Below are 57,229 nucleotides of genomic sequence, written 5' to 3'. Positions count from 1 at the left end.
ACAGGCCGAACAGGCTCTTGATAAATTTCCGCATACTATGATTTCTCGCTGTCCGCAGTGATCGAAGGCTGGCTGCGGAATCTGAACGACCATGTCGGGAGCCAGTTCTGTCGCATGCTGATGCGCTCGGCAAGTTTTTTGCCGCGCGCGCGGAAAGGAGTTTCAACAAAACGATAATTCAATTCACTGAAAATCAACACCAGTACAATCGCCGTCAGCGCCAGGCGTATGTTATAAGTTTTATCGAAAATGGTATCGACGGGCGCGATCCGAAACCAGATCTCGCGAGTGGCCAGATAAGCCGGTATGTGTGTCAGATAGAGTGCATAGGAACGGCTTCCGAACCATAGGAAAATCTTCTTCAACGGATTGTCAGGCATCAGATAATCCTTGTCATACGATGCGATGAATACCAATGCGATCGACAGCAATGCCACGGCGCCAACCCAAAAGCGGAAATTCTCATAGCGGGAAGAACCCATCGCACCCAGTCCGACCGCCAGCAACGCCAGCACCAGCCAGCGCAGCCACAGATGATTCTTCAGGAATAGCGGTTCAAATCTGCGGTAACTGCCATGCCCGCTCCATATCGCCAGCAGCACGCCAAGCAGCAGCGCATCGGAGCGTGTGGTCATCAGAAACAGGCTGACGTGGCGGTTGGCGCACAGCTGCAGCACTACCGGCATCAACAGCACCCAAGGCAGCCAGCGGCGGAAAACAATCGCCACGACCGGCAGCAGCAGGTAAAACTGTTCTTCCAGCGACAAGCTCCAGTAAGGAAAGCTGGAACCATAATCCGAACGGCCGAACACCTCTTGCAGACGGAAATTCCCGTAATTGAATACCCCGGCCAACGTGGCATCCAGATTGGTTTTCAGGGAGCCGAATACACCCGACTTATTAAACATGACGGTAGCCACCAGGATCAGCGCCAGCCATAACCACGCCGACGGCCACAGGCGCGACGCCCGGCGCACCCAGAAAACTTGCATGACAGAGAGCTGCTGTCCATTACTTCGGTTCAGGCGCGGAATCAGGTCGCGGGCGATCACGAATCCTGAAATCGCAAAAAACAGATCGACACCGGTCCAGCCGCCGAAATAGGTGTACAGGAATTCAAGCAGGCGATTTGGCTGCCCGAACAAATTGAAGCGCGTATGTTCGACCAGCACGAAAATCACCGCGATGCCGCGCAACAGTTCGATATCCTTGATGCGATGATTCATGTGCAATCAACTCCGCTAGTCTATCTGTGGCCCGGTTTACGGGCGATGATGGCCTGGCTTTTCGGCATGACGCTATCCAGTACCTGCTTGATCCTGGCGCCCTCGGGCAGCGAAATCAAGTGATGCCATGTTTTTGCCCATTCATCGAGTAAAGGGGGGTAAGGCGGCTTGATGTTGTCGCGCGTGGCGCCATTGTTGCCGGATTCGCTGGCCCAATACAGGCACATCCAGAGCGACCAAAAGAAACCGGAGGCCTGGCGTCGTTCGATCTGCAATCCGGCGCCGGTCACCAGCGCTGCAAACGCATCGCGCTCGAACACATGGATATGGTTGGGTTTTTGAAAATGCGATGCCGGCGCCAGCTGTTTTTGCAAACCTTCGCCGACCGGATCTGGAACGGTCAGCAAATACAGCGCTCCCGGCTGTCCGACGCGCACCAGTTCCGCCAACACCTGCGCCGGATCGTCGACGTGCTCCAGCATTTCCATGGCGATGATGCGGCTGGCGCAGCCATCGGGCAGCGGCAGCGGATTGGTATCGCAGACCAGCCCCTGCGAGCCGCGCGCCGGGCTGCCGGTTACTTTTGCCGACAGTCGCGCTACCTGTGCTTCATCAGTATCAGAAAAAATCACATGCGCGCCGCAACGCGCCGCGAACATGGTCGCCCCACCCTCGCCGCAACCAACGTCCAGGACCACATCCGCCGGCGTAATCGGAAATCCTTCCAGCAACTCGCCGCTGTCCTGGCGGAACCAGCCGCTTTGCACGTTATCAACCAAGCCGCAGATGCGTGAATCAACTACGCCGTCCGCCGATACCAGCTGCGGCAGTGCCACCTTCTCGCTGGTCTTTGCCTTGAACAGCCGCAGCCGGTCGGAAAGGAAGCTGATCATGCAGATGCCTTTTCCGCAACCTGCGGGGCATTGTTTCCGCCGTTTCCATCACCATCCCCTACACCGGCATGGCTGGCAAAGAAAGCCAGCAAGCGCTCTTTGACGACGGCGCGAGAGCAATGCAGCTGCAATTGCCGTACCGCGTGCTGCGCCATCTTCCGATACTTTTCCGGATCTTGTTTGGCGACGCGGTAACTTTCCTTGTAGGCGGCAAGCAAAGTGCCCCAGTCTATGCGGTAACGCAGGGTACGATAGGCTTGGCGCGGATCGTGCGGCCAGTGGCTCGGTTCGGTGTTGGAGTCCAGCACAAACGCATTGTCGCGATCGACATAGTCGGCCATTGCCGTGTTGACCGGCGCGATGGCCGGTTTGCCGCAAGACATGAATTCCATCAATGGCAGGCACTGCCCTTCACCATGCGAGGTATTCAGGACATAGGTGGTCGCGGACACCAGGTTTTCATAATCGGCGTCGCTCAGATAACCGTGAATCAATAGAATCCTGCATTTGAACGGTGTCAGCTTGTAGACATTTTCGAGCAGGTTATCGATGCCGATGCGCGCATCGTTATGCGTCAGCTTCAGCACCAGCGTGGCATCTTCGACATCACGGAAGGCCCAGCAGAAGCCGCTGATCATGTCATACCAGTTCTTGCGGCCGTCATACGGATTGAAGACCGAGGTATACACCACGCCACCGACATGCACTTGGATCGGCTCGCGCCGGGCAAGCGCCGGCGGCCGCAGCAGATCCGGTTTTGGATCGCGCCGGCGCGGCGGACTATAGGGAGAGAGGTCGACGCTGCGGCTATCAATCACGGTGCCGGCGACATTCAGCACCACGCCGTCCGGATGATTTGCAATCGATAATTTTTCACGCAATACTGCAAAACGATCCCAGACCGGCGCCGGGATAGACACCACCGGAAACTCTGGCGTCATCGCCCGCCTGACAGAGTCCGCGGTGAATACCGAATGCGTGATCGCGCTGCCAAGCTTATTGAAGACATAGCGCCAGTCATGGCGCGGCTCGCCAAACCAGACCTCATTGGGCAGCGTACTGAATTCCCACGCAAATACCGGAATGGTCGGACAAACAAGATCGACCACAGTCTTGTGCGGCGGCGAAAATGACAGGAATACGCAAGATTCTCCGTGCGCCCTGGCGCTCCTGTAGATGGCATCCACCTCCCGCGCTGGATCGCTGACGGCAACCACGATGCCCAGCTGCTCCAGCACCGGGCGGAATTCCTTCAATACAAAGTAGTAACTGTATTCCGGCAGTCCCAGATTGCTTTCAATCGAGCCGGCGTTGGTTTCGGAGTAAACAATAATAATCATCAGACACCGGGTTTCAGAAAGAAATTGCGCAGCTGTTCCTTCACGACAGCGCCTGAGCAATACGCCGCCTGACGCGCCATGGCGTGCTCGCTCATTGCAATATATTTTTCAGGCTGCTGCTTCGCCACCTGGTAACTATCCTCATACGCGGTACAGATCGACTCCCAGTCAAGGCGATAGCGCAAGGTACGGAACAAGTCGCGCGGATCGTGCGGCCAGACATTGTGTTCAAGACTGGACTTGACGATGAAGGCAGCGCCGTCGTCAATATAATCTTCCATCGCCGTATGCAGCGGCGCGATCACCGGCTTGCCGCAACACATGAATTCCATCAGCGGCAAACACAAGCCTTCACACAGCGAAGTATTGACGTAAAAGCTGGTGGCGCCGATCAATTCTTCATAGGTCGCGTCATCCAGGTAGGCATGCAAGGTCAGGACGCGGCATTTGAATGGCGCCAACTGCGACAGCAAGGTCAGCAAGGTGTTGTGATACACCGACAAATCGCGCTCGTTCATCTTCAGGACCAGCGTTGCGTCTTCCACGTCGCGGAAGGTCCAGCAGAACGCCGTCACCATGTCGAACCAGTTTTTGCGGCCATCCTTTGGGCTGAGGATGGAGGTGTAAATCACCCCCTCCAGGTTGACCAGCGCTTCATGTTCCTGGGCAGCAGCCGGGGCTGGCGCGTCCACTCCCGTTTTCGCCGGGAGTGGAGCCGATCCTGTCGGCAGCGGCTGCGTTTTCCTGAGCGGCCTGCCCGCTATGGCACGCCCTAAGGTATAGCTGCTGCGTCCGCTCACCGCTACCGTCTTGGCTAGCCACAGCGGCAGCAGATCGCGCAATGCCTCGCGGTACCAGGTCAACAGATGGCGTTTAGTCACTGCCAGGCGATAACGCAGGTTTTTTTCCTGTACCGGCGCTTGCGCCTCCGGTAACGGCTGCGCAATTGCCTGCGGCGATTCTTCCGCTGGTACACCCGGTATCCGAGGGGGGGTGATATGGGCTATCAAACCATCCGCGGACAAACCCAGCAGATGGCTATCGATCACCGTGCCGCGCAGCAAAAGCGTACTTTTCCTGGCCGGCAGGGCACCCCCGAATCGCGCGCGAGCACTTGCATATTGTTCCCACAGAGGCGCTGGTACAGCAAGAACCGGGAATGCCTGGCCCATCGCATCTTTGACAGTACGGGCGGTATAGCTGGACAGCGTTATCGCTCTGCCGTGACGGGCAAACACTACACGCCAGTCGTTGCGCGCATCGTCATCCCATATTTCATCGGGAATATTGCTGTATTCCCAGGCGAAAACTGAAATCGTCGGGCACTTGAGATTGATCTGCGTCTTGTTCGGCGGGGAAAAGGACAGAAACACGCAATCCTCGCCACGCTGCCGGCATTCTTCAAACAGCGCGTCGACTTCAGTTTCCGGAGAACGTACCAGCGTGACCGTACCGAGTTCCGCCAACACGGCACGAAAGGCTTTCAAGACGAAATAATAGCTGTACTCTGGTAAACCAAGGCTTTTATCGATCGTACTTTCGCCAATATCCGAATACAGAATGAAATTCATCAAAATCGTAGTTTTAGTCGAATGTTAATCGTCCAACCATTGCTTATTGCAACTTCAGACTAGTCTCAACCCCGTAAACGGGGCAATTCTTTATTATGTATTCAGGGGTGCGGGGACAGCCGTGCGGCGTATCACCAAGAAAGTTTCCTATCAAACACTCTTCCTGTAGCTGTCGATAATACCTGATACCAGCGGGTGGTAGTACCATAAGCTTTAGAGCGAGAACCCTATTGTGTCGAAATGTAGCGTAGAGCCATTTTCAGATGGCCAGCCAGCCGATCTGACAAGAAACGCTTGGAAGGGAGACAATGCAGAATTGATAACAATTGTAAAAACATCAATCCCAAATAAGATTGGGCGTAATTTGCCCATCAGCCTATCCAACAACTCAAGCACTCATGCAAGCGGCAGCGCATGCTCCATGCAGTACTGGCTGAAGGTGACTCAGCCCGCAAACGTCGTGGGGCGGCATGAAAAAAAAGCAGCATAGGCCGCGAGCTGGGGCCTTGGGGCTTGCACGCGTTTCAGGAAATAAAACACGTGGTGACGGCGGTATTCGAATAATTCCGACAATTCAGTGCAGGAATCTGCCGCTCTTGGCGACCATCGTCAGGTCGACGAACTCTGAACCATTGTGATTGCTCGGGCTGAAGGTCACAAAATAACCGCCGGCGTCATAATGGTTGATGGTTTCCAGTGCCCGGATCAAGCCGTCGCGCGACAGGTTGCTGCCGGCACGCTTGAGACCTTCAACCAGGACCTTGGCCGCAATAAAGCCTTCCATGCTGACGTAATCCCATTCCCTCTTGCCGTTTTGCAGGTAGTACTTGCGGTATTCCTTGACGATGGCATTGACTTCATCCCAGGGCGCGGGCATCACTTGTGCAATCTGCACGCCGCTGGCGTCCTTGCCCAATGCATTCACCAGCTGCTGGCTGCCGACGAACGAAATGTTCCAGAACGATGGCGGACTGCCGGCCGCTATCATCGCTTTGATGAAGGCAGCGCTGGAATTGTAGGCTGACACCATGATGACCGTCTGCGGCTTGCTTTGCCGGATCTTGGCAACGGCATCGCTGACATCCACGCTATTGCGCTCCACCGTGCCTAGCCCGACCACCTCGATGCCGCGTTTCTTCAGCGCCCGCGTCACCCCTTCCAGGCCAGCCTTGCCGTAGGCGTCATCTTGATAAAAGACGGCGATCCGTTTCAATGACAGCGTGGTAATTTGCTGCACGATTTTTTCCGTCTCGGCAAAGTAACTGGCGCGGACGTTGAAGATATTCCGATTGAACGGTTCGCGCAGCGACTGGGCGCCGGTAAAAGGCGCGAAAAACGGCAGCCTGGCCTTGGTCAAGGCTGGAATCGATGCATTCGAGGTCGGCGTGCCGACATAGCCGAACAGGGCTAGTATGTCGTCCTGTTCGATGAATTGGCGGGTATTCGCCGCCGCCCGGTCCGGCTCATAGCCGTCGTCCAGCGCCTTAAGGATGATTTTTCTGCCGAACACACCGCCGCTGGCGTTGACCTGATCGAAATACGCTTGCGCGCCTTCATTCATTCCCTTGCCCAGCTCCCTGGCGGGGCCGGTAAACGCCGCCGACTGGCCGAGGGTAATGGTGGTGGCCGTCACGCCAGTTTCAGCGTGACAAAAAGCGGCAGTCAACAACGCTGACAGGACAAATATTTTATGAAGGCGCATGCGAAATCCGATTATTCGTTGAGATAAAGTTGATCAATTTTGCAAAACCGTTACAAACCCACTGCAAACTCATTGCAAATTTGACACTGCAGATGTTAGCGCTACCGAAAATAGCCGATGAAATTTGTTGCGGTGCGGAAAATTGCGCTAAGTAAAACGCAAAGGAGGTAGCGCTGTCAAGCACGCCATGTCATTTTCAGCGGCCGGGAGAGCAGCAAGACACTATCTGCCGGGCAAGAACGAGGCTGACACGCAAAGCTTTGTTGCGATGCCTAACCGTCACCGTCCCTGGTTGACCCTTGTTTTGTTCGCCAGGCACGTAAGGAGCGTCGTGAATGTATATAATGAGAATCATTATTGATCATGGCGTTTGTATGAGACTTTGCGACTTGACCCCGTTCACCCCTGCAGTGATCGAATACGTGGAAGACGTGTTGGAGCTGGACCCGATTGCCAACCGGCTGCGCGAGTTGGGTTTTGTCCGGGGAGAGGCAGTGAGCCTGGTGGCGCGCGGCCCGATTGGCGCTGATCCGCTGATGATACAAATCGGCTTCACTCGTTTCGCCCTGCGTCGCGTCGAAGCGCACCGGGTCCACGTTAATCCTGCGTCCTGAATTACTCAGCCACAGCCTCATGTCTAGCGCATCCTCCTTCCGCATCGCCCTTGTCGGCAACCCAAACTGCGGTAAGACCGCCCTGTTCAACCAATTGACCGGAAGCCGCCAGAAAGTGGCGAACTACGCCGGCGTCACGGTAGAGCGCAAGGAAGGCCGCTTTACCGCCCCTTCCGGGCGAGTGTTCCAATTACTCGACTTGCCCGGTGCGTATAGCCTGGAAGCGACCAGCCCGGACGAGATGATTACCCGTAAAGTTTGCCTGGGCCAAATGCCCGGCGAGGCATTGCCGGATCTGGTGGTCTGTGTTGCCGACGCGACCAATCTGCGTTTGCACTTGCGCTTTGTATTGGAAGTCAAACGGCTGGGCCGGCCCATGGTGCTGGCATTGAACATGATGGATGCCGCCCGCAAGCGCGGCATCGCGATCGACCGCGAAGAACTCGAACGCCGCCTCGGCATTCCGGTGATCGAAACCGTGGCAGTACGCAGCGGCGGCGCAGGCGAACTGATCCGGCATCTGGACCAGGCCGCTGCAACAGCACCGGCACCGGCGCCAGCGGCCGGCGGCGTCGACGACGACTTGCACGCACAGGTGCGCAGCATGCTGGCGGCAGCAGTCACCATGCCGCGCAACACGTCGATGATCGACGATATGATCGATCGCTGGGTATTGCATCCGGTATTCGGACTGGCGCTGCTGGCGGCCATCATGTTCTTTATTTTCCAGGCAGTTTTTTCCTGGGCACAACCGCTGATGGCGGGTATCCAGGCCGGCGTCGGCGCGGTCGGCGCCTGGGTCGCCGGCGCGATGCCGGAAAGCCTGCTGCGCAGCCTGATCAGCGACGGCATCTTCGGCGGGCTGGGTACCGTGCTGGTATTCCTGCCGCAAATCCTGATTCTGTTTTTCTTTATCCTGATGCTGGAAGAATCCGGCTACCTGCCGCGCGCGGCCTTCCTGCTTGACCGCATGATGTTCAAAGCCGGTCTCACCGGCCGCTCATTCATTCCGCTGCTGTCCAGTTTCGCCTGCGCGATTCCCGGCATCATGGCCACCCGCAGCATCCAGGATCCGCGCGACCGCCTGACCACCATCCTGGTAGCGCCGCTGATGACTTGCTCGGCCCGGCTGCCGGTGTATACCTTGCTGATCGCCGCCTTCATCCCGAACAGCAGCGTCTGGGGCCTGTTCAATATGCAAGGCATGGTCCTGTTCGTGCTGTATGTGGCGGGCATCGTCAGCGCGCTGGCGGTATCCTGGGTCATCAAGCGTGTGCGCAAGGACAAGAGCGAGCACGCATTGCTGATGGAACTACCGTCCTATCGCTTGCCCGGCGCACGCAACATCGCCATCGGCCTGTGGGAACGGGCGATGATTTTTGTGCGCCGGGTCACCACCATCATCCTCGCGCTCACCGTGCTGTTGTGGTTCTTGTCGACCTTTCCCGGCCCGCCGGCAGGCGCGACCATGCCGGCTATCGATTACAGCCTGGCCGGCAGGATCGGCCATCTGCTCGAATATATCTTTGCCCCTATCGGTTTTAACTGGCAGATTTGCATTGCGCTGGTGCCCGGCATGGCCGCACGCGAAGTCGCCGTGTCGGCGCTGGGAACCGTGTACGCCATGGCGGGCAACAAAGACATGATCGCGTCGCAGCTGGGCCCGGTAATTGCCCACCAATGGTCGCTGGCAACCGCGCTGGCGCTGCTGGCCTGGTATGTGTTTGCACCGCAATGCATGTCGACGCTGGCGGTGATGCGCCGTGAAACCAACTCTTGGAAAATCGTCGCCTTTGCCACTACCTACCTGTTCGGCCTGGCCTACCTTGCCGCTTTCCTTACTTATCAAATTACGAAGCTCCTGACATGACGCCATTTCTCGTAATCCAGGCCATCGTGATCGGCGCGGCAGTGATCGCCAGCTTGATTTATGCCTGCCGCCGATTGCTGCCCGCTACCAGTCGGCGCTGGCAGGAGGCGGTGGCAAACTCATTGAGTGCGGCCTCTCAACCGGCAGCGCTGCGGGCGATCGGCAAGCGCCTGCAGCCGGTGGCTGCGGCTGCAGGATGTGGCAGCGGGTGCGGATCGTGTTCTACCGGATGTGGTTCGGTGTCTGCCGCTGAGGAACAACCGCTGCAGTTTCGTGAGCGCTCGCGGGAATAGAAATCGTGTGAGTCATTGTTTGGCGTTCGAATTCGACAGCAAGAGTCGGAGTGCGGCGCCCCGACAGCTTGCTTACACTGGGGCTCTGTTAGTCACTCAGGAACAAACGATGGACACATTGCACAACACGGCCCGCTGCCTGCGGCAACGCGAGGTGCCGGCATGAACGCCGCGCAGGCCGTCGACACCGTCGCAGACCGGCTCAAGCGCATCGACTGGGAAAACCTCCATCAAGATCTGGACAGCTACGGCAGTGCACTGTTGCCGCGCTTGTTGACTTCAGAGGAATGCACCGCACTGATCGCGCTTTATGCGCGCGACGATATTTTCCGCAGCCGGGTCGTGATGGAACGCCATGGCTTTGGCCGCGGCGAATACAAGTATTTCAGCTACCCCTTACCCGACCTGATCGGCAACTTGCGCAACGCCCTCTATCCTCTGCTGGCGCCGCTTGCCAACCGCTGGAACGAAACCATGCATATCGCCACCCGCTTCCCGCAACGACATGCCGACTTCATCGCCCGCTGCCACGCCGCAGGCCAGTTGCGGCCAACCCCGCTCATGCTGCAATACGGCAGGGGCGACTATAACTGCCTGCACCAAGACCTGTACGGCGAACATGTTTTCCCGCTCCAGGCAGCGGTCCTGCTATCCGCACCGGGACGCGATTTCAGCGGTGGCGAGTTCGTGATGACCGAGCAACGGCCACGCATGCAATCGCGCCCCGAGGTAATTCCCTTGAGCCAGGGCGACGCCGTGGTGTTTGCCGTCCATCATCGCCCGGTACACGGCCAGCGCGGCGTTTACAGAGTAAATTTACGACATGGCGTCAGCCGTATCCGCTCCGGATCGCGACACACGCTAGGCGTTATTTTCCACGACGCTGTATGACGAGCATTACATGACTTTAGATTTGTTCGACACCGAAGAATTGTCTGATAAGCGCCAGCAACAACTAGCGCCAGACGCATTCGTATTGCGCGGTTTCGCCACGCCTTACGTAGCGCAACTGTTGCCGTTGCTGGCGGCGATTCAACAGGCATCGCCATTCCGCCATCTGGTGACGCCCGGCGGCTTTCGCATGTCGGTGGCCATGACTTGTTGCGGCCCTCTCGGCTGGACCAGCGACCGCCGCGGCTATCGCTACAGCGCTGTCGATCCGGAGCACGGCCGCAGCTGGCCGCCCATGCCCGGGATTTTTTTACAGCTGGCGCAAGCCGCAGCGGCGCAAGCCGGTTTCGACGGCTTTCGGCCAGACGCTTGCCTGATCAACCGCTACCAGCCGGGCACCCGGCTGTCGCTGCATCAGGACAAGGATGAGCAGGACTATGCGGCTCCCATCGTTTCCGTATCGCTGGGCATTCCTGCGATATTCCTGTTCGGCGGCCAGGAGCGCGGCGACAAGAGCATTCGCGTGCCACTGTTCCATGGCGACGTCGTGGTCTGGGGCGGCGCCGACCGGCTGCGTTATCACGGCGTGCTGCCGCTGAAGGAGGCTGAACATCCCCTGCTCGGCAGGCAAAGGATCAACCTGACTTTTCGCAAGGCCGCTTAATGCAGAATTCGCCAAGCGCCACCGTGATCGCGGCGGATATATCGGGGAACGCCTGCCGTAAAGCAGAAAAATTCCTGTCAGCGCTGGACTCCGACTGGGCCCGTCATATCGCCCATATCGGGCCTTGCCGCCATGCGTCTAAACCGGCGCGTGAACCGTATGAAGCGTTGGTGCGAGCGATTGCCTACCAGCAGTTGCATGCCCGCGCCGGCGACGCCATCCTGGCCCGCATGCTGACCCTGTTTGGCGGCACCGCCTTTCCGACTGCACAGCAGCTGCTGGATACGCCCGTCGATATATTGCGTGGCTGCGGCTTCTCTGCCAGCAAAATCGCGACTATCCACGACATTGCGCAGGCGGCCCTGGATGGCGTCGTTCCGCTACGCGCAGAGGCCCTGACAATCAGCGACGACGCTCTCATCGAGCGGCTGACAAGCCTGCGCGGCGTCGGCCGCTGGACCGTCGAGATGTTGCTGATCTATACATTGGAACGCTCGGACATTTTGCCCGCCGATGATTTCGGCGTGCGCGAAGGCTATCGGCGGCTGAAAAACCTGCCGCAGACGCCGACCAGAAAACAGATCGGCGACATCGCCCTGGCCTGGAGTCCCTATCGGACCATGGCGGCCTGGTATCTGTGGCGCTTGCCGAAGAATCCAACGGCTAATGACGCCGTCTGATACAGTCGATATTGTCTGAATTTGACAGCAAGACTCGGAGTGCCAGGCCTCCGTCGCATTGCTAAAGTACAGCTACGATATGCCATTGGAAACCGATATGCGAACGCTGACACAACAGCAACACACTGCCAGGCAAAGCGCCGAACGCGATCCGCGCTGGGCGGCAGTACTGGCAAGAGATCCGGCCGCGGACACGCAGTTTGTCTATGCCGTCAAAACCACGGGCGTGTATTGCCGCCCGAGCAGCCCGACACGTCTGCCGCGGCCGGAAAATGTCGCTTTTTTCGATACCCCGGCAGCAGCCGAAGCGGCCGGTTACCGGCCCAGCAAACGCGGCGCCGATCAAACCTCGGTGGCGGCCCATCATGCCGAGCTGGCGGCCGCCGCCTGCCGCAGCATCGAGAGTGCGCTGGAGTTACCCAGCCTGGAGATGCTGGCCGCCGACGCCGGCCTCAGTCTGTTTCATTTTCACCGTGTATTCAAGGCTGTCACCGGACTCACGCCCAAGGCATATGCCAATGCGCAGCGGGCTAAAAAAGTGCGCGATCACCTCAGCCATAGCCATTCAGTGACCGAGGCGATCTACGACGCCGGCTTCAATTCGAACAGCCGCTTCTATGAAGCATCGGGCAAGGTGCTGGGCATGACGCCGACCGACTATCGCGCCGGCGGCGCCAACACCGATATCCGTTTCGCGATCGGCGAATGTTCGCTGGGCGCAATCCTGGTGGCGCAAAGCGATCGCGGCGTATGCGCCATCTTTCTGGGCGATGATCCGAACGCCCTGGCGCACGACTTGCAAGATAAATTCCCGCGCGCCCATCTGATCGGCGCCGACCGCGATTTTGAACAGCTGGTGGCGCAGGTGGTAGGTTTCATCGAAGCCCCTGCCCTCGGTCTGGATTTGCCGCTGGACGTGCGCGGCACGGCTTTCCAGCAACGCGTATGGCAAGCATTGCGCGACATTCCTGCCGGCAGCACCACCAGCTACGCTGAAATCGCCGCCCGTATCGGTTCGCCCAAAGCCGTGCGCGCCGTGGCCCAGGCTTGCGCCGCCAACAGCCTGGCGGTAGCGATCCCCTGCCATCGCGTGATACGCAGCGACGGCAGTGCTTCGGGTTATCGCTGGGGAGTGGAACGTAAGCAGGCATTGCTGAAACGAGAAAGCAGGGAGTGAATACCGTCGGCAAGAAATGCAAGAAATGGCGACTCATCGGCGCCGACGGCAACAGCTATGACAGCAATCAAGCAGGCAGCCTTGGCGGCCATCGTCGCAGCCGCATCTATGGCCGCCTGGATTGCCGCACAGCGCTGCAAGCGATCGCCAGAGGCGGTTATGTGAAGAACCGGGTGTTCTTTCTCAACCAGGCTGATGCCGAAGGAGCCGGCTATCGCCCCTGCGCGGTTTGTCTGCCACGAGACTACGCGCGCTGGAAGGAGCAGAAAAGCCAGGCTATTTCAAGCTAGCCGGCCTGGAATCACAGCGGGCGTAATTGCTCGGCCAGCGAACGGGTTTTCTGGCTGACGACGTCGCCGGTATGCAGCGTCGTTTTACGTTCGATCAGCATGATATGGCACTCTTCCTCCGCCACCGGGTTATGCCGCACGCCTTTGGGAACAACAAACATCTGGCCTTCACCCAGCTCTACGGTGCCTTGCTCCATTTCGATGCGCAGATGGCCTTTGAGGACCAGGAACAATTCATCCTCATGTTCGTGACTGTGCCAGGCCAGAGAACCTTTTACCTTGGCGACCTTGACATAGGAATCGTCGACTTCGGCCACCACGCGCGGCGACCAGTGTTCTGTCAGCGATGCGGCTATTTGTTGGGGTGAGCTGACGTTTGACATCATTTTCCTCCGTGCTGTTGTTGATCAGCGATGAACGCAGCGCGCTCACTACCGGCTGTTGAGTTTGACAGCCAGGTAATTTCTCACTTGACGTCATGATCGCATCGACGTCGCTGCCGTTATCCAGTTTTCTCAGGTATAAAGGTATGCGCGATCCCTATCAGACGGAATTCGAAGGCGCAATCATATGAATGTGTGAAATGCCATCTTCGTCATACAGCTCACCAACCGGCTTGAAGCCAAAGCTGCCATAAAAACGCTGCAGATGCGCTTGCGCACCAATTTTGATGTCACGCCCCGGAAACAGCTTGACGGCTTGCGCCATCGCTTGCCGCATCAGCTCACGACCGCCGCTTTTACCGCGCAGCTCGGGGGCCGTGACCACCCGCCCGATCGACGGCAAGTCAAACACTTTGCCCGGCGGCACGATGCGCGCGTAGGCGCCCAGTTCGCCGTTCGGCAGATAGCCAAGACCATGCCAGGAATGCAGGTCGACGCCGTCGGCATCTTGGAACACGCAGGTTTGCTCCAGCACGAACACGCGCTGCCGCAATTGCATCGCTGCATACAATTGCACAGTACCTAGCTCCTGGAACGGCAGCCAGCGCCATTCCATCATCGTCGCTTCTGCCATGCCGTCAAGCCGTGCCGCCGACAGTCACGCCGTCGATGCGCAAGGTCGGCTGGCCGACGCCGACCGGCACACTCTGTCCTTCCTTGCCGCAGACGCCGACACCTGGATCAAGCTGCATGTCGTTGCCGATCATGGAGACCCGGTGCAAAACGTCGGGACCGTTGCCGATCAGGGTTGCGCCCTTGACCGGATAGGTGACCTTGCCGTTTTCGATCATGTAGGCTTCGCTCGCCGAGAACACGAACTTGCCGTTGGTGATATCGACCTGGCCGCCGCCGAAATTGACTGCATACAAACCGTTTTTCACCGAAGCCAGAATCTCCGCCGGATCCCTGTCGCCGGCCAGCATGTAAGTGTTGGTCATGCGCGGCATCGGCAGATGCGCGAACGATTCGCGCCGTGCATTGCCGGTCACCGGCATCTTCATCAGGCGCGCGTTCATGGTGTCCTGGATATAGCCTTTCAGGATACCGTCTTCAATCAGCGTGGTGCATTGGCTTGGATTGCCTTCATCGTCGATATTCAGCGAGCCGCGGCGGTCGGCGATGGTGCCGTCATCTACCACGGTGACGCCTTTGGCTGCCACGCGCTCGCCGATACGGCCGGAAAAGGTGCTGGAGCCTTTGCGGTTGAAATCGCCTTCCAGGCCATGGCCGATCGCTTCGTGCAGCAGGATGCCTGGCCAGCCAGGTCCAAGCACCACGGTCATCGGGCCGGCCGGGGCTGGCCGCGCATCCAGGTTCACCAGCGCCGAAGCAACCGCGTCGGCCGCGTATTGTTCCAGAATGGCGTCATTGAAATAAGCGTAGCTATAGCGTCCGCCGCCGCCGCTGCTGCCGGTTTCGCGGCGGCCGTTCTGTTCCACGATGACCGTTACCGAGAGCCGCACCAGAGGCCGGATATCGGCGGCAATCACGCCGTCGCTACGCGCCACCAGCACCACATCGTATTCTGCGGCCAGGCCGGCCATCACTTGCACCACGCGCGTATCCTTGGCGCGCGCCATGCGCTCTACCCGTTCCAGCAGTTTGACCTTGTCGGTGGCGTCCAGCGACACCAGCGGATCGTGCGGCAAATACAGGGAGCGGCCGCCGTTTTGTTGCATGCCGCCTGCAATCTTGATCTTGCCGGCGCCTTGGCGGGCGATGGTGCGGGTCGCCACTGCGGCGTCGTGCAAGGCGCGCTCGGAGATTTCATCGGAATACGAAAAGGCCGTCTTGTCGCCGGAGATGGCGCGCACGCCTACCCCCTGGTCGATGGAAAAACTACCGGTCTTGACGATACCTTCTTCCAGGCTCCAGCCTTCGCTCTTGGTAAACTGGAAATACAGGTCGGCGTAATCGACCTTGTGCGTGAACATGGTCCCCAGCGCTTTCAGCAAGCTCGATTCGTCGAGGCCGAACGGAGTCAACAGGATATCGCGCGCAACGGCTAAAGTGCTCAGGTTTGGTTCAAATGGTTTCATTGGTATTCCGGTTTTACTGTGATGTTAGGTGGGATTGTAGAGCATCCCAGGCTGAGCTGGCCGCAGCGGCGAAAATAGTAATATCTTATTGCCAATCACTCTTACAACTTGCGGTGCAGCAATGCCGGCAAGCTGGCCCGCACTCCCATCATGAAATGGGGGTCGATAGCGCCGCTGACAAGGCCCTCGCCTTCGGCCAGCACCGATTTAATTTCACCCCAGGGGTCGATCAGCATGCTGTGGCCCCAGGTGCGGCGACCGTTCGGATGCTTGCCGCCTTGCGCCGCCGCCAGCACGTAACACTGGTTTTCGATGGCGCGCGCGCGCAGCAGGGTTTCCCAGTGGGCTTTGCCGGTGGTGTAGGTAAAAGCGGCCGGCACCACGATCAAGCTGCAATCGCCCAGCGCCCGATACAATTCGGGAAAACGCAGGTCGTAACAGACCGACAAGCCCACTTTACCGAACGGCGCCTCGAAACTGCCCACTTCCTTGCCGTCAACAATGGTACGTGCCTCGTCGTAGGATTCTTCGCCTTGACTGAAGCTGAACAGATGGATCTTGTCGTAACGGCTGACGCGCTGGCCCTCAGGGCCATACACCAATGTGGTGTTGAGCACCTTGCCAACCTCGTCGGCAATCATCGGCAAGGTGCCGCCGATCAGCCAGATGGCATGTTCTCTCGCCAATTGCGCCATGAGGGCCTGGATCGGGCCTTGATCGAGGGCTTCGGCGCAGTTCAGCTTGTCGGCTTCATGCATGCCCATGATCGGCCAGTATTCGGGCAGCAACACCAGTTGCGCGCCCTGCCCGGCGGCAGCGGCCACCAGGCGCTGAGCCGTATTGAAGTTTTCCTCCAGCACCGGCGTCGACACCATCTGGATCGCGGCAACTTTGAAGCTGGCTGAATGATCTTGCGATGCTTGACTCATAGTGCTGAACTCCGCGCTGGAGGGATAAAATGCAATAAGTTGAATTAACGCCTGGAAGACAGATCCGGCATATTCGCTGCCGGCGCTTCGGTCTTGTGATTCAGCTTGGTGACCACCGGATCGGTCCAGCCGCCGGTAATATTATATTCAAAGGTGAAGGCGCGCATCAGCGGATCACGCAAGAACAACTGCGCCAGGAAAGTGCCGATGCCGATCACCGGATTGATCGCCAGCAGCGCCACCGAGGCTGTGCCTGCACCAATTTCAGGCAGCACCGCCACATGCAAGTCCTGGGTTTCATGCGCAATATCGGCCACGCCGTCCATCAACACCGTGGCGCTCACGCTGCGCATCTTGAAATTATCGGTACGCGCCTTGCCCTGCGCGATCGTGGCGGTGCCGACCACGCTATCGAAGGCGAAGCCTTCAGAAAAAATATCGCGGAAATCCAGGGTCAGGCGGCGCGGCAGGGATTGCAAACTCAACACGCCGAGCAGCTTGGCGGCGCCCGGATCAACCTTCAGGAACTGGCCTGACGCCATATCCAGATTCACCTGGCCTGACAACGATGGAATATCCATGGTGAACGGCAAACCCTTCCAGCTGACCTCGCCGTCCATGCGCCCTTTGGTCGCACGCAACACATGTGCAAACCCGAAGCGGTCCAGCAGCTTGCCGGCGTCGGTGACATCCAAGGCATAGGTCAGGCTGGTGGTGTTATCGCCGTTGACAGCGGTCCATTTGCCGTCGGCCTTCAGTTCTGCATCGGGATTTTTGATCGATAATTTATGGATACGCCACTCGTTCCCGACATTGGCGCGTACATTGCTGGCGCTCAACTCTAGGCGCCCCAGCTTCTTGCCGAGTAGCTGGAAATCCTCGGCGATAATATCCAGCCCCGGGATCTGGGTGGAGCTTCCTTTGCCCTCCAGCACCTCGCCAACGTCCGATTCGCCGCCTTGCGGAATGATCAGCGAAGACAGGCGCGCAGTGACCGTGCCGAGGCCGCGTCCGGACGGCGCCGCGTTCCAGGTGACGTAGCCCGAAGCCTGCCTGGAATCGACATTGACCTGCCAGGCGCTCTTCTGATACGAAGCGCCAAGCACCACGTTGTCCAGCGTCTTGCCGAGCAAGATTAACTGGTTGGCCCTGACCGAGACCAGATTCGGCTGTGCGTACTGCGCCAGACCGGACAAAGCTGTTTCCTCGCCGGCCTTGGCAGCGGCCTCGTCGTTCAAGGCGCCGGTCAGGCTGTTCCAGGCATCGATATTCAAGGACTTGGCATTCAGATTGAGCGCCACTCCGCTATCCGGTTCAGGCGCCGGGGCATTGATGCCGATGCCGCCGCGCAGTATTTTCCAGTCAGCCGCCTTGGCTGTACTGTTAGGACTGTTGAGCGGTTTCTGCCGCTGATAGCGGGCGACGATGGCCGATCCCAACGCCAGCTTGATCTCGTCGCGCAACATTGCCGCATCGTCGGAGGCCGCGCCCAGCCATTCGAATTTGAATGGCATGGCTTCACTGACGCTCTTGCGCAACGGTTCTGGAAAATCCAGGCCCATGCCTTGCAGGCTGGACTCAAGCACCAATTCGGTATGATGGTCGCGGATCGCGATGTCGGCGGTGTAACGGCTGCCGCCGCTGGCATGCGACAGCAGTTTTTGCATCGCCGCGGCTGGATACATCGCGCGCAAGCCGTCAATCGCGGCGCTGCCTTCCACTTTGACCAGGGTCTGACGATCGGCCTGGGTGCCGCCGCTGACCTGCGCCGGTCCGCCCAGCAGATTGCCTTTGATGCCGTTCAGGTTGAAGCCTTTTTCATTGAACTCAAGCTGGCCGGTGGCATGGGCGATAGGCGGGATGATTTTTTGCAGGATCACGTCATTATTCTGGAACTGCAATACGCCGGCGACCTTGCTGTCGACGACATGGGCCAGCGGCAATTGCAGGTTCAATTGTAACTTGGCGTTACCCTTGGCTTGCGATTCGCTGGTAAACCCGCCGATCCAATGCAGCACCGGACTATTATTGGTGAACTGCACAAAATCCTGCAAAGCGCCGGCAGCGCTGCCGTCGATCAACAGCATCTGGTCGTGCGACGACAGATCAGGCACCGTCGCCGTCACGTCGCTCACCGTCACCCCCGAGGTTTGCGCAGTAGCGGCCTTGATCTGCAAACGCATGCGGTCCAATACGATGCTGCCGTCGATCTTTTCCAGCAACGGCCACAAGGGCTGTTTGCCATCCTGGCCGAAATGACCGGGATCGTATTCCAGCGTGCCGTTTTCTATTTTGCCGGCAACGCTGAATTCACCTTGGATTTTAGGGTTGGCTTTAGGGTTGCTTGCATCGGTGCGGAACGGGAAATCGGCGAGATCGCCCTTGAGCCGGATCGCGACATCTTTTGCCTTGCCGTCCTTGAGCGCGCCCACCAGCCAGTTGCGCAAATGTTCAGGGGTATGCAGCGGCAGATAGTTGCCGATTTTCTTCACGTCGAATTCACTGATGCTGCCGCTCATGTCGATCACTCCCGGCGCCGCGCCATGCCGGTCTTGCAAGGACAACAGGTGGCTGCCAGACAGCGATCCAATCAAACCGTCCTGGACAAAATTCATGCTATCGATTTGCAACAGCATATTCTGTTGCGGGAAATTCCAGCGCGCCTGCATATCGAGTTTTTCGAAGGGCTGCAACGGCGTCGAGAAAAAGCCTGGAAAATCCAGCCGCGCATTTTCCGACTTCAGTTTCAAGCTGCCGCCATCCTGGCTGGCATTGATGCTGCCGGTCAGATTGTCGACCCCGGGAATCCCCGGCACCGCAGCTTGCGCCGGCTGGCTGGCCGTCTTCGGCTGCGCGGCGCGCGGCGCCTGGGGATTGATGGTCAAACCCTCAAAGCTGCCTTTTGCGCTGTATGCCGCAATCGCCGGATAAGCGCCCTGCCATTGCGCGGAAAAATCGCGCAACAGGCCGCGCGGCGCGAAATCGTCGATCATCTTGATCTGCGCGGCACTCACGGGCAAGCGTTGGACAAAACTCGCTATGGTTTGCAAATCCAGCTGCTTGGCCTGCAAGCTGTACTTCTCTGCTTGCTTGCCCTGCGCCGGCAGATAAGACTCGCTGATGGTGGTGCGCGGCAAGCTCAGGCCGTCCGCGGTTTTCAATGAAAAATCGGTGAGCGTTACCGCATGGCCGTTGGCGCCGAAGGTCGGCGTGCCATCTTGCGGCGCCGGCCCCAATTCTTCATGCGCGGAAACACGGCCGCTGACATTTGCCAAAGCCAATGGCTGCAAGTCTGGCCGCAGCTGCATAGTCAGGTCGTTCAGTTCAAGATCGGCGGTAAAGTTGCTCACCTTGGCGTGATCCAGGTCCAGCCAGGCTTGTACCGCGCCCTTGCCTTGACTGATCTCAAAGGGATAATTGAAGTAGGGCTTCCACACGGTCAGATCGGCATCGCGCAGATTGGCGTAGAGGGTACCGGTCCAGCGCTTGAAGTCGGCAGTCTTTTCGGCAAATACAGGATGGACAAAATTCGCCCGCAGATCCAGCGGCGCTGCAAAAGAAGCAGGCGGCGTCGCCCGCGCCGACAACTGATGGCGGCGCCAGCGGTTTTGCAGCACCAGATCGATGTTGGTCAGGATCAGTTCCGGCGCCTTGCGCAGATCGTCGCGCCAGCGCACCTGGCCGTCGCGAATCACGATCTTGCGTTGGGCCAGCAGCCATTCGGCGCCGGCGCCATCGTTTTCCTGTTTGGAGTTGACCAGAATGCCGGCGACGAACAGGTTGCCCTGGGCATCGCGCTCGATTTGCAGATCGGGTTTATTGATTTCCAGTGAAGCCAGCCGGACCCCGCCCACCAGCGCGGAACGCCAGGAAATGGTAGCCGCCACCTGCGGCAAGGTCAGCGCAGACTGGCCGCCTTTATCGTGCACCACGACATTGTCCAGCACCAGGCGCGGCTGCAAACCATGCCAGGATGCCTGGATCGCGCCTATCGAAATCGGATTGCCTACCGTTTTGCTGACGATATGCTCGACCTCCGCCTTGTAGTGGCCGACATTCGGCAACACCACATAACGCAAACCCAGGAACAGTCCGCAAAACAGGAAATACGCCACGATCAACAACGTCAGCAAGGCACCCAGCAGATGATGGGTCACCAGGTTAATGTGTTTGTAGGCGGCAATCCCGGCGCGCCAGCAGATGGCAAGCTTGCTAGCCGGCGGCGGAATTTTTGCTTGTTCTTCCAACATCAATCAGAATGGGTAAAATTAATCATGGTAAGACAGGGTAAGGCTGAGATAACAGAGCCGCCAGGAAACTTGCGACGAGTTACTCTGCACACTGTCCCCCAACTGACCAGGGATAGGAAGTAAAATAAATCGGCTGCATCTGATCGATTCCAGATTGGCAAGTTATTGATGTTCGACAAGCTGCCAACCCATATGTTCGCATGGATCAGCATGCACACAGTTAAAAAAACAAAAAGGTCGAAAATAACCAGTAAATCAATCAGCTGAGCGCTGCCCTATTTTTTGAATTTTGCGCCGTCTACCCTCGCCGTCTACCCTTTAAATCTGCGACTCTATCCCTGTGACTCCATCCTTATTAAGCAGCACCGCCGCCTCTCGTTTTTTTTCACGCTGGGTCAATGCCGAAGCCGGACGCGCCCGACAGATCGCTGAATTGGCCAAGCCGGTGACAAGATTAACCGTCAGCCCGCTGCTGCTTAATCAATTGTTACAAAAAGAAACAGATTCCGGAATGCCGTTACCGCGCGCCATGCGCCGCCTGCGCAACCTGCTGGTATGCACGCTGATTGAACGTGATTTGCGCGGCGTGGCCGATCTGGATGAAGTAGTGAGCGCGGTCACCACATTTGCCGAATTTGCGGTGCAAACCCACCTGGCGGCGCTGACTGTCGACATGGTGGCGCTACATGGCATTCCGATCGGCGAAGAATCGGGCCAGCCGCAGGAATTACTGGTATTGGGCATGGGCAAGCTGGGCGGCTGCGAGCTCAATGTTTCCTCTGATATAGACCTGATTTTCACCTATGCAGAAGATGGCGACACCCGGACCACCGGCGCCGAGCAGCGCTCGCTATCGAATCACGAGTTTTTTACCCGGCTCGGCAAAAAACTGATTGGCGCGCTGTCTGAAATTACCGAAGACGGCTTCACTTTCCGGGTCGATATGGCGCTGCGGCCGAATGGCGCCTCGGGGCCGCTGGTCGCCAGCTTCAACATGGTTGAGGCATATCTGGTGACCCAGGGCCGGGAATGGGAGCGCTATGCCTGGTGCAAAGCCCGTGCGCTGACAGGCCGGCCGGAAGATATCGCCACCCTGGAGAACATCAGCCGCCCGTTCGTGTTCCGGCGCTACCTGGATTACGGCTCGATCGACGCCATGCGCTCCATGCACGCGCAAATCCGCAGCGAGGTCCAACGCCTGGAAGCATTGCATCCGGAGCGCAGCAACAACGTCAAGCTGGGGCGCGGCGGGATTCGCGAAATCGAGTTCCTGGCACAGGTGTTCCAGCTCATCCGCGGCGGCCGCGATTGCGATTTGCGCGACCGTTCCACCCGCGCCACGCTGCGCACCCTGGCCGCCAAAAACCTGCTGGATGCCGAGGTCGTCGATCAATTGCTGGCCGCCTATGATTTCTTGCGCAACCTGGAACACCGGCTGCAATACCTGGACGATGCGCAAACCCACACCTTCCCCAGCAATCAGGCGGATTGCCTGATCATCGCCCAGGCCATGGGTTTTACCGATGTGGCGTCATTGATGCCGGTGCTCGACCAGCACCGGGCCCTGGTCGACGCCCAGTTCGGCGATATCTTCAAGGACAAGCAACATGGCCGCGCCAGCCAGAAAGACTGGGACGACAGCGACAATGTGCTGCATACCCTGAGCGAAACCGACAGCCGCGAAACGATTGCCCTGGTATTGACGCATTGCGGATTCTCCGACGCATCGGCGGCGGCGCAGCGACTGGTCGCGACCTGGCAATCGACGCGGGTGCAGAACCTGCCGCTAGCCAGCCGCACGCGCCTGCTGGCCCTGGTCAATGCGGCGTTGCCGGCGGTGGCGGCGATTCCTGAGCCCGAGCGCCATCTGCCCACCCTTAGCCGCCTGCTGGATTTCCTGGAAGCGATTGCGCGCCGCGCCGCCTATCTGGCGCTGCTCACCGAATATCCCGCCACCCTGCACCGCGTGATCCGCATGATCAGCGCCAGCGACTGGGCCGCAAAATACCTGACCCAGCATCCTATCCTGCTGGATGAACTGCTGGATCCGCGCAATCTGAATGCGGCGCCGGACTGGCCGGTATTTGCCCAGGAATGCCGGCGTCAACTCGACACCGCCCGCGGCGACACTGAACGGCAGATGGATATCCTGCGCGAAATGCACCATGCCCAGCAATTCCGCCTGCTGGCGCAGGATCTTGAAGGGATGCTCAGCGTCGAGGCGCTGGCCGATCATCTATCGATCCTGGCCGACATCCTGGTGGCCGCCACCGTACAAGCCATCTGGAACATGATGCCGGGCCGCCATCGCGAGACGCCGCTGTTCACTGTCATCGCCTACGGCAAGCTGGGCGGCAAGGAACTTGGCTATGTCTCCGATCTGGACGTGGTATTCCTCTACGACGATGAGGACCAGGACGGCCCGGCCCTCTACGCGAAGCTGGCGCAGCGTTTCATTACCTGGATGACCAGCCACACGCCGGCCGGCATCCTGTTCGATATCGACATTGCATTGCGCCCCGACGGCGCCAGCGGATTGCTGGTGTCTTCGTTTGGCAAATTTGAAAAATACCAGCGCGAGTCGGCTTGGCTGTGGGAGCACCAGGCTCTGACCCGGGCCCGCTTCTGCGCCGGCGACGCAGCGATAGGCGAACGCTTCGAAACCTTGCGCGTGGAAGTATTACGCCAGACGCGCGACGCCAAACTGCTGCAAAGCGAAGTGCTGGACATGCGCCAGAAAATGCGCGACGCCCATCCGAACCGCAGCGACCGTTTCGACCTCAAGCACGACGCCGGCGGCATGATCGACATCGAATTCCTGGTGCAATTCCTGATCTTGCGCCATGCCGCCGTTTATCCGCAACTGACCGCGGACATCGGCAATATCGCTTTGTTGAAACTGTGCGGCGAGCTGGGCTTGATTGATGCAGGACTGGCCAATGCGGTGGCCGACGCTTACCGGACTTTCCGTAAATTGCAGCACCAAGGCCGCTTGCAGGGAGAAGAACGGGCGCGCGTGGCGGCAAGCCGCATTGCAGCCGAAATATCGGTGGTGAAACAATTGTGGGCCGACATTTTTACGGCCGCAGCGCCATAAAACAAAAAGATTCAGCTGCCTGCACCCCACAAAAAAACGCCCCGATCAACGGGGCGTTTTTGCCATGCAAGCAAGGAATAAGCTTTTACTTGGCGCTCATCAGTGCGATCGTGGTGTCCAGCATGCGGTTCGAGAAGCCCCACTCATTATCGTACCAGCTCGATACTTTCACCAGACGACCGGAAACCTTGGTCAGGGTGGCGTCAAAGTTCGAGGAGGCAGGATTGTGGTTGAAATCGACCGAAACCAGCGGCTCTGTGTTGTATGTCAGCAAGCCCTTCAACGCGCCGTTTTCCGCAGCGTCTTTCATGATCGCGTTGACTTCGTCGACAGTGGTGTCGCGCGCAGCAACGAACGACAGGTCGACCAGCGAAACGTTGATGGTAGGAACGCGAATCGCGAAACCGTCCAGCTTGCCGTTCAGTTCAGGCAATACCAGGCCAACCGCTGCCGCAGCACCGGTCTTGGCCGGGATCATGCTCATGGTGGCGGAACGGGCGCGGCGCAGATCTTCGTGATAGACGTCGGTCAGCACCTGGTCGTTGGTATAGGAGTGGACGGTGGTCATCAGGCCGTTCAACACGCCGATCTTGTCGTTCAGCGGCTTGACCAGCGGCGCCAGGCAGTTGGTGGTGCACGAAGCGTTGGAAATCACGGTATCGCTGGCTTTCAGTACGCCGTGGTTGACGCCGAAAACGACAGTCGCGTCGACATCCTTGCCGCCAGGTGCGGAGATGATGACTTTCTTGGCGCCGCCTTTGATGTGGGCGCTGGCTTTTTCCTTGGTGGTGAAGAAACCGGTGCATTCCAGCACGACGTCGACACCCAGCTCGCCCCATGGCAGTTCGGCCGGATTGCGTTGGGCCAATACCTTGATGCGATCGCCATTGACTACGATGAAATCGCCGTCGACCGTCACAGTACCTGGGAACTTGCCGTGGGCAGTATCGTACTGGGTCAGGTGCGCATTGGTTTTTGGATCGCCGAGGTCGTTGATGGCAACGATCTCGATGTCATGCTTTTTGCCGCCTTCGTAATGGGCGCGAAGGATGTTGCGGCCGATACGGCCATAGCCATTGATGGCGACGCGGATAGTCATGCTTTTCTCCTAAGGTATTAACAATGAATTTATTGCAACTACATCACAAACGTTTCAACTGACCCTAATGGTACGCCAGCCGTAGCCGGCTTCCTGCAATTCCAGTCCATCCCAGCTGAACGGCTGCTCGGCCAGCAGCTCGGCGCCCAGCATCTCGTAAAACTGCCGCGCCGGGCGATTGTCCGCCAGCACCCATACCAGCATGTTGTTGGCGCCGGCGCTGGCCAGGGCGGCGGCCACGTGCGCCACCAGCTTGCGGCCGATGCCCGCGCGCTGCACCGACGGCTCCAGGTAGATCGCCGTCAGTTCGGAATCGAAGCCGAGCTTGGCTTGCGCCAGCGTCATGCCGGCCGCAAAACCCAGCACCTCGCCATCCACCTCGGCCACGAAGACATTGGCGGCGTTCGAGGTCGCCGACAGGATGCGGCTCCAGATGGCTGCGCTGTCTTCGATCTTCATGCCATCCAGATAATCGTCCGGAATGATGCCGCGGTAAGTGGTGCGCCAGCTATCGATACGCACCGCCGCGATCACTCCCGCATCGGCGACGGTGGCGCGACGGATGACGACATCACCGACGATGTTGGTGACGGCCATCTTGCCGATAGCTCTGGCAGCTCTCAGATTCATGCCAGTACCAGCTTGGTCTTGGCCACGACGTTTTCAACAGTGAAGCCGAAATGCTTGAACAGCACAGGAGCCGGAGCCGATTCGCCGAAAGTATCGATACCTACCACGGCGCCTTCCAGGCCGACATACTTGTGCCAGAACGCCGTCACGCCGGCTTCGATCGCCACGCGCGGCAAACCGCGTTGCAGTATGCTGGCTTTGTAGGAAGCTTCCTGGCGGTCGAAAACATCGGCGCAAGGCATCGATACCACGCGCACCGCAATGCCTTCTTGCGCCAGCGCTGCCGCCGCCTGCATCGCCAGTTCCACTTCAGAACCGGTAGCGATCAGGATGGCCTTGGCGTCGACCGCATCTTTCAGGATATAGGCGCCGCGCTGGATGGCGGCGATTTGCGCCGCATCGCGCTCCTGGTATTGCAAGTTCTGGCGCGAGAAAATCAATGTGCTGGGGCCGTTCTTGCGCTGCACTGCCTGTTGCCATGCCACTGCAGATTCAACCGTGTCGCATGGACGCCAGTTATCCAGTTGCGGAATCAAACGCAGGCTCGATACATGTTCCACCGACTGGTGAGTCGGGCCGTCTTCGCCCAGGCCGATGGAGTCATGGGTGAAGACGAAGATCGAACGAATCTTCATCAGCGCCGCCATGCGCAAGGCATTGCGGCTGTAATCGGAGAACGTCAGGAAAGTCGCGCCAAACGGAATGTAGCCGCCATGCAGGGCGATACCGTTCATCATCGCGCTCATGCCGAATTCGCGCACACCGTAATTGATGTGGTTGCCCGGCTGGTCGGCGCGTACCGCCACCGATTCTTTCCAGTTGGTCAGGTTGGAACCGGTCAGGTCGGCCGAACCGCCGAGGAATTCCGGCAGCACCTGCGCCAGGGCCTGGATGGCGTTCTGGCTGGCTTTACGGGTGGCGATGGTTTCTTTCTTGGCGACGCAGCTGGCGATATAGTCGCTCACGGTCTTTTCGAAATTGCCTGGCAGTTCGCCCTTCATGCGGCGCGTGAATTCGCTGGCTAGCTGCGGATACTCGGCAGCGTATGCAGCGAACAGCGCATTCCAGTCGCCTTCAAACAGCTTGCCTTGCGGTTTGGCGTCCCATGCGGCATAAACGTCGGCAGGGATTTCAAACGGCGGGTAATTCCAGCCCAGGGCTTCGCGCACGGCAGCGATTTCCTTGTCGCCCAATGCCGCGCCATGCACCTTGTCGGTGCCGGCCAGGTTTGGCGAGCCTTTGCCGATGACTGTCTTGCAGCAGATCAGGGTCGGCTTGTCGGACAATTTGGCCTGGTGGATGGCAGCGTTGACGGCTTCCACGCTGTGGCCGTCGACGGCGCGAATCACGTTCCAGCCATAAGCTTCGAAACGTTTCGGGGTATCGTCCTTGAACCAGCCTTCGACATGGCCGTCGATCGAGATACCGTTATCATCGTAGAGCACGACCAGCTTCGACAAGCGCAGCGTGCCGGCCAGCGAGCATGCTTCGTGCGAAATGCCTTCCATCAGACAGCCGTCGCCGACGAAAGTGTAGGTGTGGTGGTCAACCACCGGGAAACCGGCGCGGTTGAATTCCGCCGCCAGCAGCTTTTCAGCCAGCGCCATGCCGACTGCATTGGTCAGGCCCTGGCCGAGTGGACCAGTGGTGGTTTCAATCCCTGGCGTGACGTCGACTTCCGGGTGGCCCGGAGTCTTCGAATGCATTTGACGGAAATTGCGGATCTCGTCCATCGACAAATCGTAGCCGGTCAGGTGCAGCAAGGCATATTGCAACATCGATCCATGACCGTTTGACAACACAAACCGGTCACGATTGAACCAATGCGGATTGGCCGGGTTGTGACGGTAGTGCTTGGCCCACAATGCGACTGCGATTTCCGCCATACCCATCGGCATGCCGGGATGGCCGGAGTTGGCTTTTTGTACAGCGTCCATTGCCAGCGCACGGATTGCATTGGCCATCTTGGTAGTCGGGAGAGTGGAAGTCATGGTGTGAGCAGGTAGGCAACGATTGAAAATTGGTTGGTGGGCGCAGAGCGTCGAAACAGCCCACAAAGGCCGATATTTTACCAAAATGCGGCCGATTCCGGTTCAAATCCGCTTATCTCTCCTGTGTCGGGACAGTAAAGGGGCAGTAAAATGCTGCCGCGCCATATGTAAAAGCGATTTATAGCGGATGTCGGAAGAGTTGGATTGCATCCCGCTTCTTTCTTGGTACAGTCATATTGAACGGCCGCTCGCTTGCTCTATTAATGTTAATGCCTGATTAAATATAGAATTATTAATTCCATGCCTCGTTTCTACGTTTCTACCCCGCTCGAAATCGGCCAGCTGCTGGTCTTGCCGGAAGCGGTCGCCCATCACTTGCTGGTGCTGCGCCTGGGGCTGGCTACGCCGATTACCTTGTTCAACGGCGCCGGCGGCGAATACACCGCCACCATCAGCAGCATCGAAAAAAAGCGCGTCAGCGCCGAAATCAAGACCTTTTCGCCGCGCGAGGTTGAACTGCCTTACGCCATCACGCTGGCCCAGGCTTTGCCGGAATCGTCGAAACTGGACTGGATCATCGAAAAAGCGGTCGAGCTTGGCGTGGCTGCGATCCAGCCGCTGGCGGCGCAACGCTGCGTGGTGCGCCTCAACAGCGAGCGCGCCGAGAAAAAGCAAAGCCATTGGCAGGCCGTGATCGTCGCCGCCGCCGAACAAAGCGGGCGTAATCGCATGCCCACCCTGTCTACGCTCAGTCCCTTTACCGACTGGGTCCAGCAGCAGGATTTGCATAAACGCATCCTGCTGTCGCCGCGCGGCGAGCAATCGCTGTCGGATTGGGCGCGCCATCAACCGCCGCAAGCATTGGCGTTGCTGATCGGCCCGGAAGGCGGCTTCACGGAAGCGGAAGAGAACCTGGCCTGCAGCCAGGGAGCGCTGATGCTGTCGATGGGACCACGGATACTGCGCACTGAGACCGCCGGCCTGGCGGCGCTGGCGGCAATCAATGCAATTTGGGGGGAAATGTAACGAAAGGAAAATGTAATCGAGGCGAAATACAAGCAGCGTAACCTGCCGCTGTCGATTCCACAATTTGTTCTAAGCAAAAATAAAACCCTGGCAAAAATAATCCATGGACTTAAGAAACGATCCCAGGACACAATCGTTTTCAATTGTACAACTACTCAAAGTTCTTGCCGCGTTGTAAGATTAATTTTCTCAATACTTTGTCTTTATATGCAAAGTAACAATTTGCCTTGATGGCTGACGTTTTTTACTCAGGAGAATATGATGGGACTGCTGGATTCGGTACTTGGCGCAATCGGTGGCGGCCAACAGCAAGCGAACGATCCGAAAGCCCTGTTGATCCAGGCTGCAATCGGCATGTTGACCAAACAAGGCGGCGCTGGCGCAGCGGGCGGCCTGGGCGGCTTGCTCAGCGCATTTGAAGGCGCCGGCCTGGGCCAGCTTGCCCAATCGTGGATCGGCAATGGCCAGAACCAGGCGATTTCGCCGGATCAGGTGCAACAGGCGCTGGGCAGCGGCCCATTGCAGGAATTGGCGCAAGCGGCAGGTATTTCACCTGCCGACGCAGCCAGCCACCTGTCGGAAATCCTGCCAGGTCTGGTGGACAAGCTGACTCCACACGGCGAGGCAACCGCAGCTCCAGGCGGTCTGGACCTGGGCGGCTTGCTGGGCGGTCTGCTGGGCGGCAATAAGCAGGCCTGAATCGGCCGACGCTTGACCGTTCGACAAAAATCGCCCTCAGGGGCGATTTTTTTTGGCGAATACCATCTTGAGCACCTCATTCACTGTGTCGATTCGTATCCAAAATTCAATAAAATAGCTGTTTTATTAATTAAAAATCGTGCAATCCGATGCAGTTCGACTTCTTGGCAGGGGGAAAACGTCGAAAGCATTTATAATCCAAGGTTTTTGCAATAAATATTCCGGTCACTTCAATGAAGGTATTTCGCGGACTTCCCAACGCCGAATCGCGCGCCCCTTGCGCGTTGACTATCGGCAACTTTGATGGCGTGCATCGCGGCCATCAGGTATTGCTCGCGCACGTCCGCAAAGCCGCCACCGAACTGGGGCTGGATGCCGCGGTGATGACGTTCGAGCCGCATCCGCGCGAATTCTTTGCGCAACGGGCAGGCCAGCCGGCCAATATGCCGACACGCGTCGCCAACCTGCGCGACAAGCTGCAATCGCTGTCGCAGGCTGGCATAGATCGCGTGATTGTCGAACATTTCAACGCCAGCTTTGCGGCCATGCCGCCCCAGGATTTTATTGAAAAAGTGCTGGTGGAAGGCTTGCACGTGAAGTGGCTGATGGTGGGCGAAGATTTCTGCTTCGGCGCCCGCCGCGCCGGCAATATCGCAACCCTGATCGAAGCCGGCAAGAAATACGGCTTCCATGTCGAAACCCTGCCGACCGTGATGAACGAAGGCGCGCGGGTATCCTCATCGGCGGTGCGCGCGGCGCTGGCGGCCGGCGATTTCAGCCATGCGCGAGCGCTGCTGGGCCATCCATATTCGATCTCGGGACACGTGGTGCATGGCAAGAAACTCGGCCGCAGCATCGGCTTCCCCACCTTGAACCTGCGCGTCAGCCATAAACTACCGGCATTGTCCGGCATTTTTACCGTTAAAGTGCACGGTCTGACCGACCAAGCGCTGCCGGCGGTGGCCAGCATCGGCATCCGCCCTACCGTGGACGACAGCGGCCGGGTGCTGCTGGAAAGTTATATCCTCGATTTTGCCGGCGACTGCTACGGCAAACTGATACAGGTCGAGTTTTTGCAAAAACTGCGCGACGAAGAAAAATATGTCGACTTGCCGACCCTGACTGCCGCGATTGCGCGCGATGTCAGCAATGCACGCGCATATTTCCGCCAGCAAGATACTGCGGCGATTTCAGCCACTGACCGAATTTGACGCTGCTCTGTCCCGCTTGTCTTTATAACGCCATTGATAACGCTAGCTCAACGCGCACTCCCTGCGCGTAGCCCCCACTGAATTCCATTGAAGAAAATTATGTCCGATCAGACCAGCAAACCAGAAAACCAGAAACCGGCGAAACCGCAAAGTAAGCCGCAAAGCAAATACCCGGTCAACATGACCGAGACGCCATTCCCGATGCGCGGCGATCTGGCCAAGCGCGAGCCGCAATGGGTCAAGCAATGGCAGGAAAAAAAGGTCTACGAACGGATACGCAAAGCCTCCAAAGGCCGCCCGAAATTCATCCTGCACGACGGTCCGCCGTATGCCAACGGCGAAATCCACCTGGGCCATGCCGTCAACAAGATCCTCAAGGACATGATCGTCAAGGCCCGCAATATGGCCGGCTTCGATGCGCCTTACGTGCCGGGCTGGGATTGCCATGGCATGCCGATCGAAATCCAGATCGAGAAAAAATACGGCAAGAACCTGCCGGTAGCGGAAGTGCAAGCCAAGGCGCGTGCCTACGCCAACGAACAAATCGACCTGCAAAGAAAGGACTTCATCCGCCTCGGCGTATTGGGCGAATGGGACAATCCATACAAGACCATGGCCTTCAGCAATGAGGCCGACGAGTTGCGCGCGCTTGGCACCATCCTGGAAAAGGGCTATGTCTATCGCGGCCTGAAGCCGGTCAACTGGTGCTTCGATTGCGGCTCTGCCTTGGCCGAGGCCGAAGTCGAATACCAGGACAAGCGCGATCCGTCGATCGATGTCGGCTTCCCGTTTGCCGAGCCGGAAAAGATCGCCGCCGCATTTGGCTTGCCGGCGCTGCCGACCGATCAAGGTTATGTGGTGATCTGGACCACCACGCCGTGGACCATCCCGTCCAACCAGGCCCTTAACGTCCACCCTGAAATCGACTACGCGCTGGTGCAGACCACGCGCAACGGCGCGCCCTTGCTGCTGATCCTGGCGCAAGACCTGGTCGAAGATTGCCTGCAGCGTTTCGGCCTCGAAGGCAAAGCCATCGCCACCTGTAAAGGCGAGGCGCTGGCGCTGATCAATTTCAAACACCCGCTGGCCGCCGCCGATGCCGGCTACGACCGCCTGTCGCCGATCTATCTGGGCGACTACGTCACCACCGACAGCGGCACCGGCATTGTCCACTCGGCGCCGGCCTACGGCATCGAAGACTTTATCTCATGCAAAGCGCATGGCATGAAGGACGACGACATCATCAGCCCGGTCATGGGCGACGGCAAGTTCGCGTCCTGGCTGCCGTTCTTTGCCGGCATGACCATCTGGGAAGCTTCCAAGCCGATCTGCGGCAAGCTGGAAGAAGTCGGCGCACTGTTCAAGCTGGTGATGTTCGATCACAGCTACATGCATTGCTGGCGCCATAAAACGCCAATCATCTATCGCGCCACTTCGCAATGGTTCGCCAGCATGGACAAGCTGCCGAAGGACGGCCACCCGAGCCTGCGCGCAACCGCCCTGCAAGCGATTGAAGATACCGCGTTCTTCCCCGGCTGGGGCAAGGCGCGCCTGCATGGCATGATCGCCAACCGTCCCGACTGGACACTGTCGCGGCAACGCCAATGGGGCGTGCCGATGGCGTTCTTCGTCCACAAGGAAACCGGCCAGCTGCATCCGCGTACGCCGGAACTGCTGGAACAGATCGCGCAGCGCGTTGAGCAAAGCGGGATCGAAGCCTGGCAGGCGCTCGATGCTAAGGAGTTGCTGGGCGACGATGCCGTCAATTACATCAAGAACAGAGACACATTGGATGTCTGGTTCGACTCCGGCTCCACCCATCAGACCGTATTGCGCGGCTCGCACGCGAATCAGCTGCAATTCCCTGCCGACCTGTACCTGGAAGGCTCGGACCAGCATCGCGGCTGGTTCCATTCCTCGTTGCTGAGCTCGGCCATGCTGAATGGCCGCGCGCCGTATAACGCTTTGCTGACGCACGGTTTCGTGGTCGACGGCGAAGGCCGCAAGATGTCGAAGTCGCTGAAAAACGGCGTTGAACCGCAAAAAGTGGCGGACTCGCTGGGCGCGGAAATCCTGCGCCTGTGGGTGGCTGCCAGCGACTACTCAGGTGAAATCACGATCTCGGACGAGATCCTGAAACGCGTCACCGAATCGTATCGCCGCATCCGCAACACCCTGCGCTTCCTGCTGGCGAATACTTCCGACTTCGATCCTTTGAAGGATGCGGTGCCGATCGCCGACCTGCTGGAAATCGATCGTTATGCGATCGCCAGCATGACGCAGTTGCAAGCCGATATCCTGCAACATTACGAGACTTACGAATTCCATCCGGTGATTTCGAAATTGCAGATGTACTGCTCGGAAGACCTGGGCGGTTTCTATCTCGACATCCTGAAAGACCGTCTGTACACCAGCGGCGTCAGTTCGCCGGCCCGCCGTTCCGCGCAAACTGCGATCTGGCATATCACCCAGGCGCTATTGCGCGTGATGGCGCCGACGCTGTCGTTCACGGCGGAGGAAGCCTGGTCCTTCTTCGCCAGCCCTGAGGCTTTTGCCGCCAGCGATGAAACCATTTTCACCCAGACCTACTACACGCTGCCGGAAATCAGCGACGCCGCGGCCCTGATCGAAAAATTCAGCGCCTTGCGTGCGGTGCGCGCCGATGTCACCAAGCAGCTGGAAGAAGTCCGGGTCGCAGGCGGCATCGGTTCTTCACTGCAGGCGGAAGTCGAAATCAAGGCTGCTCCGGCGAAATATGCACTGCTCAACAGCCTGGGCGACGATCTGAAATTTGTCTTGATCACCTCCAGCGCAACCGTGTCGGAAGTGGCGACAGAGGCCGAGGAAACGATTCTGGTCACGCCGTCGGCGCAGCAGAAATGCGAACGCTGCTGGCACTACCGGGCCGATGTCGGCAGCCACCCGGAACATCCGGGCTTGTGCGGACGCTGTGTTGCCAATTTGTTCGGCAACGGTGAAGATCGGCATTTTGCGTAGGGCGCACAAGCGTGCCCACCCTACAAAACTCCTGAGTACCTATATAACTTGATATGGCCACCAAAAAACGTTCTTCGTCTTCCTCATCCTCCCCCAAATACGGCCTGGCGCCATGGCTGGCCATCGCAGCGCTGGTGTTATTGATCGATCAACTGACCAAGATCACGATTGTGCGGCTGTTCAGCTACGGCGAATCGCAAGCGGTGACCTCATTCTTCAATCTGGTGCTGGTGTATAACAAGGGTGCTGCGTTCAGCTTCCTTTCCACGGAATCCGGTTGGCAACGCTATTTTTTCACCGCGCTCGGTATCGCGGCCGCGCTGTTCATCACTTTCCTGCTGAAACGCCATGCCGGACAACGCATGTTTTGCACCGCGCTGGCATTGATTCTGGGCGGCGCCATCGGCAATGTGATCGACCGCATCGCCTACGGCCATGTGATCGACTTTCTCGATTTCTACGTGCGCAATTGGCACTGGCCGGCTTTCAACATCGCCGATAGCGCGATCTGCGTCGGTGCGGTATTGTTTGTTATTGATGAATTACGTCGCGTAAATAAATAATTTATTGAGCAACTAAGTAAGTAATTAGCCAATAAATAAGCGCTCTGCCATCCAGGGGTAAATATGGATCTCGCTGGTAAAAAAATCGTGCTGGGACTGACCGGCGGCATCGCCTGCTACAAGGCGGCGGAATTCACGCGCGCCATGATCAAAGCCGGCGCTTCGGTGCAGGTCGTCATGACCGCGGCGGCGATGCACTTCATCACGCCGGTCACCATGCAAGGCTTGTCCGGCAAGCCGGTATTTACCGATCAATGGGATGCGCGCGTCGGCAACAACATGCCGCACATCGACCTGACGCGCGACGCCGATGCCATCGTGATTGCCCCCTGCTCTGCCGATTTCATCTTCAAGCTGGCGCACGGCGCCTGCGACGATTTGCTGTCGACGCTATGCGTCGCGCGTCCAGCCACAGTGCCCCTGCTGGTCGCGCCGGCGATGAATGTCGAAATGTGGCAAAACCCGGCAACCCAACGCAACCTGACGCAATTGCTGGCAGACGGCGTCCAGCTGCTCGGCCCCGATGCCGGCGAACAGGCTTGCGGCGAAGTCGGCATGGGCCGCATGCTGGAAGCAGAGCAGTTGCTGGAAGAAGTGATTGCCTCGTTCCAGCCCAAGCTGTTGAAAGGTAAGCGCCTGCTGCTGACCGCCGGCCCGACTTTCGAGCCGATCGATCCGGTACGCGGCATCACCAATCTTTCATCCGGAAAAATGGGTTATGCGGTAGCCCGCGCAGCTTATGAAGCCGGGGCGGAAGTCACCTTGGTGTCAGGCCCGACCGCGTTGACCACACCCTACGGCGTGCGCCGCATCAGCGTTCAGACCGCGCAGCAAATGCACGATATCGTGATGGCGCAGTTGGCCGCCGATGGAACTGCTAATGGCAGCCCCGATACCGGCGCCGACATCTTCGTCGCAGTGGCCGCCGTGGCTGACTGGCGCGTAGCCAACGCCAGTACGCAAAAACTGAAAAAAAACGCCGACGGCAGCGCGCCCGAGTTAGTGTTCGAACAGAACCCGGACATTCTGGCAACAGTTGCAGCATTGCCGAAACCGCCTTACTGTGTCGGTTTTGCTGCCGAGTCAGAAAACTTGCTGCAATACGGGGAAGCCAAACGCATCAGGAAAAATGTGCCGCTATTGGTCGGCAATATCGGCCATGACACGTTTGGCAAGGACGATAACCAATTGGTATTGTTTGATGCCGACGGCCACACCAGTTTGCCGCGCGCCGGCAAACAACAACTGGCGCGCCAGCTGATTGCCGCAATTGCCAGTCGTCTTGCCTAGCGAATCGCTATATTGCTGCCGGTTTCATCGCCAGCGGTTTGCATCAAAAATCAGAGGTAGTTTCATGAACACCCGGCAGGATTCATCCTGCCATGTTTGTTGTACCTGCCATCATTTCTTCATTTAATAGATTGTTACAAAATTCCATGAATATCATCGACGTCAAAATTCTCGACCCACGCATGCAAGATCAATTGCCGGCTTACGCCACCGAAGGCAGTGCGGGCCTGGACCTGCGCGCCTGCCTGGACACTGCGCTGACGATCAAACCCGGTGAAACCCATCTGATTCCGACCGGCCTGGCGATTCATATCGGCGACCCTGCTTATGCCGCCATGATCCTGCCGCGCAGCGGCCTCGGCCATAAACATGGCATCGTGCTGGGGAACCTGGTGGGCCTGATCGACTCTGATTACCAGGGTCAGTTGATGGTTTCTACCTGGAACCGCGGAACGACCGAATTTACCCTCAACCCGATGGAACGGCTGGCGCAATTGATTATTGTGCCTGTTGCACGTGTCCGTTTTAATGTCGTACCAGATTTCGAGAGCAGCGAACGCGGCGCAGGCGGCTTCGGCAGCACCGGAAAAAATTGATGGAGAAGTTAATGAGATTGACGAATTTGACGCGCGGCGCCGGATGGCAAGGCGCCAAGCGTTATGCGGCGCTGACATTGCCAGCGCTGTTCCTGGCCGCTTGCGCCACGCAGGAGCCTGACACCGGCACCGCGCCGCAGCGGCCTGCGCCTGCAGTCTCTCCCCAGCCTGCAACGCCGACACTGTCGCCACAGCAAACGGAGCTGAAAGCATTGATCGGTTTGCAAGACCGTTTGTACGACGTTGCCGCTCCTTTGCTGGTGAATAACGCGGTATTGTGCAGAAACAATGCGCGTAACCTGCTCGGTTTCACCGCCAAGACAAAATACTCCTATACGCCAGAATTCGTTGATGCGGCGGCAGCCCTGGGCCTGAGCGATCAGCTGCAGGTGACCGGCGTGCTGGCCGGCAGCGGCGCCGCCAAGGTCGGCCTGCAACGCGGCGACCGGCTGGTGACGATCCAGGACAAGCCGGTGCCGGTCGGCGCCGATGCTGAACGCCAGACCGCCCTGCTGCTTGGCCCTCTGGTGAACGGCCGTAATAGCATCAAACTGACGGTCGCGCGCAACGGCAGCAACCAGACCATGAACATCCCGCTGACCCGCGCCTGCGCCTTCGGCATCGAACTCGGCAACACCGAGAATGTGATCAGTTATGCCGACGGCCGACGCGTGCTGATCAGCAGCGGCATGATGAAATTCACCAGGAACGACGATGAACTGGCCCTGGTGATTGCCAAGGAAATGGCGCACAACACGCTCACCCATCCGGCGCGCCAACGCAGCACTGCCACCATGACCGGCGTCATCGATAATCTGATCCGCTTGCGGCCGGATACAGCGGCGTTAAACGGTATGGCCGGCGTCAAGCCTTACTCGCAACAGATGGATGCGGCAGCCGACAAACTGGCGTTGTACATGGTTGCGCGTGCCAGCTACAAGGTCGACAATGCTGCCGCCTTCTGGCAACGGCTGGCGACCGCTTATCCGGCCAGCGCGCTCAACGGCTACACCGCAATCCATCCGGGCACCGACTATCGGCTGTCGGCAATCCAGCAGGCCGTTTCGGATATCCAGGCCAAGCAAGCCACCGACACGGCCATACTGCCGTAGGATAAGCAAGAATGCAGGGCGGGCAGCTTGTGCCCGCCCTACGAAAAAAGCCTGAAACACTTGCGTGAATTCAGGCTTTTTTAACGAGCGGAAATCGGCGGTATTCCCGCGAGTTATTCCACTTCCACCGTTTCCTCCGGCGCTGCAGGCGAGGAGGAATCCTTTTCTGCAAAGTCCAGGCTGATCTGATCCTTGTCGTCCAGATCGACGGTCACCCGGCCGCCGGTCACCAGCTTGCCGAACAACAGTTCGTCTGCCAGCGCCTTGCGTATCATGTCCTGGATCAGGCGTGCCATCGGACGCGCGCCCATCAACGGATCGAAGCCCTTCTTGGCCAGGAATTTCCGCAAATTCTCGGTGAAGATCGCTTCCACTTTTTTCTCATGCAACTGCTCTTCCAGCTGCATCAGGAATTTGTCGACCACACGCAAGATGACTTCTTCATCCAATGCGCGGAAGCTGATGATGGAATCGATGCGATTGCGGAATTCCGGCGTAAACATACGCTTGATGTCCGCCATCTCGTCACCGGCTTCTTTCTTCTCGGTGAAGCCGATCGAACGTTTTTGCAAACTTTCTGCACCGGCATTGGTGGTCATGATAATGATCACATTGCGGAAGTCCGCCTTGCGTCCATTATTGTCGGTCAATGCGCCGTGATCCATCACCTGCAACAGGATATTGAAAATGTCCGGATGGGCTTTTTCAATTTCATCCAGCAGCAATACCGCATGCGGCTTTTTGGTCACGGCCTCGGTCAGCAAACCGCCCTGGTCGAAACCGACATAACCAGGAGGCGCGCCAATCAGGCGGCTCACCGCGTGACGCTCCATGTATTCGGACATGTCGAAACGAATCAGGTCGATGCCCAAGATAAATGCCAGCTGCTTGGCCACCTCGGTCTTGCCGACGCCGGTCGGACCGGAGAACAGGAAAGAACCAATCGGCCGGTCGGTCTTGCCCAAACCGGCGCGCGCCATCTTGATCGCCGATGCCAACGCGTCGATCGCCGGATCCTGGCCGAACACCACATTGCGCAAATCGCGGTCTATGGTTTGCAGCTTGCTGCGATCGTCCTGGTTGACCGATTGCGGCGGAATCCGCGCAATCTTGGCGATGATGTCTTCAATCTCGCCCTTGCCTATGGTCTTTTTCTGCTTCGACTTCGGCAGGATGCGTTGCGCCGCACCGGCCTCATCGATCACGTCGATCGCCTTGTCCGGCAGATGACGGTCATTGATGAAACGCGCCGCCAGTTCGGCCGCACTGGTCAGCGCGGAAGCCGAGTACTTGACGCCGTGATGTTCTTCAAAGCGCGATTTCAAGCCGCGCAGGATCTGCACGGTTTGCTCTACCGTCGGTTCGTTGACGTCGATCTTCTGGAAGCGACGCGACAAGGCATGGTCTTTTTCAAAGACGCCGCGGAATTCCGTATAAGTGGTCGCGCCTATGCATTTCAGCTGGCCGCTGGACAAAGCCGGCTTCAACAGATTGGACGCATCAAGCGTGCCGCCGGAAGCCGAACCGGCGCCGATGATTGTATGGATCTCGTCGATAAACAAGATACCGTGCGGACTATCTTTCAATTGCTTGAGCACCGCTTTCAGGCGCTGCTCGAAATCGCCGCGGTATTTGGTGCCGGCCAGCAGCGAACCCATGTCGAGCGAGTAGACAATCGCGTTTTGTAAAATTTCAGGGACTTCACCCTGAGTGATGCGCCATGCCAGTCCCTCTGCGATCGCAGTCTTGCCGACACCGGCTTCGCCGACCAGCAAAGGATTATTTTTGCGGCGGCGGCACAAGGTCTGGATCACGCGTTCGACCTCGTACTCGCGGCCGATCAGCGGATCGATTTTTCCTTCGGTCGCCAGCTTGTTCAGGTTTTGCGTAAACTGGTCGAGCGGGCTCTCTTTAGCCTGGCCTTCGGCTTGCACTTCTTCCGCGCCTTCCGAAGATTTCTGCACATCGGCTTGCTGATCCTTGCGCACACCGTGCGAAATGAAGTTGACCACGTCGAGACGCGTCACGCCCTGCTGGTGCAGGTAATACACGGCATGCGAATCCTTCTCGCCGAAGATCGCGACCAGCACGTTAGCGCCGGTCACTTCCTTCTTGCCGTTGGAAGCCGATTGCACATGCATGATGGCGCGCTGGATGACGCGCTGGAAACCCAGGGTAGGTTGGGTATCCACTTCATTCGAACCCGGCACCGTCGGTGTGTTGTCGCCAATGAAGATAGCCAGCGTCTTGCGCATATCGTCAATATTGACCGCACACGCACGCAGCACCTCTGCCGCGGACGGGTTGTCGAGCAATGCCAGCAACAGGTGTTCAACCGTGATGAACTCGTGCCTTGCTTGCCGTGCTTCGACAAACGCCATGTGCAAACTTACTTCCAATTCCTGCGCAATCATGCTTCCTCCATCATGCATTGCAGGGGATGCCCTGCTTTGCGTGCGTGCGTTAATACCAGTTCAACCTTGGTGGATGCAATATCTTTGGGATATACACCACACATGCCTTTGCCATCGCGATGCACCTTCAACATTATCTGCGTTGCGGCTTCGCGATCCTTGTTGAAATATTCCTGCAAAATAGCGACCACGAACTCCATTGGCGTGTAGTCATCATTAAGCAAAAATACCTGATACATGGGAGGCGGCTTGAGCTTTTGCTCTTGCCGCGTCGCTACTGTCCCGTCTTCGTGCTTGGTTACCATGCGCCTATTCTAAAACCTTCCGCTAAATGCGCAACGCGCAACTCAGAATAAATACTGTTTATATCGATGCTAACGTTGATATTACGCGTTTTCCGATTGCTATGCAGATGACGATAGAAGAGATTAAATCAAGAGCAGAAAACAATGCATATCCACAAATTTAATTGCACAAAGGAAATTACTTGACTTTTTTATTTTTAACGCGAACAATGACATTCATTGATAAGCATGTTTCAGCTTGTTAATAGAAGTGAGCAAGTTCTAGAAGGGGCAGCGTTACGCGAGGCTTCTTGCTTTTACGGCTCGTGTGATTGTTATTATTTGAAAGACGCTATTTTATGGCAACAGGTACAGTCAAGTGGTTCAACGATTCTAAGGGCTTCGGCTTTATCACTCCGGATGACGGCGGTGAAGATTTGTTTGCACACTTTTCCGCAATCCAGATGAACGGCTTTAAGACCCTCAAAGAAGGTCAAAAAGTCCAGTTCGAAGTCACGCAAGGCCCTAAAGGCAAGCAAGCTTCTAACATCCAGGCTCCTTAATTCGGTTAATTAAGCGGTCTTTGTGAAAAACCTCACTGCGGTGGGGTTTTTTTATTGCCCTGCCATATAGGATTACGGCAGCAGCGCAGCAATAACGCAGTAATACGCGAAAAAAAAGCCAGAACATGTTCTGGCTTTTTTTGCAAGAATGGCAAACTTACATGTTTTCGATCAATACTTCGCCGAAACCGGAGCAAGATACCTGCGTTGCACCTTCCATCAGGCGCGCGAAGTCATAGGTGACCTTTTTCGAAGTGATCGATTTTTGCATCGATTCAATGATCAGGTCAGCCGCTTCGAGCCAGCCCATGTGGCGCAACATCATTTCCGCCGACAGGATCAGCGAACCTGGATTGACGTAGTCTTTGCCGGCATACTTTGGCGCAGTACCGTGGGTTGCCTCAAACATGGCCACTGAATCGGACAGATTGGCGCCTGGAGCGATGCCGATACCGCCGACCTGTGCCGCCAGGGCGTCGGAGATGTAGTCGCCGTTCAGGTTCAAGGTAGCGATTACGCTGTATTCATTTGGACGCAACAGAATTTGTTGCAAGAATGCGTCAGCGATCGAATCCTTGACGATGATTTCGCGGCCGGTCTTCGGGTTCTTGAATTTCGCCCAAGGACCGCCATCGATCAATTCAGCGCCGAATTCTTTTTGCGCCAGCGCGTATGCCCAGTCACGGAAGCCACCTTCGGTGAACTTCATGATGTTGCCCTTGTGGACAATGGTGACGGATGGCTTGTCGTTGTCGATCGCATACTGGATTGCCTTGCGTACCAGACGCTCGGTGCCCTCACGCGAAACCGGCTTGATGCCGATACCGGAGGTGTTCGGGAAGCGGATCTTCTTGACGCCCATTTCCTTGATCAGGAATTCGATCAGCTTCTTGGCGCCGTCGCTGCCCTCTTGCCATTCGATACCTGCATAGATGTCTTCCGAATTTTCGCGGAAAATCACCATGTCGGTCTTCTCCGGCTCACGCACAGGCGAAGGCACGCCCTTGAAATAGCGCACCGGGCGCAGGCAGACATACAGGTCCAGCTCTTGGCGCAGAGCCACGTTGAGCGAACGGATACCGCCGCCAACCGGTGTCGTCAATGGGCCTTTGATCGATACAACATAATCCTTGATCGCGGCCAGGGTTTCTTCCGGCAGCCAGACGTCAGGACCATATACCTGGGTCGATTTTTCGCCGGCAAACACTTCCATCCAGCTGATCTTGCGCTTGCCTGCATAAGCCTTGGACACGGCAGCGTCCACCACCTTGATCATGACCGGGCTGATATCGACACCGGTGCCATCGCCTTCGATGTAAGGAATGATTGGATTGTCAGGAACGTTGATCGAAAAATCGGCGTTGACGGTGATTTTTTTGCCTTCAGCAGGCACTTTGATATGTTGGGACATCAGTGTATCTCCGGAGTTGAGGAGGTAAAAACTACCTGTGCAGTTGGATTTGAAACACGATTGGTCTTATATAAGACATAAGACAAGCATTTCGTATTATGCACTAGTATTTTACTAGACGCTATGCTTTTGCGACATCGGCACGATGCCTCGGCCATGGCAAAGCACTATACTAACGCCATGTCTCTGATTCTATTCAACAAACCATTTCAAGTGATGTGCCAGTTTTCGGCACACCCCGGCCGCCCTACGCTTGCCGACTACATCAAGATTCCCGATATCTATCCGGCCGGACGCCTGGATGCCGATAGCGAAGGATTATTGTTACTCACCGATGACGGCAAGCTGCAGCATAACATCAGCCACCCGGCGCTGAAACAGCCAAAGACTTACATGGTGCAGGTCGATGGTGTTCCGACCCTGGCCATGCTGGCGCGCTTGCGGCAAGGCGTCGATCTCGGCGACTTCCATAGCAAGCCGTGCCAGGCACGCGAGATCGAGGCGCCGGATTGGCTATGGCCGCGCGACCCGCCGATACGCCAGCGCCAGGACCAACCCACCAGCTGGCTGGCGCTCACCCTGACCGAAGGAAAAAACCGCCAGGTGCGGCGCATGACAGCGGCCGTGGGATTACCCACTTTGCGGCTGGTACGGGTATCGATTGGCCAAGTGTCGCTGCACAGCCATCCTTTGTGGCCCGGGGAATCGATGGAAATCAGCCCGGCCGATCTGACTGACTTGAAGGAGTAGCGAGGAACGGCCGAGCAATGGCAAGCAGCCGCAGATACAAATTGATACAGATTTCTGTTTTTTTTTAAATCGATGTCAACCAACGGTTTACGAGCGTCGTTAATTGCAGTGATTCAAGTGAATCATTGATTGATTAACTCGCTAAATGACTGGATTTGAAAAATGAAAAAACTGATCGCTGTTCTGATTGCCGGCCTGTTTGCTACTTCCGTTTTCGCTGCTGACGCCGCTCCTGCTGCTCCTGCCGCACCTGCTGCTGCATCAGCTGAAGCTTCGGCTCCTGCCGCAAAGAAGGCAACACACAAAGTCAAGAAGGCTAAAAAAGCAGCTAAAGCTAAAGCTGCAAAGGCTGAAGCTCCAGCAGCTGAAGCCGCTCCTGCTGCGAAGTAATTCCAGCAGCAGCTTCAACAGAAAGGCAGGCGCGTCCTGCCTTTTTTTACGTCCTGAAACAATTAATATCCTCTACCGCCGCCCCTCTGTCGAATTAGCTCTCTGTATAATCTCCGCATCCTAAAGGAGCTTCGACAACATGAACAACATGAGAAAAATTCGCGCCACTTGCCTCACCGCAGCCTTTGCAGCCATCGCAGCCGTTGCCGCAACGCCGGTAGCAGCGCAAGAAATCCAGCAACTCCCGGTCACCTCCCTGAATATCGGCATCCACGTGATCAAGGCCGAGGTTGCACATACAGACGCGCAACGCGAACAGGGCCTCATGTTCCGCAAGAAAATGGGCAGCAACGAAGGAATGGTATTTGTGTTCGATAACCCGGCAGGTATCTGCATGTGGATGAAAAACACCTTGATCCCGCTGTCGGTTGCGTTCATCGATGCCAAAGGCGCCATCCTGAACGTCGAGGAAATGAAAGCGCAGACGCTGGACTCGCATTGCGCCCAGGGAGCCGCATCTTATGCGCTGGAGATGAACAAGAGCTGGTTCAAGGACAAGAATATCAAAGCCGGCGCCGTGATCCAAGGCTTGCCGCAATTATAAGCACCACCGGCGGCGGCTTGAGCACTGGTTAAATACTTGCCGCCGGGATGATTAAAAACAAAACAGAAAAACCCTGCATAACGCACGTTATGCAGGGTTTTTCTTAATCCAGCAACAATCTAGTAAAGCAGGCAGCCGCAGCTGCCAGTCAAATACTATTAAGCAGCCAGCGCTTTCAGAGCAGCGTTCAGACGGCTCTTATGGCGTGCAGCCTTGTTCTTGTGAATGATTTTCTTGTCCGCGATACGGTCGATGACCGATACGGATTTTTGCAGAACCAACGCTGCTGCAGCTTTGTCGCCACCAGCATCGATTGCCTTGCGAGCAGCTTTGATTGCTGTACGCAGGGTCGAACGCTGGCTGGAGTTGTGCAGGTTTTGCTGAACTGCTTGACGAGCACGCTTACGTGCTTGTGCGGTATTTGCCATTTATATTTCCTAAAACGAGGTCGGGAATGCTTACGCGGCATAAACAAACCAGACCGCGACGCAGAATTCTGTAAAGCCACGGATTATAACCATCTTTTCCAAAACAGGCAAACTCTCCTTGCTTTGGAAGCAATTCTGTCGCAAGAAGACACAGTTACAAGAATCGCAATCCACTTTCCTGATATATCGTACTTGCTGCGGGAACAATCCGGCCCAGACTTTATCACAGTCAACAGTATCCGCCGGCAGCAAGCAAAATCTTGCAAACATGGCAAAAATCCCCCTATTTTCCAAATCCTGAGAAAGCTGTGGCAGGCGATCTGCTCCAGCTATAATGCCGCTCCATGAACTTGCATAAAACGCTTGCCACCGTCTCTGGCATGACCATGGTGTCGCGTGTAACGGGCCTGATTCGAGAAATCCTGTACGCGCGCGCATTCGGCGCCGACGGTTACACGGACGCCTTCGCCATCGCTTTCCGCATTCCCAACCTGTTGCGCCGCCTGTTTGCCGAAGGCGCTTTTTCGCAAGCATTCGTGCCCATCCTGGGCGAATACAAAAACCAGAAAGGCGAGGCCGCGACCAAGGAACTGGTCGATCACGTCGCCACCGTGCTGACCTGGGCCATGTTATTCACCTGCATCATCGGTATCCTGGCCACGCCGGTACTGGTGTATTTCATCGCCACCGGCCTGAAAGACAACAAAGAAGTGTTCGACGCCTCGGTGTTCATGACCAGAATCATGTTCCCCTACATCGGCTTCATGTCTTTTGTCGCCTTGGCCGGCGGGATACTGAATACCTGGCATGAATTCAAGATTCCGGCTTTCACCTCGGTGCTGCTTAACCTGGCGTTCATTGTCGCTTCGCTATTTGTCGCCCCCTATCTGGCACATCCCATCTATGCGATGGCATTTGCGGTGCTGGTCGGCGGCGTACTGCAGGTAGCGCTCCAGGTGCCGGCCCTGATCAAGGTCGGCATGTTGCCGCGGATTGCGCTCAGTCCCATGATCGGCTTGCGCGATCTCGGCGTGCAGCGAGTACTGAAAAAAATGGGGCCGGCGGTATTCGCCGTATCTGCCGCTCAGTTGAGCCTGCTGATCAACACCAATATCGCTTCACGCCTGGGACACGGCAGCGTTTCTTTACTGACCTACGGCGACCGCTTGATGGAATTCCCGACGGCATTGCTGGGTGTCGCGCTCGGCACCATCTTGCTGCCTAGCTTGTCCAAAGCGCATGCGGAGAAAGACCACGGCGAGTATTCGTCGTTGCTGGACTGGGGCTTGCGCCTCACCTTTTTGCTGGCGCTGCCGTCCGCGGTCGGCCTGGCTACCCTGGCAGTGCCGCTGACGGCGACGCTGTTCCAGCACGGTAAATTCGATGCGGCCTCGGTCGCGGTCACCAGCCAGGTCCTGATTGCCTATGGCGTCGGCCTGATCGGCCTGATTGTGGTGAAAATCCTGGCGCCGGGCTTTTATGCCAAGCAAGACATCCGAACCCCGGTCAAGATTGCGATCGGCGTATTGATCGCGACGCAATTGATGAATTACCTCTTCGTGCCGATTTTTGCAGTGGCCGGCCTGGCGCTGTCAATCAGCGTCGGCGCCTGCCTGAACGCCGGTTTCTTGCTGTGGAGCCTGATGCGGCGCGGCATATACAAGCCTGAAACGGGCTGGGCCCGCTATTTCATACGCCTGCTCGGCGCCCTGTTCCTGATGGCGGCCGTGGCTCTGTGGTGCGGCCAGCAATTCGACTGGACCGGACCGCATACCAGCTCCCTGGCGCGCATCGCCGCCTTGTGTGTTGTGCTGGCGGCTTGCGGCGTTACTTATTTTGGAGCGCTGCTGGCGATGGGATTCCGTTTCCGCGATTTCAAACGTATCGCGCGCTAAATCAGCGCTTGCGCGCCAGCGTCAGTCCGTCGCCGATCGGCAGCAGCGACAAGTCGATGCGCTCATCGTGATGCAGTTTGATGTTCAGCGCTTGCAAAGCAACCGTGTCGGCGCCGGTATCGTGTGTCGCTACCTTGCCGCTCCATAAAGTGTTGTCGATGGCGATCAGCCCCCCGTACCGTAGCAACCGCAGGCAACGTTCGTAATAGCCGTCGTAGCTGGTCTTGTCGGCATCGATGAAAGCAAAGTCATACTGGCCGGCTTCGCCCGCGGCCAGACGGGCGTCGAGCGTCTCCAGCGCCGGCCGCAGCTGCAAATCGATCTTGTGCCTGACTTGTGCCTGCTCCCAAAAGGGCTGGCCGATCAGCGTATATTCATCGCTGATATCACAAGCCAGCAGCTTACCGTCGTCGGGCAGCGCCAACGCCACTGCCAGCGCGCTGTACCCGGTGAAGACACCGACTTCAATCGTGCGCCGCGCCCCCATCAGCTTGATCAGGAGTCCCATGAATTGTCCCTGCTCGGGCGAAATCTGCATGCCCGCATACGGATGGCTGCGCGTAGCGGCGCGTAAAGCCGCTTGCGCCGGATGTTCGCGAATCGAATGATCTAATACATATTGGTAGAGCGTATCGTCGAGATTGAGTGTGCGGTCAGACATGTCCTTGTGCTCCTGAGTGAGAATAATATGCGTGGGAACCTGCCCTTAATCGCCCAGCTTCCCATGCTGCGCGACGGCTCCGAGCTTCGCGCGAATCGCTTGAAAAACAATCTGGACGCCTGCGTTTTTCAGGGAAGATGTTCGAATATTGTTGTGTGACAACATGGTAAACCGGAACGATAGACCGCGGTTCTTCTATCGCACTGGAGAAAATAGTTTGCTAGGATAGAGTCATGACGACGACCACATCCTTAGATTATTTTACTGCGCTGGTGCAACAAGCCAACGATGTTCCTTTGTTCGAAGCAGCATTGGCGATCGCGCAGGACGTCTATCCCGAACTGGATTTCAACGCGCCCCAGGACGAGCTCGACCGGCTGGCCAACACCTTGCGCCAGCGCTTGCCGTCGGACGCTTCGGCGATCCAGAAACTGCGTCAGCTGAATCAGTTCTTCTACCAGGAGCTGGGATTCGCGATCAACGTCAATCATTATTACGACACTGACAATAGCTATCTGCACCGGGTCATCGCCAAGCGCCGCGGCATTCCGATTTCGCTGGCATTGATTTACATGGAACTGGCGCAACAGATAGGCTTGCCGGTAAAAGGCGTATCCTTCCCCGGCCATTTCCTGATGAAACTCACGGTGCCATCCGGCGACATCATGATCGATCCGGCCAGCGGCGCCAGTTTGTCGCGCGAAGAACTGGAAGAGCGGCTGGAGCCTTACCTGCCGACGGCAAACGAGGAGGAAAGAGCGGCCAGCCGGCTCTCCCTGATCAGCTATCTGCAGATCGCCCACCCGCACGACATCCTGGTCCGCATGTTGCGCAATCTGAAAGCCATCTACCAGCAAAGCAATCACTGGCAACGGCAGCTGGAAGTACAGCAACGGCTCTTGATCCTGCTGCCCGGCGACGCCGTGGAACGGCGCGACCGCGGACTGGCGTTCGCGCAGCTGGATTGCCCGCAAGCAGCGTTGGAAGATCTGGAAAATTATCTGGCGCAACGGCCGCATGCACCTGATGCGGCCGCCTTGTCCCAGCAAGCCCTCGAATTGCGCGAGGCGTGCCGGCGTATGAATTAGTTAATGAGCATTGGCGGCGGCAGTGGCGGCGAGCCATCCACTGCGCAGCAGCGAATGCTGTTAACCTTTGGTGCGCGCCTCGATCACTTCCCACTTCTCCAGGCTCTCCAGCAGCAAGCCGTCGATTTCAGCGAACCTGTCGTTGAGGCGCTTCACTTCATCCGGCTTTTGCTTGTACAAATCAGGATCGGCCAGCTGGCTGGAAATGGTTTTTTGTTCGGCTTCCAGCTTGGCGATCAGCAACGGCAATTCTTCCAGCTCGCGCTGCTCTTTGTAGCTGAGTTTTTTCTGCTTGACGGCAGGCTGAACCGGCTCCGCCTTCGCTTCCGCCTTGGCTTTGGCAATCACTGCCGATTGCGTCGGACGCACGCGCTCCCAATCGGTATAGCCGCCTACATATTCGCGCCACATGCCGTCGCCTTCAGCGGCGATCACCTGGGTCACCACATTGTCGAGGAAGGTACGGTCATGGCTGACCAGGAATACGGTGCCCTTGTAGTCTTCCAATAATTCTTCCAGCAATTCCAGCGTATCGATATCCAGATCGTTGGTCGGCTCGTCCAGCACCAGCACGTTAGCCGGCTTGGCGAACAAGCGCGCCAGTAACAGACGATTGCGCTCACCACCGGACAGCGATTTCACCGGCGAGCGCGCACGCTCCGGCGCGAACAGGAAATCGTTCAGATAAGTCATCACATGCTTGCGCTGGCCGTTGATCTCGACCCAGTCGCTACCCGGCGCAATGGTGTCGGCCAGGCTGGCGTCTTCGTTCAGCTGCGCGCGCATCTGGTCGAAATACGCGATTTGCAATTTGGTGCCCTGCTTGATCGTGCCGCTATCCGGCTGATCTTCGCCCAGGATCAATTTCAACAGAGTGGTCTTGCCGGCGCCGTTCTGGCCGATCAAGCCGACCTTGTCGCCACGCAAAATGGTAGCGGTAAAATCGCGTACGATCGCTCTTTCGCCATAGGATTTATTGACATCAGTCAGCTCGGCGACGATCTTGCCGGAGCGTTCGCCCGACGACACATCCAGCTTGACCTGACCTTGCTGATCGCGGCGCGCGCTGCGTGCCAGGCGCAAGGCTTCCAGACGCCTGACGCGGCCCTCGTCGCGCGTGCGGCGCGCTTGCACGCCCTTGCGGATCCAGATTTCTTCTTGCGCCAGGAATTTGTCGAACTTGGCGTTCTCGACTTCTTCGTTTTCCAGCTGCTCTGCCTTACGCACCTGATACGCCGTGAAATTGCCCGGGAAAGACAGGATGCGGCCGCGATCCAGTTCGATGATGCGCGTCGCAACGTTATCCAGGAAACTACGATCATGGGTAATGAACAGCACGCTGCCCTTATAGTCGCGCAGCAAACCCTCAAGCCACATGATCGAGCTGAAATCCAGATGGTTGGTCGGCTCATCGAGCAGCAAGACATCGGGCGCGCTCACCAGGGCGCACGCCAGCGCGACGCGCTTTTGCATACCGCCCGAGAGTTGCCCCATCAGCAGATTTTTATCCAGATTCAAACGATCCAGCGTGGTCTCGACCTTGTTGGTCAGGCTCCAGGCATCGGCGGCATCGAGCTTGCTCTGTATCTCGTGCATGCGCTCCATGATGGCGTCATCGTTATCGCCGCCGAACTGGCCGGTCAGCGCATCGTATTCGTTCAGCAAGGCCTGCATCTCGCCCATGCCGGATGCGACCGCATCGAACACCGACATCTCGGATTCGAAATGCGGTTCCTGATCGACATAGGCGATCTTGATACCTTGCTGCATCACCATCAAGCCATCGTCCAGCTTGGACACGCCGGCGATGGTTTTCAGCAGCGACGACTTGCCGGTGCCGTTACGGCCGATCAGGCCGACCCGCTCCCCCGATTCCAGGGAAAATTCCGCGCGATCCAGCAATGCAACGTGACCAAAGGCGAGTTGCGCATTGGAGATAGAAATGACAGCCATAATTTGGATGAAACCAGAAAAAGAAAGATCTGCAAGCGCACTTGGCTACTTAGCTACATGACTACATAGCTGCACAAGCGGCATCACGCAATCAATTGGATGAATGAACCGCACATTGTACCTAAGCTCGGGGATCTGGTCGTACATTTGTCAAAGCTGCTGCCTGCGCCGGGCTGCTTCCGCCCCTGCCCACAGGCCTTTTTGCCCTGCAATATTGATTTACAAAATATTTCTGCAAATATATTGCCAAAAAGAAATTTGACATCTATATTATTTCCACCCAGAAACATTCATCGACGAGATGACAATGTGCCATGGCGTAAATAATCAGACCCGATCTAAAAAAACAATGTCGCTGTAAAGATAAGGGCAAGGCGCGCGCCGCCTTTTGCCTCTCACATGCATACAACAGGGAGAAAGCCATGGATCCATTGCTAGGCCAGGTATTGACGCCAAGATATGACGCCGCTCTGGTTTTACTGTCGTACATGATCTCATTCTGGGGTGCGTTGCTGGCCCTGCAATGCGCCAAATCCATGTTTCGCAAAGATGGCACGCTGGACTTCGGCATGACCATCTGCGCCGCCGCTTCACTCGGCGGCATCGGCATCTGGTCCATGCACTTCCTCGCCATGCAAGCATACCGCCTGACTGTGCCGATCGCCTACGACGTGCCACTCACCGCTGCATCGTTGCTGGCTGCGATCGTGATTTCCGGTATTGCACTTTACCTGGCCGGCGGTCACGGCAAATTCAAGACGTCCGGCTGGCTGGCGGGAAGCATGCTGGCCGGAGTCGGAGTATGCGTGATGCACTACATGGGCATGTATGCGATGAACCTGCGCGCCACCATGCTGCTCAATCCGCGCATCGTCGTGATCTCGGTCGTCATTGCGATTGCCGCCGCCTCCGCAGCGTTATGGCTGGCCTTCAACCTGACCCGGCTGTTGCACAGGGTGGTAGCGGCGCTGGTGATGGCGCTGGCGGTGTGCAGCATGCACTACGTCGGCATGTTCGCCGCCGACATGATCTGCACCAGCGACGCCCCGCTGATTCCGCTGAAAATCGGCGGCAACTACCTCGACGTTTCGGTCTACGCGGTCGCCGGCTTGCTGTCCCTGTGCATTTTCTGGGTGGTGCTGGGACGCAGCATGAACGAAAACAAACTGGCCGAGACCTTGCGCTGAGCAAGGCCGTAGCCGTGGCGCTTCATCGTTCGCGGCGGCGCGCTACAGGTCAAAACGCTTCATGATGCCGATTGTCATCAGATCGGCGTCATTCTTGTTCCTGAAGGTGACCACCCGGCCGAAGTCGGCGAAACCTCTCACGCCGTGACCCAGATCACGGCCAAGCTGCAAGCTGAACAAGCCGTTTATTTTCCAGTTGCCTGAATCGCGTTGATTAACCGCCAGATACGGTCCGGCGCCGGCGCTGATATTCCAGTGTTCTGCAATCGGCTGCACATACCAGCCTTCCACCGCGATCCCGTGCCGATTCACGCGTACGCCATCATCCCCCTCTTCAATCGCTGACGCTGAAGCGGCCCAAGGCCCGTAGTATTTTTTAGCTTCCAACGCGTAGCTAAGCCGCTTGCCTGGTCCCGATTGATTGGTCTGGGCAAAACCGCCTAGCGCCGCCAGCCATACCCCGTGATCGCCGCCGGCATCAGGCGCGCTTACAGGCGTCGCGCCGAGTTCCTTGCCGATACCGACCAGGAACGCATCCGACGAAGGCGCGCCGGGCGTCAGCACGTGGTTGTACGCCAGCCGGATACTCAGGCCTGGTGAAAACTGATCCAGGCGTGTCAGCAGCGCCACCGAAAACAAACCGCCCAGGCGTGCGTCGTCTTTTTCCGTGCCGTTGACGGTGGTTCTGTTCATGCTGAAATACGGACCCGCGCCAAGTTCAAGATCAAAGCCTGGATGCAGTTTTTGGCGATATACCATCTGCGCGGCATAACCGTCGCGATGATTGTTGTCGGGATGACCCTCGTTGTAATACACATAGTCAAGCCGGGTGCTGGCGCCCGCCGGCAAATGTCCGCCGGCAGCCAGTCCGAACAGATCGATAGCCGGCCCGAACCTGATTTCCGCAGCACGCCAACGCATCGGCTTCTGGGTGTCCAGGCTGGTGCCGTAAAGTATGCCGTTACCGAGCGCGGCCGAGGCATAGCTGTTATCAGGCGCCGGCGCTAGTGACGGCAAAGTCGTGGCGTCATTTGCCTGAGTTAGAGGATGCCAGCAAAGAAACGCGCATGCCAGCGCGAAACGCAAAACTGTTTCGTTTTTTTTAGACATAGTCGTTTTCTATTCTGTATTGTGGGCTGAGCGTGTTGGACCAATGCAAAACTATTTCGTTTCATTTCGTGAAGCGGTCTATTTGGCCTGGATGCCTTGGTCAACATGGCGGCAGCTGCGGCGCTGCACATTGCAATGCGGGTAATACGCGGCTTACGACGATTTAGTATTTTTTTGAAATAAGGGACTTGGTCCCGCCAACAGGAATCGGACCTGTATCTAGCGCTTAGGAGGCACTCGTTCTATCCATTGAACTATGGCGAGGACTGGAACAGGAATGCTGCACTCACGATACCGCTGTGGCTTTCACAACATTCCATATCAATCAGGTATGCCGGAGATCAGCTCTGGCAGTCTGGGCGAGAGTATAGCAAAGACTGGCGCAGCATAGCGGACCAAAGTCCGCCATCCTGCCGATTTGATGCTGCAATTACTTGGCCGCGATAGGGAAAGCGCAAACGAAATTCATCATGACCTCGGCGATCGAATCCGTCGCCGGCTTGGCGTAAGTCGAGTTTTTCAAGGCGTCGCTGTGATCTACCTTGGCGCCGGCGCCGTCAAGCCCGGCAAACAGAATCTCTTTCGTCAGTCTCACTGTCTTGGCTTTGCAATCGTATAAAGTGAAATCCTGATATGACTGGAAGGTCGGCAATACTTTAGCGTCGCCGTCGTTCTTGCGCGGTTCCTTGAAATTCCACATCGACCAGGCTTCCCGGATACCTTTGTTTTCCTTGATCGATGCCTGGTCCAGCTTGAGCTCGGCGGTATCGCTGGATCCAACCGGCTGCCAGTCAGCAGCTTGGGCCGCAACGCAAGCCAGTCCAAGAGTAAGGGTGAGCGCTAATTTTTTCATGTGAATTTCCTTATAGTGTGCGAGCGTTGTTTCGACTTTGCATAGTAAACATTAATTCCCGTAGCGAGTATGCAATTTGGTAACAAAATGAAAAAAGCCCCGACTGAGACGGGGCTTTTGGCTACGGCAACAACGTGCCGCAGGACTTTCTTATGCTTTAGGTTTTGACAAGCATTGCTTCATGAATGCCTTGCGGTCGTCGCCCTTTTTATCGGTGGCGTTGGCATTGCAGGATTTCATTTTCTCTTGCTGTGTCATTGGAGCAGCAGGAGCGGCGGCCGGTTTTGCGCTCAAGCAATCTTTCATGAAAGCTTTGCGGTCATCGCCGGTTTTACCGGTCGCATCCTTGTTGCACGATGCCATTTTGCTTTGCTGCGAATTTGCGGCAAAGGCTGGGTTGAAAATAAAGCAGCAAGCGAGCAATGCCAGACCTGTCAGTTTTTTCATGGTTTTCTCCGTTTCCACATTAGGGTTACCGCTTTAGTTACCGCATCAGTTACAACATTACTTAACAATGACGCAGCTTGCTGCATTACAGCACGAAAATTGTCGGCTGCCAATATGTGAGCTATATGCTTATGCGGTGCCGGCATAAGAGTGCAATCACATAAGTGCATCAGATTGATATTCACAAATCGCATGACGTGTATGTGAAAGCGAAATTGGATTAGTCGTTCCAGATTACATATACTGCATTGCAACATAGACGATCAACTGAAAGGGAATATCATGGCCAGCATCTCTCCTCCACTGCCGCTGTCAACACGTTCGATGCAAGCCCAAGCTCGCCCTGATAGGCATTCCCATGACAAGAACCTGACCAAACGGCAACCTAGCCTGCTGGACAAGGTGCTGGCCGTCTGGAACGCCCCCTACAAAAAAATGGCCGGTTCTTTCCTGCGCTTCTGAAAACGGACCGCAGCAAGACCGGCTCGCCAGCCCCGCCGCCTGCGGGGCTTTTTTTTGCCTGAAGAACAGATGTTCTCGCCGCACGTCCAAGTTACCCACAGAAAATGTGCGCAAGCCTGTTGATAACTTCACAGTGAAAAATCCAAGCCTTTGATTTATATCGATTTTTAAGCGATGCTCGCAACAGGGGCAATGCCCTCCTGGATAAGCGCAATTAGCCGATACGCGATTTGTACAGGCAAAAAAAAGCCCGCTCACCTTGCGGGTGCGGGCTGAATCCAAACCTTAGGAGGTGTTGGAGGAGACAGGTGTAACTATATGGCGATGCAGCATGCATGTCTGCTTTATTTAACTGATAACAGATATTCTCGATTTATATATCTTTACCATATACTTATCGCCTGCAATATTTGCCGATGCGTGCGAGTGACTGCGTCAGTAAAGCTGGCTTTCATTTCGGCGCGTGATCATGGCCGCGGCAGGCATCGGTGCATTTTGCGCTTTAACCAAAGGGGAGAATGCTAGCAATAGCGTCAGCAAACCTAAAAGCTTCTTCATTTCGGGCTTCTTGTCATTCGCTTAAGGCCCGATACAGCGCCGTGCCGGACCAGGGTTGCAGCTTGCCCCGCTCGGCGGCATGGATCAACGCCGTCATACGCCGGTTGGCGGGCGCATCGCGCGCCAGCGATTCGGCCAGGCGGACAATCGCCCCGTTCAAATAATCCACTTCCGTCAACCGCCCTGCTTGCAAGTCCTGCCACATGGAAGAGCGCGCCTCGGGATCGATTTTCAGCATGGTCGCTGCGACTCGTTTGAAAAGTGCGTCCGGTAAGCGCAGTATGCTCGGCAGCAGTTGCGGCCCGACTCTGGCGATCCTGGCAGGCCGGATCCCGGCAGCGCGTAGTACATCCAACGCCTCCGCAATCAGCAGGGCCAGGCAACGCCGGTAGGCGCGCTGCGACAACTGGCTTTTGAGCGCCAGGCCAGACAGCGCATTCACGGCATTATTCAAATTCAACAACAGCTTGCCCCACTGGATTGCCGTGAAATCCTCGCATTGTTGCAGCGGTAAATGGGCCCGGCGAAACAGCGCCAGCCATGGTTCCAGCGCAGCGCATGCCTCAATCATCAACTCGCCGCCGCTGGCACGATGAAAACGACTACCCGCCGTCTGCACTACATTGAACGGCACCATGGCCGCCAGCACCTGCCAGCCGGGCATCAGGCTGCGCAAGGTATCGGCGTTGCCGACGCCATTCTGCAAACTGACGATCAGCGCCGACGGTTTGGCATATTCTGCAATGGCGCTCGCCGCCGCAGCGCTGTCCGCACTCTTGACGGTAACCAGGATCAGATCGGCCTCGGCCAGCGCAGCGGCGCTTTCCTGATACGGCACATGCTTGCCCTCAAGCCGCTGCCGACGGCCTTCCAGATCGCTCAGCAGCAAGCCCTGGCTGGCAATCTGCCCATGCATGCGAGCCCGCCCTATCAGCACCACATCGCCGCCCGCAGCCAGCAGCGACGCGCCGACATAGACACCGATCGAGCCGGCGCCGAAGACGGCGATTTTCATTGCATCATGTTGAATATCGCCGCTCACCATCAATAGGCGATATGCAGGCGGCGGTACAGGAAGCCGAGGACGAACAAGGGGCCGATCAGCAGGAAACGCAAATCGTCAAAGAACGACGGTTTCTTGCCCTCGATCTTGTGCCCGATAAATTGACCTATCCAGGCGATCACAAACACGCTGACCGAGAGCGGCAGCACCAGGCCCGGCGGCAAGGCGTAGAGCAAAACCAGCATCGCGCCCGCCATCAGCAGCATGCCGATAGCCAGCGGCGTCGACAGGGAAAAATAGTACAGCATGGCGGCCAGCGCAGCCGCCAGCGCCACCCAGGGATGGATCGCCCACAGCAAACCCAGCAGCGTGAAAACGATCACCGGCACGCAAATGAAATGGATCACTTCATTCACCGGATTCAGATGACTTTCGGCGTATTTGGCCAGCAGGGTATCTATAGAGCGGCCTGCTGCCGGTTGCGATTGCTGGTTCATGAAGGTCTCCATCTTTTTTTGTATGCGACTATCTTAGACCATCATTTTTCCTCGTGCTTGAACGCAATCGCCATCTTTTGCAGTTCTGACGGCACCACGCCGAAGGTATTGCGGAAAGTCCGGCTCATATGCGCCAGATCGGCAAAACCGGCGGTATGCGCAGCATGCGTCATATTGTCGCCGCGCGCTATCGCTTCGACCCCTGCCAGCAAGCGCGACCAGAGCAGATAGCGCGACAACGGCAAGCCGGTCTGCTGCCGGAACAGGTGGGTGAAACGGCTGGCGGACAAGTGCACGCCGGCCGCCAGCGCCGCGCCGCTCAGCCCAGGTTCCGGATGCGCGGCGATAGCCGCCAAGGCCTGGCTGATGCGCTGGTCGAATCCCGGCCGTGCCGGCTCACGCTGCGCCGCACACGCTATCCAGTCCTGGCTTAATTGCTCGGCGCGCTGCAGATCCAGTCCGCCATGCCTGGCTTGCTCCAGGCCGATCCGTACTTGCGCGTATCCCGGATCGTCGCCAAAAGCCGCAACCAAAGCACCTGGGGTGGCTTGTGCACGCTGCGGCAATTCGATAAACAGATGCGCCAGCAGCGTCGCCTCGCAATGAATCTGATGCGGCTGGTTAGAGGAAAAGATCGCCGCACGGGTGCTGGTCCACGGCTGGTCCGGCGCCAGGCGCGCCTGGAACGGTGCGTCCAGGCCCCAGGTCAACTGGGTCGCGAAATGCGCATGGAATCTGGAGTCGATGCCGGGGCCGATAACCAGGGCCCGGCCGCGCCAGAGAAACAGATGGGAACGCTGCGAATTCATTAGGGCCTGCTTAGGATCTGATTTTGGCCTGGCCGGAGGCGGCCAGGCAGGCTAGAATTTGTGGCAGGTGCAATTGCCCCAGCGGTACAAATGCATTTTGTGGAAAACGTTTTTAATCTCGTTCGGCACGCCGCCAAACAATATTTCGGGAGCGGTCAGGCCAAACACGCCCAGGCTGATCGACGGTTCCAGCGCAACCACCGCGTGCCAGGTGCGTTTGGGAATGAACAAGGCATCGCCCGCCTCGACCCGCGCATATAAACCTTGCGTCTTTTCAAACTCTTTGAGTTTGTCCGGCTGCTGATCCAGCCGAGAGATATTGATATCGCTCAGGATCGCACCCCAGTCGTATTTCTCGGAAATACACATGTGAGGCGTTTGTTCCGGCGGGAACAGGATGAATTCCTTGCTGCCGCGCACCTGGCAAAACCAGTTATTCGGAAAATCGTAGTGCAAGCCGGTCACCGTGTTGGCCGGCCCCATGAAGACATATTCCCAGGTCCAGCGCAAACCCGGCCATAGATCCTTGATCGAAAAATCATGGCGCAGCGCGGGGAACTCATCGAGGATATTCCATTGCGCCAGATACATGCGGTCTGGTTGAAACGATTGCATGTGCGACCAATCGAGAAAAAACCGCTCGCCCGCCGCCAGTTGACGACGGCGCCGGTCCGGCAGC

Annotated in this window: 53 protein-coding genes and 1 tRNA gene (2 of these 54 only partly in view); 25 read left to right on the top strand and 29 right to left on the bottom strand. The window is 57.4% G+C overall.

Annotation, left to right across the window (positions count from 1 at the left end):
- From BLV81_RS08115 to BLV81_RS08090, 6 genes are all read right to left on the bottom strand, one after another.
- A protein-coding gene (locus BLV81_RS08115) for a class I SAM-dependent methyltransferase (RefSeq protein ID WP_092354219.1) crosses the window boundary here: on the bottom strand, positions 1–34 show its beginning. It extends 830 nt beyond the left edge of the window; 34 of the gene's 864 nt are visible here — the first part of the coding sequence; its start codon is at positions 32–34; the stop codon falls past the left edge of the window.
- 1 nt (position 35) lies between these two features.
- Entirely contained in the window at positions 36–1,226 is a 1,191-nt protein-coding gene (locus BLV81_RS08110) for an acyltransferase family protein (protein WP_092354217.1), read from the bottom strand.
- A gap of 20 nt (positions 1,227–1,246) precedes the next feature.
- Positions 1,247–2,119 carry a class I SAM-dependent methyltransferase gene (locus tag BLV81_RS08105; protein ID WP_176992796.1) on the bottom strand — a complete coding sequence of 291 codons (873 nt, stop codon included), beginning with the start codon at positions 2,117–2,119 and terminating at the stop codon, positions 1,247–1,249.
- A complete protein-coding gene (locus BLV81_RS08100) occupies positions 2,116–3,459 on the bottom strand; it encodes a glycosyltransferase (protein WP_218134259.1) in 1,344 nt (447 codons plus the stop codon). Before BLV81_RS08100 ends, BLV81_RS08105 begins: the two co-directional genes overlap by 4 nt.
- On the bottom strand, positions 3,459–5,030 hold the full coding sequence (locus BLV81_RS08095) for a glycosyltransferase (protein WP_092354215.1): 1,572 nt from the start codon (positions 5,028–5,030) through the stop codon (positions 3,459–3,461). Before BLV81_RS08095 ends, BLV81_RS08100 begins: the two co-directional genes overlap by 1 nt.
- Positions 5,031–5,604: 574 nt before the next feature.
- A complete protein-coding gene (locus BLV81_RS08090; protein WP_092354213.1) occupies positions 5,605–6,732 on the bottom strand; it encodes an ABC transporter substrate-binding protein in 1,128 nt (375 codons plus the stop codon).
- A gap of 389 nt (positions 6,733–7,121) precedes the next feature.
- Between BLV81_RS08090 and BLV81_RS08085 the strand changes: the two genes are divergently transcribed.
- The 8 genes from BLV81_RS08085 (at position 7,122) to BLV81_RS08050 (ending at position 13,211) form a co-directional block, all read left to right on the top strand.
- A complete protein-coding gene (locus BLV81_RS08085; RefSeq protein ID WP_255365050.1) occupies positions 7,122–7,346 on the top strand; it encodes a FeoA family protein in 225 nt (74 codons plus the stop codon).
- Positions 7,347–7,365: 19 nt separating this feature from the next.
- Positions 7,366–9,216: a ferrous iron transporter B gene (locus BLV81_RS08080; protein WP_092354209.1), complete on the top strand. Its 1,851-nt coding sequence runs from the start codon at positions 7,366–7,368 to the stop codon at positions 9,214–9,216.
- Complete coding sequence (locus BLV81_RS08075; RefSeq protein WP_092354207.1) at positions 9,213–9,509, top strand: DUF6587 family protein; 297 nt, start codon at positions 9,213–9,215, stop codon at positions 9,507–9,509. Before BLV81_RS08080 ends, BLV81_RS08075 begins: the two co-directional genes overlap by 4 nt.
- Before the next feature lie 162 nt (positions 9,510–9,671).
- Positions 9,672–10,400, top strand: coding sequence for a 2OG-Fe(II) oxygenase (locus tag BLV81_RS08070; RefSeq protein WP_092354205.1), 729 nt, complete (start codon positions 9,672–9,674; stop codon positions 10,398–10,400).
- A gap of 10 nt (positions 10,401–10,410) precedes the next feature.
- Complete coding sequence (gene alkB / locus BLV81_RS08065; RefSeq protein WP_092354203.1) at positions 10,411–11,064, top strand: DNA oxidative demethylase AlkB; 654 nt, start codon at positions 10,411–10,413, stop codon at positions 11,062–11,064.
- On the top strand, positions 11,064–11,744 hold the full coding sequence (locus tag BLV81_RS08060) for a DNA-3-methyladenine glycosylase family protein (RefSeq protein WP_092354201.1): 681 nt from the start codon (positions 11,064–11,066) through the stop codon (positions 11,742–11,744). The genes alkB and BLV81_RS08060 overlap by 1 nt, the downstream gene beginning before the upstream one ends.
- A 97-nt stretch (positions 11,745–11,841) precedes the next feature.
- Complete coding sequence (gene ada, locus BLV81_RS08055) at positions 11,842–12,921, top strand: bifunctional DNA-binding transcriptional regulator/O6-methylguanine-DNA methyltransferase Ada (RefSeq protein WP_092354199.1); 1,080 nt, start codon at positions 11,842–11,844, stop codon at positions 12,919–12,921.
- On the top strand, positions 12,918–13,211 hold the full coding sequence (locus BLV81_RS08050; protein WP_092354197.1) for an Ada metal-binding domain-containing protein: 294 nt from the start codon (positions 12,918–12,920) through the stop codon (positions 13,209–13,211). Before ada ends, BLV81_RS08050 begins: the two co-directional genes overlap by 4 nt.
- 11 nt (positions 13,212–13,222) lie before the next feature.
- On the opposite strand, the gene BLV81_RS08045 is transcribed toward BLV81_RS08050, so the two are convergent.
- The 5 genes from BLV81_RS08045 to BLV81_RS08025 all read right to left on the bottom strand — a co-directional run bounded on the left by BLV81_RS08045 (position 13,223) and on the right by BLV81_RS08025 (position 20,872).
- A complete protein-coding gene (locus BLV81_RS08045) occupies positions 13,223–13,594 on the bottom strand; it encodes a cupin domain-containing protein (protein WP_092354195.1) in 372 nt (123 codons plus the stop codon).
- A 160-nt stretch (positions 13,595–13,754) separates the two neighbouring features.
- A complete protein-coding gene (locus BLV81_RS08040) occupies positions 13,755–14,228 on the bottom strand; it encodes a GNAT family N-acetyltransferase (protein ID WP_255365049.1) in 474 nt (157 codons plus the stop codon).
- Positions 14,229–14,232: 4 nt separating this feature from the next.
- A complete protein-coding gene (gene tldD / locus BLV81_RS08035) occupies positions 14,233–15,693 on the bottom strand; it encodes a metalloprotease TldD (protein ID WP_092354191.1) in 1,461 nt (486 codons plus the stop codon).
- Between the two features lie 101 nt (positions 15,694–15,794).
- Positions 15,795–16,622: a carbon-nitrogen hydrolase family protein gene (locus BLV81_RS08030; protein ID WP_092354189.1), complete on the bottom strand. Its 828-nt coding sequence runs from the start codon at positions 16,620–16,622 to the stop codon at positions 15,795–15,797.
- A 44-nt stretch (positions 16,623–16,666) separates the two neighbouring features.
- Positions 16,667–20,872, bottom strand: coding sequence for a YhdP family protein (locus BLV81_RS08025; protein WP_255365048.1), 4,206 nt, complete (start codon positions 20,870–20,872; stop codon positions 16,667–16,669).
- Positions 20,873–21,212: 340 nt separating this feature from the next.
- On the opposite strand from BLV81_RS08025, the gene glnE reads away from it, so the two are divergent.
- The gene (gene glnE / locus BLV81_RS08020; RefSeq protein ID WP_092354185.1) at positions 21,213–23,969 is read left to right on the top strand and encodes a bifunctional [glutamate--ammonia ligase]-adenylyl-L-tyrosine phosphorylase/[glutamate--ammonia-ligase] adenylyltransferase; all 2,757 of its coding nucleotides are present in this window, start codon (positions 21,213–21,215) and stop codon (positions 23,967–23,969) included.
- Positions 23,970–24,054: 85 nt separating this feature from the next.
- On the opposite strand, the gene gap is transcribed toward glnE, so the two are convergent.
- Genes gap through tkt form a run of 3 tightly spaced genes read right to left on the bottom strand, consistent with a single transcriptional unit; the run spans position 24,055 to position 27,689 of the window.
- A complete protein-coding gene (gene gap, locus BLV81_RS08015) occupies positions 24,055–25,068 on the bottom strand; it encodes a type I glyceraldehyde-3-phosphate dehydrogenase (RefSeq protein WP_092354183.1) in 1,014 nt (337 codons plus the stop codon).
- 54 nt (positions 25,069–25,122) lie between these two features.
- A complete protein-coding gene (locus BLV81_RS08010; protein WP_092354181.1) occupies positions 25,123–25,698 on the bottom strand; it encodes a GNAT family N-acetyltransferase in 576 nt (191 codons plus the stop codon).
- Positions 25,695–27,689: a transketolase gene (gene tkt / locus BLV81_RS08005; protein ID WP_092354179.1), complete on the bottom strand. Its 1,995-nt coding sequence runs from the start codon at positions 27,687–27,689 to the stop codon at positions 25,695–25,697. Before tkt ends, BLV81_RS08010 begins: the two co-directional genes overlap by 4 nt.
- A 300-nt stretch (positions 27,690–27,989) precedes the next feature.
- On the opposite strand from tkt, the gene BLV81_RS08000 reads away from it, so the two are divergent.
- From BLV81_RS08000 to BLV81_RS07965, 8 genes are all read left to right on the top strand, one after another.
- The gene (locus BLV81_RS08000; RefSeq protein WP_092354177.1) at positions 27,990–28,715 is read left to right on the top strand and encodes a 16S rRNA (uracil(1498)-N(3))-methyltransferase; all 726 of its coding nucleotides are present in this window, start codon (positions 27,990–27,992) and stop codon (positions 28,713–28,715) included.
- A gap of 258 nt (positions 28,716–28,973) precedes the next feature.
- Positions 28,974–29,414, top strand: coding sequence for a YidB family protein (locus BLV81_RS07995; RefSeq protein ID WP_255365047.1), 441 nt, complete (start codon positions 28,974–28,976; stop codon positions 29,412–29,414).
- Between the two features lie 233 nt (positions 29,415–29,647).
- Positions 29,648–30,625, top strand: coding sequence for a bifunctional riboflavin kinase/FAD synthetase (locus tag BLV81_RS07990; protein ID WP_092354173.1), 978 nt, complete (start codon positions 29,648–29,650; stop codon positions 30,623–30,625).
- A 99-nt stretch (positions 30,626–30,724) separates the two neighbouring features.
- The gene (gene ileS / locus BLV81_RS07985; protein WP_092354171.1) at positions 30,725–33,622 is read left to right on the top strand and encodes an isoleucine--tRNA ligase; all 2,898 of its coding nucleotides are present in this window, start codon (positions 30,725–30,727) and stop codon (positions 33,620–33,622) included.
- Positions 33,623–33,675: 53 nt separating this feature from the next.
- A complete protein-coding gene (gene lspA, locus BLV81_RS07980; protein WP_092354169.1) occupies positions 33,676–34,185 on the top strand; it encodes a signal peptidase II in 510 nt (169 codons plus the stop codon).
- 63 nt (positions 34,186–34,248) lie between these two features.
- Positions 34,249–35,475: a bifunctional phosphopantothenoylcysteine decarboxylase/phosphopantothenate--cysteine ligase CoaBC gene (gene coaBC / locus BLV81_RS07975; protein WP_092354167.1), complete on the top strand. Its 1,227-nt coding sequence runs from the start codon at positions 34,249–34,251 to the stop codon at positions 35,473–35,475.
- A 146-nt stretch (positions 35,476–35,621) separates the two neighbouring features.
- Positions 35,622–36,071 (top strand): dUTP diphosphatase, encoded by a 450-nt coding sequence (dut, locus tag BLV81_RS07970; RefSeq protein WP_092354165.1) that lies wholly within the window; start codon positions 35,622–35,624, stop codon positions 36,069–36,071.
- A gap of 11 nt (positions 36,072–36,082) precedes the next feature.
- Positions 36,083–37,183: a M48 family metallopeptidase gene (locus BLV81_RS07965; protein WP_255365045.1), complete on the top strand. Its 1,101-nt coding sequence runs from the start codon at positions 36,083–36,085 to the stop codon at positions 37,181–37,183.
- Positions 37,184–37,296: 113 nt separating this feature from the next.
- Here the strand turns inward: BLV81_RS07965 and clpA are convergent, their stop codons facing one another.
- Positions 37,297–39,597 (bottom strand): ATP-dependent Clp protease ATP-binding subunit ClpA, encoded by a 2,301-nt coding sequence (gene clpA / locus BLV81_RS07960; protein WP_092354161.1) that lies wholly within the window; start codon positions 39,595–39,597, stop codon positions 37,297–37,299.
- Complete coding sequence (clpS, locus tag BLV81_RS07955; RefSeq protein ID WP_014007243.1) at positions 39,594–39,902, bottom strand: ATP-dependent Clp protease adapter ClpS; 309 nt, start codon at positions 39,900–39,902, stop codon at positions 39,594–39,596. Before clpS ends, clpA begins: the two co-directional genes overlap by 4 nt.
- 338 nt (positions 39,903–40,240) lie before the next feature.
- On the opposite strand from clpS, the gene BLV81_RS07950 reads away from it, so the two are divergent.
- Positions 40,241–40,444 (top strand): transcription antiterminator/RNA stability regulator CspE, encoded by a 204-nt coding sequence (locus BLV81_RS07950; protein ID WP_009665919.1) that lies wholly within the window; start codon positions 40,241–40,243, stop codon positions 40,442–40,444.
- Between the two features lie 157 nt (positions 40,445–40,601).
- Here BLV81_RS07950 and icd read toward each other — a convergent pair whose 3' ends face one another.
- Positions 40,602–41,855, bottom strand: a complete 1,254-nt coding sequence (gene icd, locus BLV81_RS07945) for an NADP-dependent isocitrate dehydrogenase (protein WP_092354159.1) — start codon at positions 41,853–41,855, stop codon at positions 40,602–40,604.
- A 180-nt stretch (positions 41,856–42,035) separates the two neighbouring features.
- Between icd and BLV81_RS07940 the strand changes: the two genes are divergently transcribed.
- The 3 genes from BLV81_RS07940 (at position 42,036) to BLV81_RS07930 (ending at position 43,599) form a co-directional block, all read left to right on the top strand.
- Complete coding sequence (locus BLV81_RS07940) at positions 42,036–42,605, top strand: pseudouridine synthase (RefSeq protein WP_092354157.1); 570 nt, start codon at positions 42,036–42,038, stop codon at positions 42,603–42,605.
- Positions 42,606–42,767: 162 nt separating this feature from the next.
- The gene (locus BLV81_RS07935) at positions 42,768–42,995 is read left to right on the top strand and encodes a hypothetical protein (RefSeq protein WP_092354155.1); all 228 of its coding nucleotides are present in this window, start codon (positions 42,768–42,770) and stop codon (positions 42,993–42,995) included.
- 148 nt (positions 42,996–43,143) lie between these two features.
- Positions 43,144–43,599, top strand: a complete 456-nt coding sequence (locus tag BLV81_RS07930; protein ID WP_092354404.1) for a DUF192 domain-containing protein — start codon at positions 43,144–43,146, stop codon at positions 43,597–43,599.
- 158 nt (positions 43,600–43,757) lie between these two features.
- On the opposite strand, the gene rpsT is transcribed toward BLV81_RS07930, so the two are convergent.
- The gene (gene rpsT, locus BLV81_RS07925) at positions 43,758–44,027 is read right to left on the bottom strand and encodes a 30S ribosomal protein S20 (RefSeq protein WP_038486574.1); all 270 of its coding nucleotides are present in this window, start codon (positions 44,025–44,027) and stop codon (positions 43,758–43,760) included.
- 344 nt (positions 44,028–44,371) lie between these two features.
- On the opposite strand from rpsT, the gene murJ reads away from it, so the two are divergent.
- Complete coding sequence (gene murJ, locus BLV81_RS07915; protein WP_092354152.1) at positions 44,372–45,922, top strand: murein biosynthesis integral membrane protein MurJ; 1,551 nt, start codon at positions 44,372–44,374, stop codon at positions 45,920–45,922.
- Between the two features lies 1 nt (position 45,923).
- Here the strand turns inward: murJ and BLV81_RS07910 are convergent, their stop codons facing one another.
- A complete protein-coding gene (locus tag BLV81_RS07910) occupies positions 45,924–46,583 on the bottom strand; it encodes a class I SAM-dependent methyltransferase (protein WP_092354150.1) in 660 nt (219 codons plus the stop codon).
- Between the two features lie 233 nt (positions 46,584–46,816).
- Between BLV81_RS07910 and BLV81_RS07905 the strand changes: the two genes are divergently transcribed.
- Entirely contained in the window at positions 46,817–47,671 is an 855-nt protein-coding gene (locus BLV81_RS07905) for a SirB1 family protein (RefSeq protein WP_092354148.1), read from the top strand.
- Between the two features lie 60 nt (positions 47,672–47,731).
- Here the strand turns inward: BLV81_RS07905 and BLV81_RS07900 are convergent, their stop codons facing one another.
- Positions 47,732–49,624, bottom strand: coding sequence for an ATP-binding cassette domain-containing protein (locus BLV81_RS07900; RefSeq protein ID WP_092354145.1), 1,893 nt, complete (start codon positions 49,622–49,624; stop codon positions 47,732–47,734).
- A 422-nt stretch (positions 49,625–50,046) separates the two neighbouring features.
- Between BLV81_RS07900 and BLV81_RS07895 the strand changes: the two genes are divergently transcribed.
- On the top strand, positions 50,047–50,811 hold the full coding sequence (locus BLV81_RS07895) for an MHYT domain-containing protein (RefSeq protein ID WP_092354143.1): 765 nt from the start codon (positions 50,047–50,049) through the stop codon (positions 50,809–50,811).
- Between the two features lie 42 nt (positions 50,812–50,853).
- On the opposite strand, the gene BLV81_RS07890 is transcribed toward BLV81_RS07895, so the two are convergent.
- The 4 genes from BLV81_RS07890 to BLV81_RS07875 all read right to left on the bottom strand — a co-directional run bounded on the left by BLV81_RS07890 (position 50,854) and on the right by BLV81_RS07875 (position 53,221).
- A complete protein-coding gene (locus BLV81_RS07890) occupies positions 50,854–51,921 on the bottom strand; it encodes a hypothetical protein (RefSeq protein ID WP_092354141.1) in 1,068 nt (355 codons plus the stop codon).
- 189 nt (positions 51,922–52,110) lie between these two features.
- Positions 52,111–52,185, bottom strand: a tRNA-Arg gene (locus tag BLV81_RS07885).
- 166 nt (positions 52,186–52,351) lie between these two features.
- Complete coding sequence (locus BLV81_RS07880; RefSeq protein ID WP_092354140.1) at positions 52,352–52,774, bottom strand: surface-adhesin E family protein; 423 nt, start codon at positions 52,772–52,774, stop codon at positions 52,352–52,354.
- A 150-nt stretch (positions 52,775–52,924) separates the two neighbouring features.
- Positions 52,925–53,221 (bottom strand): PsiF family protein, encoded by a 297-nt coding sequence (locus BLV81_RS07875; protein WP_092354138.1) that lies wholly within the window; start codon positions 53,219–53,221, stop codon positions 52,925–52,927.
- A 282-nt stretch (positions 53,222–53,503) separates the two neighbouring features.
- Between BLV81_RS07875 and BLV81_RS07870 the strand changes: the two genes are divergently transcribed.
- Positions 53,504–53,683 carry a hypothetical protein gene (locus BLV81_RS07870; RefSeq protein ID WP_092354135.1) on the top strand — a complete coding sequence of 60 codons (180 nt, stop codon included), beginning with the start codon at positions 53,504–53,506 and terminating at the stop codon, positions 53,681–53,683.
- A 435-nt stretch (positions 53,684–54,118) separates the two neighbouring features.
- Here BLV81_RS07870 and BLV81_RS24185 read toward each other — a convergent pair whose 3' ends face one another.
- The 5 genes in view from BLV81_RS24185 to BLV81_RS07850 are tightly spaced (at most 51 nt apart) and all read right to left on the bottom strand, a layout consistent with a single transcriptional unit that may run on beyond the window.
- Complete coding sequence (locus BLV81_RS24185) at positions 54,119–54,241, bottom strand: hypothetical protein (protein WP_255365044.1); 123 nt, start codon at positions 54,239–54,241, stop codon at positions 54,119–54,121.
- Positions 54,242–54,254: 13 nt separating this feature from the next.
- Entirely contained in the window at positions 54,255–55,256 is a 1,002-nt protein-coding gene (locus tag BLV81_RS07865; RefSeq protein WP_092354402.1) for a 2-dehydropantoate 2-reductase, read from the bottom strand.
- A gap of 29 nt (positions 55,257–55,285) precedes the next feature.
- Positions 55,286–55,741, bottom strand: a complete 456-nt coding sequence (locus BLV81_RS07860; RefSeq protein WP_092354400.1) for an Mpo1 family 2-hydroxy fatty acid dioxygenase — start codon at positions 55,739–55,741, stop codon at positions 55,286–55,288.
- A 41-nt stretch (positions 55,742–55,782) separates the two neighbouring features.
- On the bottom strand, positions 55,783–56,550 hold the full coding sequence (locus tag BLV81_RS07855; protein ID WP_092354133.1) for a helix-turn-helix transcriptional regulator: 768 nt from the start codon (positions 56,548–56,550) through the stop codon (positions 55,783–55,785).
- A 51-nt stretch (positions 56,551–56,601) separates the two neighbouring features.
- A protein-coding gene (locus tag BLV81_RS07850) for a cupin-like domain-containing protein (protein ID WP_255365042.1) crosses the window boundary here: on the bottom strand, positions 56,602–57,229 show its 3' portion. It continues 326 nt past the right edge of the window; only the last 628 of its 954 coding nucleotides appear in the window; its start codon lies off the right edge, out of view; its stop codon occupies positions 56,602–56,604.

It is taken from the genome of Collimonas sp. OK242 (assembly GCF_900107095.1).
Classification (GTDB): Bacteria; Pseudomonadota; Gammaproteobacteria; order Burkholderiales; family Burkholderiaceae_D; genus Collimonas.
Note: the sequence above shows the minus strand (reverse complement) of the source record. Positions and strands in the feature narration are given on the sequence as shown.

Coding starts and splice junctions, on each gene's coding strand:
- BLV81_RS08110 (WP_092354217.1), bottom strand. CDS start 1,226: ATGAATCATCGCATCAAGGATATCGAACTGTTGCGCGGCATCGCGGTG.
- BLV81_RS08105 (WP_176992796.1), bottom strand. CDS start 2,119: ATGATCAGCTTCCTTTCCGACCGGCTGCGGCTGTTCAAGGCAAAGACC.
- BLV81_RS08100 (WP_218134259.1), bottom strand. CDS start 3,459: ATGATTATTATTGTTTACTCCGAAACCAACGCCGGCTCGATTGAAAGC.
- BLV81_RS08095 (WP_092354215.1), bottom strand. CDS start 5,030: ATGAATTTCATTCTGTATTCGGATATTGGCGAAAGTACGATCGATAAA.
- BLV81_RS08090 (WP_092354213.1), bottom strand. CDS start 6,732: ATGCGCCTTCATAAAATATTTGTCCTGTCAGCGTTGTTGACTGCCGCT.
- BLV81_RS08080 (WP_092354209.1), top strand. CDS start 7,366: ATGTCTAGCGCATCCTCCTTCCGCATCGCCCTTGTCGGCAACCCAAAC.
- BLV81_RS08075 (WP_092354207.1), top strand. CDS start 9,213: ATGACGCCATTTCTCGTAATCCAGGCCATCGTGATCGGCGCGGCAGTG.
- BLV81_RS08070 (WP_092354205.1), top strand. CDS start 9,672: ATGAACGCCGCGCAGGCCGTCGACACCGTCGCAGACCGGCTCAAGCGC.
- alkB (WP_092354203.1), top strand. CDS start 10,411: ATGACTTTAGATTTGTTCGACACCGAAGAATTGTCTGATAAGCGCCAG.
- BLV81_RS08060 (WP_092354201.1), top strand. CDS start 11,064: ATGCAGAATTCGCCAAGCGCCACCGTGATCGCGGCGGATATATCGGGG.
- ada (WP_092354199.1), top strand. CDS start 11,842: ATGCGAACGCTGACACAACAGCAACACACTGCCAGGCAAAGCGCCGAA.
- BLV81_RS08045 (WP_092354195.1), bottom strand. CDS start 13,594: ATGTCAAACGTCAGCTCACCCCAACAAATAGCCGCATCGCTGACAGAA.
- BLV81_RS08040 (WP_255365049.1), bottom strand. CDS start 14,228: ATGGCAGAAGCGACGATGATGGAATGGCGCTGGCTGCCGTTCCAGGAG.
- tldD (WP_092354191.1), bottom strand. CDS start 15,693: ATGAAACCATTTGAACCAAACCTGAGCACTTTAGCCGTTGCGCGCGAT.
- BLV81_RS08030 (WP_092354189.1), bottom strand. CDS start 16,622: ATGAGTCAAGCATCGCAAGATCATTCAGCCAGCTTCAAAGTTGCCGCG.
- BLV81_RS08025 (WP_255365048.1), bottom strand. CDS start 20,872: ATGTTGGAAGAACAAGCAAAAATTCCGCCGCCGGCTAGCAAGCTTGCC.
- gap (WP_092354183.1), bottom strand. CDS start 25,068: ATGACTATCCGCGTCGCCATCAATGGCTATGGCCGTATCGGCCGCAAC.
- BLV81_RS08010 (WP_092354181.1), bottom strand. CDS start 25,698: ATGAATCTGAGAGCTGCCAGAGCTATCGGCAAGATGGCCGTCACCAAC.
- tkt (WP_092354179.1), bottom strand. CDS start 27,689: ATGACTTCCACTCTCCCGACTACCAAGATGGCCAATGCAATCCGTGCG.
- BLV81_RS08000 (WP_092354177.1), top strand. CDS start 27,990: ATGCCTCGTTTCTACGTTTCTACCCCGCTCGAAATCGGCCAGCTGCTG.
- BLV81_RS07995 (WP_255365047.1), top strand. CDS start 28,974: ATGATGGGACTGCTGGATTCGGTACTTGGCGCAATCGGTGGCGGCCAA.
- BLV81_RS07990 (WP_092354173.1), top strand. CDS start 29,648: ATGAAGGTATTTCGCGGACTTCCCAACGCCGAATCGCGCGCCCCTTGC.
- ileS (WP_092354171.1), top strand. CDS start 30,725: ATGTCCGATCAGACCAGCAAACCAGAAAACCAGAAACCGGCGAAACCG.
- lspA (WP_092354169.1), top strand. CDS start 33,676: ATGGCCACCAAAAAACGTTCTTCGTCTTCCTCATCCTCCCCCAAATAC.
- coaBC (WP_092354167.1), top strand. CDS start 34,249: ATGGATCTCGCTGGTAAAAAAATCGTGCTGGGACTGACCGGCGGCATC.
- dut (WP_092354165.1), top strand. CDS start 35,622: ATGAATATCATCGACGTCAAAATTCTCGACCCACGCATGCAAGATCAA.
- BLV81_RS07965 (WP_255365045.1), top strand. CDS start 36,083: ATGAGATTGACGAATTTGACGCGCGGCGCCGGATGGCAAGGCGCCAAG.
- clpA (WP_092354161.1), bottom strand. CDS start 39,597: ATGATTGCGCAGGAATTGGAAGTAAGTTTGCACATGGCGTTTGTCGAA.
- clpS (WP_014007243.1), bottom strand. CDS start 39,902: ATGGTAACCAAGCACGAAGACGGGACAGTAGCGACGCGGCAAGAGCAA.
- BLV81_RS07950 (WP_009665919.1), top strand. CDS start 40,241: ATGGCAACAGGTACAGTCAAGTGGTTCAACGATTCTAAGGGCTTCGGC.
- icd (WP_092354159.1), bottom strand. CDS start 41,855: ATGTCCCAACATATCAAAGTGCCTGCTGAAGGCAAAAAAATCACCGTC.
- BLV81_RS07940 (WP_092354157.1), top strand. CDS start 42,036: ATGTCTCTGATTCTATTCAACAAACCATTTCAAGTGATGTGCCAGTTT.
- BLV81_RS07935 (WP_092354155.1), top strand. CDS start 42,768: ATGAAAAAACTGATCGCTGTTCTGATTGCCGGCCTGTTTGCTACTTCC.
- BLV81_RS07930 (WP_092354404.1), top strand. CDS start 43,144: ATGAGAAAAATTCGCGCCACTTGCCTCACCGCAGCCTTTGCAGCCATC.
- rpsT (WP_038486574.1), bottom strand. CDS start 44,027: ATGGCAAATACCGCACAAGCACGTAAGCGTGCTCGTCAAGCAGTTCAG.
- murJ (WP_092354152.1), top strand. CDS start 44,372: ATGAACTTGCATAAAACGCTTGCCACCGTCTCTGGCATGACCATGGTG.
- BLV81_RS07910 (WP_092354150.1), bottom strand. CDS start 46,583: ATGTCTGACCGCACACTCAATCTCGACGATACGCTCTACCAATATGTA.
- BLV81_RS07905 (WP_092354148.1), top strand. CDS start 46,817: ATGACGACGACCACATCCTTAGATTATTTTACTGCGCTGGTGCAACAA.
- BLV81_RS07900 (WP_092354145.1), bottom strand. CDS start 49,624: ATGGCTGTCATTTCTATCTCCAATGCGCAACTCGCCTTTGGTCACGTT.
- BLV81_RS07895 (WP_092354143.1), top strand. CDS start 50,047: ATGGATCCATTGCTAGGCCAGGTATTGACGCCAAGATATGACGCCGCT.
- BLV81_RS07890 (WP_092354141.1), bottom strand. CDS start 51,921: ATGTCTAAAAAAAACGAAACAGTTTTGCGTTTCGCGCTGGCATGCGCG.
- BLV81_RS07880 (WP_092354140.1), bottom strand. CDS start 52,774: ATGAAAAAATTAGCGCTCACCCTTACTCTTGGACTGGCTTGCGTTGCG.
- BLV81_RS07875 (WP_092354138.1), bottom strand. CDS start 53,221: ATGAAAAAACTGACAGGTCTGGCATTGCTCGCTTGCTGCTTTATTTTC.
- BLV81_RS07870 (WP_092354135.1), top strand. CDS start 53,504: ATGGCCAGCATCTCTCCTCCACTGCCGCTGTCAACACGTTCGATGCAA.
- BLV81_RS24185 (WP_255365044.1), bottom strand. CDS start 54,241: ATGAAGAAGCTTTTAGGTTTGCTGACGCTATTGCTAGCATTCTCCCCT.
- BLV81_RS07865 (WP_092354402.1), bottom strand. CDS start 55,256: ATGAAAATCGCCGTCTTCGGCGCCGGCTCGATCGGTGTCTATGTCGGC.
- BLV81_RS07860 (WP_092354400.1), bottom strand. CDS start 55,741: ATGAACCAGCAATCGCAACCGGCAGCAGGCCGCTCTATAGATACCCTG.
- BLV81_RS07855 (WP_092354133.1), bottom strand. CDS start 56,550: ATGAATTCGCAGCGTTCCCATCTGTTTCTCTGGCGCGGCCGGGCCCTG.